At 70.5% G+C, this 53,807-nt stretch carries 49 protein-coding genes and 1 pseudogene (1 of these 50 cut by a window edge); 39 read left to right on the forward strand and 11 right to left on the reverse strand.

Annotation, left to right across the window (positions count from 1 at the left end; genetic code table 11):
- From MQN93_RS28865 to MQN93_RS28875, 3 genes are all read left to right on the forward strand, one after another.
- Window positions 1-1,346, forward strand: partial view of a site-2 protease family protein gene (locus tag MQN93_RS28865; protein ID WP_242711868.1) — the 3' portion only. 127 nt of this gene lie to the left of the window's left edge; only the last 1,346 of its 1,473 coding nucleotides appear in the window; the start codon falls outside the window, past its left edge; it ends in the stop codon at window positions 1,344-1,346.
- Window positions 1,347-1,396: 50 nt separating this feature from the next.
- Window positions 1,397-2,299, forward strand: coding sequence for a tRNA (adenine-N1)-methyltransferase (locus MQN93_RS28870; protein WP_016434397.1), 903 nt, complete (start codon window positions 1,397-1,399; stop codon window positions 2,297-2,299).
- Between the two features lie 218 nt (window positions 2,300-2,517).
- A complete protein-coding gene (locus MQN93_RS28875) occupies window positions 2,518-3,090 on the forward strand; it encodes a hypothetical protein (RefSeq protein WP_242711869.1) in 573 nt (190 codons plus the stop codon).
- 67 nt (window positions 3,091-3,157) lie between these two features.
- Here the strand turns inward: MQN93_RS28875 and MQN93_RS28880 are convergent, their stop codons facing one another.
- The gene (locus MQN93_RS28880) at window positions 3,158-3,463 is read right to left on the reverse strand and encodes a ferredoxin (protein WP_242711870.1); all 306 of its coding nucleotides are present in this window, start codon (window positions 3,461-3,463) and stop codon (window positions 3,158-3,160) included.
- A 243-nt stretch (window positions 3,464-3,706) separates the two neighbouring features.
- Between MQN93_RS28880 and arc the strand changes: the two genes are divergently transcribed.
- The 6 genes from arc (at window position 3,707) to prcA (ending at window position 9,832) form a co-directional block, all read left to right on the forward strand.
- A complete protein-coding gene (gene arc / locus MQN93_RS28885; protein WP_016434394.1) occupies window positions 3,707-5,473 on the forward strand; it encodes a proteasome ATPase in 1,767 nt (588 codons plus the stop codon).
- Window positions 5,474-5,707: 234 nt separating this feature from the next.
- Entirely contained in the window at window positions 5,708-7,219 is a 1,512-nt protein-coding gene (dop, locus tag MQN93_RS28890; RefSeq protein ID WP_372504475.1) for a depupylase/deamidase Dop, read from the forward strand.
- Between the two features lie 154 nt (window positions 7,220-7,373).
- Window positions 7,374-7,592: a ubiquitin-like protein Pup gene (locus MQN93_RS28895; protein WP_016434392.1), complete on the forward strand. Its 219-nt coding sequence runs from the start codon at window positions 7,374-7,376 to the stop codon at window positions 7,590-7,592.
- A gap of 33 nt (window positions 7,593-7,625) precedes the next feature.
- Window positions 7,626-8,219 carry an endonuclease VII domain-containing protein gene (locus MQN93_RS28900; RefSeq protein WP_242711871.1) on the forward strand — a complete coding sequence of 198 codons (594 nt, stop codon included), beginning with the start codon at window positions 7,626-7,628 and terminating at the stop codon, window positions 8,217-8,219.
- Entirely contained in the window at window positions 8,171-9,016 is an 846-nt protein-coding gene (prcB, locus tag MQN93_RS28905; protein ID WP_037781662.1) for a proteasome subunit beta, read from the forward strand. Before MQN93_RS28900 ends, prcB begins: the two co-directional genes overlap by 49 nt.
- 60 nt (window positions 9,017-9,076) lie before the next feature.
- Window positions 9,077-9,832 (forward strand): proteasome subunit alpha, encoded by a 756-nt coding sequence (gene prcA, locus MQN93_RS28910; protein WP_242711872.1) that lies wholly within the window; start codon window positions 9,077-9,079, stop codon window positions 9,830-9,832.
- Window positions 9,833-10,335: 503 nt separating this feature from the next.
- Here the strand turns inward: prcA and MQN93_RS28915 are convergent.
- Window positions 10,336-11,352 carry a LacI family DNA-binding transcriptional regulator gene (locus MQN93_RS28915; protein ID WP_242711873.1) on the reverse strand — a complete coding sequence of 339 codons (1,017 nt, stop codon included), beginning with the start codon at window positions 11,350-11,352 and terminating at the stop codon, window positions 10,336-10,338.
- Between the two features lie 102 nt (window positions 11,353-11,454).
- Between MQN93_RS28915 and MQN93_RS28920 the strand changes: the two genes are divergently transcribed.
- The 16 genes from MQN93_RS28920 to MQN93_RS28995 all read left to right on the forward strand — a co-directional run bounded on the left by MQN93_RS28920 (window position 11,455) and on the right by MQN93_RS28995 (window position 27,842).
- The gene (locus tag MQN93_RS28920) at window positions 11,455-12,714 is read left to right on the forward strand and encodes an MFS transporter (RefSeq protein ID WP_242711874.1); all 1,260 of its coding nucleotides are present in this window, start codon (window positions 11,455-11,457) and stop codon (window positions 12,712-12,714) included.
- Window positions 12,715-12,723: 9 nt separating this feature from the next.
- A complete protein-coding gene (pafA, locus tag MQN93_RS28925; protein ID WP_016434386.1) occupies window positions 12,724-14,085 on the forward strand; it encodes a Pup--protein ligase in 1,362 nt (453 codons plus the stop codon).
- A 126-nt stretch (window positions 14,086-14,211) separates the two neighbouring features.
- Window positions 14,212-15,216, forward strand: coding sequence for an FKBP-type peptidyl-prolyl cis-trans isomerase (locus MQN93_RS28930; protein ID WP_242711875.1), 1,005 nt, complete (start codon window positions 14,212-14,214; stop codon window positions 15,214-15,216).
- A 61-nt stretch (window positions 15,217-15,277) separates the two neighbouring features.
- Window positions 15,278-15,649, forward strand: coding sequence for an FKBP-type peptidyl-prolyl cis-trans isomerase (locus MQN93_RS28935; RefSeq protein ID WP_016434384.1), 372 nt, complete (start codon window positions 15,278-15,280; stop codon window positions 15,647-15,649).
- Window positions 15,650-15,780: 131 nt separating this feature from the next.
- The gene (locus tag MQN93_RS28940) at window positions 15,781-16,734 is read left to right on the forward strand and encodes a helix-turn-helix transcriptional regulator (protein ID WP_016434383.1); all 954 of its coding nucleotides are present in this window, start codon (window positions 15,781-15,783) and stop codon (window positions 16,732-16,734) included.
- 19 nt (window positions 16,735-16,753) lie between these two features.
- Window positions 16,754-17,803: a helix-turn-helix transcriptional regulator gene (locus MQN93_RS28945; RefSeq protein ID WP_016434382.1), complete on the forward strand. Its 1,050-nt coding sequence runs from the start codon at window positions 16,754-16,756 to the stop codon at window positions 17,801-17,803.
- Window positions 17,804-17,914: 111 nt separating this feature from the next.
- The gene (locus MQN93_RS28950) at window positions 17,915-18,217 is read left to right on the forward strand and encodes a hypothetical protein (RefSeq protein ID WP_016434381.1); all 303 of its coding nucleotides are present in this window, start codon (window positions 17,915-17,917) and stop codon (window positions 18,215-18,217) included.
- Window positions 18,218-18,227: 10 nt separating this feature from the next.
- A complete protein-coding gene (locus MQN93_RS28955; RefSeq protein WP_016434380.1) occupies window positions 18,228-18,422 on the forward strand; it encodes a hypothetical protein in 195 nt (64 codons plus the stop codon).
- A gap of 261 nt (window positions 18,423-18,683) precedes the next feature.
- Window positions 18,684-18,971 carry a Sec-independent protein translocase subunit TatA gene (tatA, locus tag MQN93_RS28960; protein WP_016434379.1) on the forward strand — a complete coding sequence of 96 codons (288 nt, stop codon included), beginning with the start codon at window positions 18,684-18,686 and terminating at the stop codon, window positions 18,969-18,971.
- A gap of 47 nt (window positions 18,972-19,018) precedes the next feature.
- Window positions 19,019-19,969 (forward strand): twin-arginine translocase subunit TatC, encoded by a 951-nt coding sequence (gene tatC / locus MQN93_RS28965; protein WP_016434378.1) that lies wholly within the window; start codon window positions 19,019-19,021, stop codon window positions 19,967-19,969.
- A 97-nt stretch (window positions 19,970-20,066) separates the two neighbouring features.
- Window positions 20,067-22,928, forward strand: coding sequence for a DEAD/DEAH box helicase (locus MQN93_RS28970; RefSeq protein ID WP_242711876.1), 2,862 nt, complete (start codon window positions 20,067-20,069; stop codon window positions 22,926-22,928).
- Window positions 22,929-23,265: 337 nt separating this feature from the next.
- Window positions 23,266-24,858: a sensor histidine kinase gene (locus tag MQN93_RS28975; protein WP_016434375.1), complete on the forward strand. Its 1,593-nt coding sequence runs from the start codon at window positions 23,266-23,268 to the stop codon at window positions 24,856-24,858.
- A complete protein-coding gene (locus tag MQN93_RS28980) occupies window positions 24,855-25,262 on the forward strand; it encodes a roadblock/LC7 domain-containing protein (RefSeq protein WP_016434374.1) in 408 nt (135 codons plus the stop codon). Before MQN93_RS28975 ends, MQN93_RS28980 begins: the two co-directional genes overlap by 4 nt.
- Complete coding sequence (locus tag MQN93_RS28985) at window positions 25,259-25,669, forward strand: DUF742 domain-containing protein (protein ID WP_242711877.1); 411 nt, start codon at window positions 25,259-25,261, stop codon at window positions 25,667-25,669. Before MQN93_RS28980 ends, MQN93_RS28985 begins: the two co-directional genes overlap by 4 nt.
- Complete coding sequence (locus tag MQN93_RS28990; RefSeq protein ID WP_016434372.1) at window positions 25,650-26,270, forward strand: GTP-binding protein; 621 nt, start codon at window positions 25,650-25,652, stop codon at window positions 26,268-26,270. The genes MQN93_RS28985 and MQN93_RS28990 overlap by 20 nt, the downstream gene beginning before the upstream one ends.
- A 132-nt stretch (window positions 26,271-26,402) precedes the next feature.
- Window positions 26,403-27,842 carry a cytochrome P450 gene (locus tag MQN93_RS28995; protein ID WP_242711878.1) on the forward strand — a complete coding sequence of 480 codons (1,440 nt, stop codon included), beginning with the start codon at window positions 26,403-26,405 and terminating at the stop codon, window positions 27,840-27,842.
- Window positions 27,843-27,930: 88 nt separating this feature from the next.
- Here MQN93_RS28995 and MQN93_RS29000 read toward each other — a convergent pair whose 3' ends face one another.
- Together MQN93_RS29000 and MQN93_RS29005 are read right to left on the reverse strand one after the other, a co-directional pair.
- Complete coding sequence (locus MQN93_RS29000; RefSeq protein ID WP_242711879.1) at window positions 27,931-28,944, reverse strand: terpene synthase family protein; 1,014 nt, start codon at window positions 28,942-28,944, stop codon at window positions 27,931-27,933.
- A gap of 648 nt (window positions 28,945-29,592) precedes the next feature.
- Window positions 29,593-30,540 carry an RluA family pseudouridine synthase gene (locus MQN93_RS29005; RefSeq protein WP_242711880.1) on the reverse strand — a complete coding sequence of 316 codons (948 nt, stop codon included), beginning with the start codon at window positions 30,538-30,540 and terminating at the stop codon, window positions 29,593-29,595.
- Between the two features lie 157 nt (window positions 30,541-30,697).
- On the opposite strand from MQN93_RS29005, the gene MQN93_RS29010 reads away from it, so the two are divergent.
- The 3 genes from MQN93_RS29010 (at window position 30,698) to MQN93_RS29020 (ending at window position 33,289) form a co-directional block, all read left to right on the forward strand.
- Window positions 30,698-31,318, forward strand: coding sequence for a PadR family transcriptional regulator (locus MQN93_RS29010; protein WP_016434368.1), 621 nt, complete (start codon window positions 30,698-30,700; stop codon window positions 31,316-31,318).
- Window positions 31,319-31,499: 181 nt separating this feature from the next.
- Complete coding sequence (locus MQN93_RS29015; RefSeq protein WP_016434367.1) at window positions 31,500-32,516, forward strand: daunorubicin resistance protein DrrA family ABC transporter ATP-binding protein; 1,017 nt, start codon at window positions 31,500-31,502, stop codon at window positions 32,514-32,516.
- Window positions 32,513-33,289, forward strand: a complete 777-nt coding sequence (locus MQN93_RS29020; protein ID WP_242711881.1) for an ABC transporter permease — start codon at window positions 32,513-32,515, stop codon at window positions 33,287-33,289. The genes MQN93_RS29015 and MQN93_RS29020 overlap by 4 nt, the downstream gene beginning before the upstream one ends.
- Before the next feature lie 52 nt (window positions 33,290-33,341).
- Here the strand turns inward: MQN93_RS29020 and MQN93_RS29025 are convergent, their stop codons facing one another.
- The gene (locus MQN93_RS29025; RefSeq protein ID WP_242711882.1) at window positions 33,342-34,190 is read right to left on the reverse strand and encodes a siderophore-interacting protein; all 849 of its coding nucleotides are present in this window, start codon (window positions 34,188-34,190) and stop codon (window positions 33,342-33,344) included.
- Between the two features lie 103 nt (window positions 34,191-34,293).
- Window positions 34,294-35,223, reverse strand: a complete 930-nt coding sequence (locus tag MQN93_RS29030; RefSeq protein WP_242711895.1) for a 5'-3' exonuclease — start codon at window positions 35,221-35,223, stop codon at window positions 34,294-34,296.
- Window positions 35,224-35,416: 193 nt separating this feature from the next.
- Between MQN93_RS29030 and MQN93_RS29035 the strand changes: the two genes are divergently transcribed.
- From MQN93_RS29035 to MQN93_RS29050, 4 genes and pseudogenes are all read left to right on the forward strand, one after another.
- Window positions 35,417-36,469 (forward strand): quaternary amine ABC transporter ATP-binding protein, encoded by a 1,053-nt coding sequence (locus MQN93_RS29035; RefSeq protein WP_016434363.1) that lies wholly within the window; start codon window positions 35,417-35,419, stop codon window positions 36,467-36,469.
- Entirely contained in the window at window positions 36,462-39,077 is a 2,616-nt protein-coding gene (locus MQN93_RS29040; protein ID WP_242711883.1) for an ABC transporter permease/substrate binding protein, read from the forward strand. Before MQN93_RS29035 ends, MQN93_RS29040 begins: the two co-directional genes overlap by 8 nt.
- Window positions 39,078-39,803: 726 nt before the next feature.
- Window positions 39,804-40,370 carry a helix-turn-helix domain-containing protein gene (locus MQN93_RS29045; RefSeq protein ID WP_016434361.1) on the forward strand — a complete coding sequence of 189 codons (567 nt, stop codon included), beginning with the start codon at window positions 39,804-39,806 and terminating at the stop codon, window positions 40,368-40,370.
- Between the two features lie 6 nt (window positions 40,371-40,376).
- Window positions 40,377-41,095 (forward strand): annotated as a pseudogene (locus MQN93_RS29050) (helical backbone metal receptor).
- Here MQN93_RS29050 and MQN93_RS29055 read toward each other — a convergent pair.
- Window positions 41,007-42,188 carry a TDT family transporter gene (locus MQN93_RS29055; protein ID WP_242711884.1) on the reverse strand — a complete coding sequence of 394 codons (1,182 nt, stop codon included), beginning with the start codon at window positions 42,186-42,188 and terminating at the stop codon, window positions 41,007-41,009. The pseudogene MQN93_RS29050 and the gene MQN93_RS29055 sit on opposite strands and share 89 nt — an antisense overlap.
- A 71-nt stretch (window positions 42,189-42,259) precedes the next feature.
- On the opposite strand from MQN93_RS29055, the gene MQN93_RS29060 reads away from it, so the two are divergent.
- Complete coding sequence (locus tag MQN93_RS29060) at window positions 42,260-43,186, forward strand: LysR family transcriptional regulator (RefSeq protein WP_016434358.1); 927 nt, start codon at window positions 42,260-42,262, stop codon at window positions 43,184-43,186.
- An 82-nt stretch (window positions 43,187-43,268) separates the two neighbouring features.
- Here the strand turns inward: MQN93_RS29060 and MQN93_RS29065 are convergent, their stop codons facing one another.
- From MQN93_RS29065 to MQN93_RS29075, 3 genes are all read right to left on the reverse strand, one after another.
- A complete protein-coding gene (locus MQN93_RS29065) occupies window positions 43,269-43,454 on the reverse strand; it encodes a gamma-glutamyl-gamma-aminobutyrate hydrolase family protein (RefSeq protein ID WP_372504477.1) in 186 nt (61 codons plus the stop codon).
- A gap of 64 nt (window positions 43,455-43,518) precedes the next feature.
- Entirely contained in the window at window positions 43,519-44,223 is a 705-nt protein-coding gene (locus tag MQN93_RS29070) for a gamma-glutamyl-gamma-aminobutyrate hydrolase family protein (protein ID WP_242711896.1), read from the reverse strand.
- 73 nt (window positions 44,224-44,296) lie between these two features.
- On the reverse strand, window positions 44,297-45,031 hold the full coding sequence (locus MQN93_RS29075; RefSeq protein WP_242711885.1) for a FadR/GntR family transcriptional regulator: 735 nt from the start codon (window positions 45,029-45,031) through the stop codon (window positions 44,297-44,299).
- A gap of 92 nt (window positions 45,032-45,123) precedes the next feature.
- Between MQN93_RS29075 and MQN93_RS29080 the strand changes: the two genes are divergently transcribed.
- Genes MQN93_RS29080 through MQN93_RS29095 form a run of 4 tightly spaced genes read left to right on the forward strand, consistent with a single transcriptional unit; the run spans window position 45,124 to window position 49,624 of the window.
- Window positions 45,124-46,488, forward strand: coding sequence for a glutamine synthetase family protein (locus tag MQN93_RS29080; protein WP_242711886.1), 1,365 nt, complete (start codon window positions 45,124-45,126; stop codon window positions 46,486-46,488).
- 8 nt (window positions 46,489-46,496) lie between these two features.
- A complete protein-coding gene (locus MQN93_RS29085; protein WP_242711887.1) occupies window positions 46,497-47,876 on the forward strand; it encodes an aldehyde dehydrogenase family protein in 1,380 nt (459 codons plus the stop codon).
- Window positions 47,873-48,655, forward strand: coding sequence for a 3-oxoacyl-ACP reductase (locus tag MQN93_RS29090; RefSeq protein WP_242711888.1), 783 nt, complete (start codon window positions 47,873-47,875; stop codon window positions 48,653-48,655). Before MQN93_RS29085 ends, MQN93_RS29090 begins: the two co-directional genes overlap by 4 nt.
- A gap of 48 nt (window positions 48,656-48,703) precedes the next feature.
- On the forward strand, window positions 48,704-49,624 hold the full coding sequence (locus MQN93_RS29095) for a DUF2510 domain-containing protein (RefSeq protein WP_242711897.1): 921 nt from the start codon (window positions 48,704-48,706) through the stop codon (window positions 49,622-49,624).
- A gap of 37 nt (window positions 49,625-49,661) precedes the next feature.
- Here the strand turns inward: MQN93_RS29095 and MQN93_RS29100 are convergent, their stop codons facing one another.
- Complete coding sequence (locus MQN93_RS29100) at window positions 49,662-50,864, reverse strand: amino acid deaminase/aldolase (protein WP_016434351.1); 1,203 nt, start codon at window positions 50,862-50,864, stop codon at window positions 49,662-49,664.
- A gap of 277 nt (window positions 50,865-51,141) precedes the next feature.
- On the opposite strand from MQN93_RS29100, the gene MQN93_RS29105 reads away from it, so the two are divergent.
- Both MQN93_RS29105 and mycP read left to right on the forward strand, forming a co-directional pair.
- Window positions 51,142-52,563, forward strand: coding sequence for a hypothetical protein (locus MQN93_RS29105; protein ID WP_242711889.1), 1,422 nt, complete (start codon window positions 51,142-51,144; stop codon window positions 52,561-52,563).
- A gap of 50 nt (window positions 52,564-52,613) precedes the next feature.
- A partial coding sequence (gene mycP, locus MQN93_RS29110) for a type VII secretion-associated serine protease mycosin (RefSeq protein WP_242711898.1) occupies window positions 52,614-53,807 on the forward strand: 1,194 nt, incomplete at its 3' end.

The raw sequence follows: 53,807 nt of genomic DNA on the forward strand, positions 1-53,807 counted from the left end.
CCGAGGGGGAGAACGGCGCCGACGCCCGGGAGGACCACCGGCCGGGCACCGACACCGGCGCGGGCGCCGCACACGACGCCGCGGGCAACGACACCACGGACCAGCGCCCCGGGGACGACCACCCCGCGGCTCACTCCGGCGAACGCACCCTCGCCCACTCCGGCACCGGCAACCGCCCACCCCGGCGCCCCGAATCCCCCCGAGGCGGCCTGCTCATGGGCCGCCCCTTCGGCGTACCGGTCTATGTGGCGCCCAGCTGGTTCCTCGTCGCCGCCCTGATCACCTGGGTGTTCGGCGGCCAGCTCGACCGCGTACTGCCGGAACTGGGCGCAGCCCGCTACCTCGTCTCCCTCTTCTTCGCGGTCGCCTTCTACGCCTCCGTCCTCATCCACGAACTCGCCCACACGGTCGCGGCCCTGCGCTTCAAGCTCCCCGTACGCCGCATCCAGCTCCAGTTCTTCGGCGGCGTCTCCGAGATCGAGAAGGAGGCCGAGACCCCCGGCAGGGAGTTCGTGCTGGCCTTCGTCGGCCCCCTGCTCTCCCTCGTCCTCGCCGGCCTCTTCTACGTCGCCATGCAGCCCGTCGAACCCGGCACGGTCCCCGGCGTCCTGCTGGCCGGCCTGATGATCTCCAACCTCATCGTGGCCGCCTTCAACCTCCTGCCCGGCCTGCCCCTGGACGGCGGCCGCATGCTGCGCGCGGTGGTCTGGAAGATCACCGGCAAGCCCATGAGCGGCACCATCGCGGCCGCCTGGGTCGGCCGCGCCCTCGCCGTCTCCGTCCTGGTCGGCCTCCCGCTGCTCACCCAGTCCGGCGCCCTCGGCTCCACCGCCGAGGACAGCGTCGGCATGGACACCGTCACCGACGCCCTGCTGGCCGCCATCCTCGCCGCGATCATCTGGACCGGCGCCGGCAACAGCCTGCGCATGGCCCGGCTCAGGGAGCACCTGCCGGAACTGCGCGCCCGCAACCTCACCCGTCGCGCCGTCCCGGTCGAGACCGACACCCCGCTGTCCGAGGCCCTGCGCCGTGCCAACGCCGCCGGGGCCCGCGCCCTCGTCGTCGTCGACCCCGACGGCACCCCCATCTCCCTGGTGCGCGAGGCCGCCATCGTCGGCGTACCCGAACACCGCCGCCCCTGGGTCGCCGTCAGCGGCCTCGCCCAGGACCTCACCGACGGCATGCGCGTCTCCGCCGAACTCGCGGGCGAGGACCTCCTCGACGTCCTGCGCGCCACCCCCGCCACCGAGTACCTGGTGGTCGAGGAGACCGGCGAGATCTACGGCGTCCTGTCCGCCGCGGACGTGGAGCGCGCCTTCGTGAAGGCCATGGCCCGCCCCTCCTAGTGCTCGCTCCGGTGGTCGGCGGCCCCGGCAAACCCCGGTAGGCTGTTCACATGTCCGAACCGACCGGTGCCGCCCGCAGGCGCGGGCCCTTCAAGGTCGGGGACCAGGTTCAGCTGACCGACCCCAAGGGCCGCCACTACACGTTCACGCTCGAAGCCGGGAAGAACTTCCACACCCACAAGGGCTCCTTCCCGCACGACGAACTGATCGGCGCTCCCGAGGGCAGCGTTGTCCGCACCACCGGTAACGTCGCCTACCTCGCGCTGCGCCCCCTGCTCCCCGACTACGTCCTGTCCATGCCCCGCGGGGCCGCCGTCGTCTACCCGAAGGACGCGGGACAGATCCTCTCCTTCGCCGACATCTTCCCCGGCGCGCGCGTCGTGGAGGCGGGCGTGGGCTCCGGCTCGCTCAGCAGCTTCCTGCTGCGCGCCATCGGCGACCAGGGCATGCTGCACAGCTACGAGCGGCGCGAGGACTTCGCGGAGATCGCCCAGCAGAATGTGCAGCGCTACTTCGGCGGCCCGCACCCCGCCTGGCAGCTCACCGTCGGCGACCTCCAGGACAATCTGTCCGACACCGACGTCGACCGCGTCATCCTCGACATGCTCGCCCCCTGGGAGTGCCTGGAGGCCGTCTCCAAGGCACTCGTCCCCGGTGGCATCCTGTGCTGCTACGTGGCCACGACCACCCAGCTCGCCCGCACCGTGGAGTCCATCCGCGAGATCGGCTGCTTCAACGAGCCGACTTCCTGGGAGACGATGATCCGCAACTGGCACGTGGAGGGCCTCGCCGTCCGCCCCGACCACCGGATGATCGGCCACACCGGCTTCCTGCTCACCGCCCGCCGCCTCGCCGACGGCGTCGAACCCCCCATGCGCCGCCGCCGCCCCGCCAAGGGCGCCTACGGCGAGGACTACTCGGGCCCCAACGCCGACGGAGGCTCCGGCCGCTAGGGCGGTCCGTGCCGCGACAACGTACGGGCGCTGCCGCAGAGTTCCCCGACCCCCACCGGAACTCGACCGCAGCGCCTTTGCGTTGACATGCCGTAACAAACAGCACAATCCCGGCAGGAAGCGCCGAGGAACCGAACACCCCGCCGTTCCGCCTCACTGTGACGTGTGGCACGATGCAGCCACCCCCACCGGCACAGCCCTCACAGGAGACACTCCTCGTGCAGCAATCCGCCGTTCCGGAACTGGCACACACGCACACCCGGCCCATCCACTGGGTCGCCACCGCCACGGCCGTCTCGGGCGTGATGGCCCTCTCCTCGCTCCTGCAGCCCAACTCGGCGACCGCGGCCCAGCCGGCCCACACCGGGACCAAGGCGGCCCACGCGGCGCCCGCGCCCTCCGTCGAGGGCGTCGACTTCCCGCTCACCTGCGGCCCGGTGAAGGCCGTCGTGCAGAAGAAGGCCACCGGGGATCTCGACGGCGACGGCAACCCCGAGACGGTGGCCGTGGTGCACTGCGACGCCCCCATGGGCACCCCGCCCGACGGCATCTACGTCGTCACGCGCGCGTCCGACGGCAAACCCCGCGTCGTCGCCACCCTGGTCGACCCGAAGTCGGGGGACACGGTGAGTGACTTCGCGGTGCGCGACAAAGCGGTCGTCGCCACCCTGCTCGGCTACTCGTCGAACGACGTGCCCCGGTGCTGCCCGGACGTCACCGACAGCGCGAAGTGGCAGTGGAAGAACGGCGCGTTCGTGCGCTCGACATCCGCCCAAGCGCACAGCGTCTGACCGCGCGAGCGCCGTATGGGACAGCCGTGTGAGATATCAGACAGCGTGACGGACAGTGGCTATCCGGTCACTCCGCGTCCGGACCGTACACCTCGACCCTGTCCGAAACCCGCCGCACATGGATGCACTCGCCGGGACACTCCCGGGCCGAGTCCACCACATCCGTGAGAAGCGGCAGGGGCACGGGCGTTGTGGCACCTCTGTCCTGCAGCAGCACGTCGTCCGAGCCCTTCACGTACGCCAGCCCGTCGATGTCCAACTCGAACACCTCGGGCGCGTACTGGGCACAGATGCCGTCGCCGGTACACAGGTCCTGATCGATCCAGACCTCGAGCACCTCGCCGCCGGACCCGGCCTCCTGCTGCACGCTCATGTCTCCTGCCGATGACAAGTCGAGCCGGCGGGAATCCGGCCAGCTCTGACGGGTGTTGAACACTTCGACCCTACCCGGGTCAGCTTTCCAATCTTGTTGGGTGGGTATTCCCCTGGCGTGAGGGAGAGCGCAAGGGTGAAGATCGGACACACCCCGACCGTCTTTGTGATCTAGGGGTTTCAATCGACACCCACCCAGGTAGGGTCTGGAAGCGTCCAGCTCCCCTTGGAGGAGGTGAGGACCGTGGCAGCCCACGACGACGACATGAACCGCGGCATCCGCCCAGGACGCGGGTCCGACGACCCGGCCGGGCAGATTGCCTACCTTGAGCAGGAGATCGCCGTCCTGCGACGCAAGCTCGCCGACTCGCCGCGGCACACGAGGATTCTCGAAGAGCGGATCGTCGAGCTTCAGACAAACCTGGCCGGCGTCTCCGCCCAGAACGAGCGACTGGCCAACACGCTCCGTGAGGCCCGCGACCAGATCGTGGCCCTCAAGGAAGAGGTCGACCGGCTTGCACAGCCGCCCGCCGGATTCGGCGTCTTCCTGCAAGCCATCGAGGACGGCACGGCCGACATCTTCACCGGGGGCCGCAAGCTCCGGGTGAACGTCAGCCCCAGCGTCGACCTCGACGAGCTCCGGCGCGGCCAGGAAGTGATGCTCAACGAAGCACTCAACGTGGTCGAGGCCATGGAGTTCGAGCGCGCCGGCGACATCGTCACCCTCAAGGAGATCCTCGAGGACGGCGAACGCGCCCTGGTGCTCGGGCACACCGACGAGGAGCGGGTGGTGCGGCTCGCCGAGCCGCTGCTGGACGTGAACATCCGCCCCGGTGACGCCCTGCTGCTCGAACCCCGCTCCGGCTATGTCTACGAGATCATTCCGAAGAGCGAGGTCGAGGAACTCGTCCTCGAAGAGGTGCCCGACATCGGCTACGAGCAGATCGGCGGTCTGGGCGGCCAGATCGAGGCGATCCGCGACGCGGTCGAGCTCCCCTATCTCTACCCGGACCTGTTCAAGGAGCACGAACTGCGCCCGCCCAAGGGCGTCCTGCTCTACGGGCCGCCCGGATGCGGCAAGACGCTCATCGCCAAGGCCGTCGCCAACTCGCTGGCCAAGAAGGTCGCCGAGGTCACCGGCCAGGCCGCCGGCAAGAGCTTCTTCCTCAACATCAAGGGCCCCGAACTCCTCAACAAGTACGTCGGCGAGACCGAGCGGCAGATCCGCCTGGTCTTCCAGCGCGCACGTGAGAAGGCGAGCGAGGGCACGCCCGTCATCGTCTTCTTCGACGAGATGGAGTCCCTCTTCCGCACCCGCGGCTCCGGTGTCAGCTCGGACGTGGAGAACACCATCGTCCCGCAGCTGCTCGCCGAGATCGACGGCGTCGAGGGCCTGCAGAACGTGGTCGTGATCGGCGCCTCCAACCGCGAGGACATGATCGACCCCGCCATCCTGCGCCCCGGCCGCCTGGACGTGAAGATCAAGATCGAGCGTCCCGACGCCGAGGCCGCCAAGGACATCTTCGGCAAGTACCTCACCGAGCGCCTCCCGCTGCACAGCGACGACCTGAGCGAGCACGGCGGCGACAAGGCGGCGACCGTCGAGAGCATGATCCAGACGGCCGTCGAGCAGATGTACGCGGAGTCCGAGGAGAACCGCTTCCTGGAGGTCACCTACGCCAACGGCGACAAGGAAGTCCTCTACTTCAAGGACTTCAACTCCGGCGCCATGATCGAGAACATCGTCGGCCGCGCCAAGAAGATGGCGATCAAGGACTTCCTCGAGGCCAAGCAGAAGGGCCTGCGCGTCTCCCACCTCCTCCAGGCCTGCGTGGACGAGTTCAAGGAGAACGAGGACCTGCCCAACACCACCAACCCGGACGACTGGGCCCGTATCTCCGGAAAGAAGGGCGAACGGATCGTCTACATCCGTACCCTCATCACCGGAAAGCAGGGCGCCGACACCGGACGCTCCATCGACACGGTGGCGAACACCGGTCAGTACCTGTAAAAAACAGGGCGGCTGCGGGTGCCCTCACCGGGTACCCGCAGCCGACTGTTTTTCAGGCCACGGCTGGAGCAAGGCAATGACGCAAATGATCTCCCCACCAGCGCAAAGCCGTTCTAGGCTCTTCGGTACCGCCGAGTCGCGCAGTGCGGGGACGGGCACCGCACACGCACCGGAGCGCCAGCGGTACTTGAGCAGCGCCCCCGACCGAGGGCGCCGCCGGGCAAGGAGGGCCGCATGACCGTACGGCGAGTAATGGGCATCGAGACGGAGTACGGCATCTCCGTGCCCGGCCACCCCAACGCCAATGCCATGCTCACCTCGTCCCAGATCGTCAACGCCTACGCGGCGGCGATGCACCGGGCCCGCCGGGCCCGCTGGGACTTCGAGGAGGAGAACCCGCTGCGGGACGCGCGGGGCTTCGACCTCGCCCGCGAGGCCGCCGACGCCAGCCAGCTCACCGACGAGGACATCGGCCTCGCCAACGTCATCCTCACCAACGGCGCCCGGCTCTACGTGGACCACGCCCACCCCGAGTACAGCGCGCCCGAGGTCACCAACCCGCGCGACGCCGTCCTGTGGGACAAGGCCGGCGAGCGCATCATGGCCGAGGCCGCCGAGGGTGCCGCCCAGCTGCCCGGGGCGCAGCCGATCCACCTCTACAAGAACAACACCGACAACAAGGGCGCCTCCTACGGCACGCACGAGAACTACCTGATGAAGCGGGAGACCCCCTTCTCGGACATCGTGCGCCACCTCACGCCCTTCTTCGTCTCCCGGCAGGTCGTCACCGGGGCCGGCCGGGTCGGCATCGGCCAGGACGGCCACGAGCACGGCTTCCAGCTCAGCCAGCGCGCCGACTACTTCGAGGTCGAGGTCGGCCTGGAGACGACCCTGAAGCGCCCGATCATCAACACGCGCGACGAACCGCACGCGGACGCCGAGAAGTACCGCCGCCTGCATGTGATCATCGGCGACGCCAACCTCTCGGAGATCTCGACCTACCTCAAGCTGGGCACGACCGCCCTGGTCCTGTCCATGATCGAGGACGGCTTCATCGCGGTCGACCTGGCCGTCGACCAGCCGGTGCGCACGCTGCACCAGGTGTCGCACGACCCGACGCTGAAGCGCCTGGTCACGCTCCGCAGCGGCCGCACGCTCACCGCGGTCCAGCTGCAGATGGAGTACTTCGAGCTGTCCCGCAAGTACGTGGAGGAGCGCTTCGGCGCCGACGCGGACGAGCAGACCAAGGACGTCCTGGCCCGCTGGGAGGACACGCTCAACCGCCTGGAGAACGACCCGATGAGCCTGGCCGGCGAGCTGGACTGGGTCGCCAAGCGGGAGCTCATGGAGGGCTACCGGCGCCGCGACAGCCTCGACTGGGACGCCGCCCGCCTCCATCTGGTCGACCTCCAGTACGCGGACGTACGCCCCGAGAAGGGCCTCTACAACCGGCTGGCGGCCCGGGGCCGGATGAAGCGGCTGCTGACCGAGGACGACGTCGAGCGGGCCCGTACGAGCCCGCCGGAGGACACGCGCGCGTACTTCCGCGGACGCTGTCTGGAGCAGTACGCCGACGACGTCGCGGCCGCGTCCTGGGACTCCGTGATCTTCGATCTGCCGGGCCGGGACTCGCTCCAGCGCGTCCCAACCCTGGAACCGCTTCGCGGAACGCGAAATCACGTCAAGGAGCTCCTGGACCGCTGCCGAACGGCGGAGGACCTGGTCAGGGTGCTTTCCGGCGGCTGACGGGGTACCCGGGGCCGACGCGGCCCACAGGGTGGAAAACCCGGCGTACGGGAATCATCGAGGTGGTCCCCGGACGTTGAGAAACTGCGGGGCCGATGTCGGACCCTGCTTGTAGGGTCTGATCACGAACGTCGAACCGAGCGGGGTGAGGGTTATGGCGACCAAGGACACCGGCGGCGGCCAGCAGAAGGCGACGCGCTCCACCGAGGAGGTCGAGGAGCAGGCGCAGGACGCGCAGGGCTCCGAAGACCTCAAGGAGCGCCACGAGAAGCTCAACGACGACGTGGACTCCGTCCTGGACGAGATCGACGACGTCCTGGAGGAGAACGCAGAGGATTTCGTTCGGTCATTCGTTCAGAAAGGCGGCGAGTAACCTTCGATTCGAAGGTTACGGGGGGCTTTGGCCTTGGTGAGCGACGAGGACGTGAAGCGCTGCGTGCGGTGCGGTGAGATCAAGCCGCGCGCAGCCTTCGCACGTAGACGGTCCAACCTGGATGGTCTGCAGCGACACTGTCGAGACTGCGCATCGGACTATCACCGGACGCGTCAGCAAAGCTTGGGGCGGAAGGTCCGTCCCCAGGTGGAGGTACCAGAGGGGCACAAGTTGTGCCTCAAGTGTGGTGAGATCAAGCTCTGGAGCGAGTGGCACCGGAATGCGGCGGCCTCGGACGGGCTGTCGTCGAGCTGTAAGGCGTGTCGAGCTGCCGAGGGGCGCGCGGGCCATCTGAAGCGCCACTACGGCCTGACCGAAGCCGAACGTGACGAGATGGTCGCCACCCAGATGGGGCTCTGCGTGATCTGTCTGAAGGCGCCTGCCGTACATGTGGATCACTGCCACAAGACGGGTAAGGTCCGAGGCGTACTGTGCTTCAACTGCAATTCGGCCATCGGCAAGTTGGGAGACGACCCCGACGCCGTACGCCGGGCCGCCGCTTACTTGGAAGGAATCGCGTGGAAGCCAACACTCGTAGCACCGGGCGTCTACCAGCTGCCTTCCTGACGCCTGGGTCCTCGTCCTTCATGGACTTCCTGTCGGAGCACCAGCCGGAGATGCTGCCGGGCAACCGGCAACTCCCGCCCACCCAGGGCGTGATCGAGGCGCCTCACGGGACCACGATCGTCGCCGTCACGTTCCCCGGCGGTGTCGTGCTGGCCGGTGACCGTCGGGCCACCATGGGCAACGTCATCGCCCAGCGGGACATCGAGAAGGTGTTCCCGGCGGACGAGTACTCGGCCGTCGGTATCGCCGGCACGGCCGGTCTCGCTGTCGAGATGGTCAAGCTGTTCCAGCTGGAGCTGGAGCACTTCGAGAAGGTCGAGGGGGCGCAGCTCTCGCTGGAGGGCAAGGCGAACCGCCTGTCGACCATGATCCGTTCCAACCTGGGCATGGCCATGCAGGGCCTGGCCGTGGTGCCCCTGTTCGCGGGCTACGACGTGGACCGCGAGAAGGGCCGCATCTTCTCGTACGACGTGACGGGCGGCCGTTCCGAGGAGCACAACTTCGCGGCCACGGGTTCCGGCTCGATCTTCGCGCGCGGTGCCATGAAGAAGCTCTTCCGCGACGACCTGACGGAGGAGCAGGCCACGACGCTCGTCGTGCAGGCCCTCTATGACGCGGCAGACGACGACTCGGCGACCGGTGGTCCCGATGTCGCCCGCCGGATCTATCCGATCGTCACCGTGATCACCGAGGACGGCTTCCGCCGGCTCAGCGAGGACGAGTCCTCCGAGATCGCCCGTTCCGTCCTGGAGCGGCGCCTGGAGCAGCCCGACGGCCCGCGGGCCGCGCTGCTGTAACGGCGACCGGTTCTTACCAAGGTGATCCAGTTGACCTCGACAGAAAGGGACGGATAACCGGTGTCGACGCCGTTCTATGTCTCCCCCCAGCAGGCCATGGCCGACCGGGCGGAGTACGCCCGCAAGGGCATCGCCCGTGGCCGCAGCCTGGTCGTGCTGCAGTACGCCGACGGCATCGTCTTCGTCGGCGAGAACCCGTCCCGCGCGCTGCACAAGTTCAGTGAGATCTACGACCGGATCGGCTTCGCGGCCGCCGGCAAGTACAACGAGTACGAGAACCTGCGCATCGGCGGCGTGCGCTACGCCGACCTGCGCGGCTACACCTACGACCGCGACGACGTGACCGCCCGCGGTCTGGCGAACGTCTACGCCCAGACGCTGGGCACGATCTTCTCCTCGGCGGGCGAGAAGCCGTACGAGGTGGAGTTGGTGGTGGCCGAGGTCGGCGAGACCCCGGACGGCGACCAGATCTACCGGCTGCCGCACGACGGCTCGATCGTGGACGAGCACGGTTCGGTCGCGGTCGGCGGCAACGCGGAGCAGATCAGCAGCTATCTCGACCAGCGCCACCAGGACGGCATGAGCCTGGCCGAGGCGCTCAGGCTGGCCGTGACGGCCCTGTCCCGGGACACGAACGGCAGCGAGCGGGAGATCCCCGCCGAGCGCCTGGAGGTCGCGGTCCTGGACCGTACGCGCCCGCAGGCCCGCAAGTTCAAGCGAATCGTCGGCCGCCAACTCGGCCGCCTCCTGGAGACCGGCGGAGCGACCACGGAGGCGGAGAGCTCGGACGAGGCGGAGGGCTCCGGCGAGGAGTAGCCCGCACTCTTGTCACCCTCCCGTGCCCCGGCCGACGGATCGGCCGGGGCACGGGGCGTTCAGGAGGGGGCGGGCGGCGCCGAGGCCGCGACACGAACGGGGACGGCAGCGGCGTGAGCGTCCCGCCGGGTGGCCCGTAAGCCGAAGCGGATGGGCGGCTGCCTGTTGGAGAGCGGTGGAGGGGCCACGGAGGCCGGGCTGGTGGATGGGCCGGGGTGCAGGGCGTCAGGGGCGCCGGGCGGGGCCGAGGCCGGGACATGAACGGCAGCGGTTCCTGCCTGGCGGCCCGCAAATCCGAGCGGATGGTCGGCCACCGGGTCGGCCGCCTCCTGGAGAGCGGCGGAGCGGCCGCGGAGGCCGGGCTAGTGGATCGGCCAAGGTGCCGGGAGGCGTCGAGGCCGCGACGCGAACGGCAGCGGCGCAAGGTTCCTGCCGAGCGGCCCGTAAGCCGAAGCGGATGTTCGGCTGCCTCCTGGAGTGCAGTGGGTCGGGGCGCAGGGCGTTCAGGGGGCCCCAGGCGGTGCTGTGGAGCCTCGTAGGACCAGTTCGACGGGGATGTCGCCCGGCGTGGGGCGATGACCCTCCAGGACCGCCAGGAGGGCCTGCATGCCGCGTTCGCCGAAGAGTTCGGCGTCCAGGCGTACGGTCGTCAGTTCCGGGTCGAGGGCGGTGGCGAGGGCGAGGTCGTCGAGGCCGGTGACGGAGAGGTCGTCGGGCACGCGCAGACCGAGCCGCCGGGCGGCCTTGTAGGCGCCGGCCGCCAGCTTGTCGTCGTCGCACACCACGGCGGTGGGCCGGGGCCCGGGCGCCGACAGGGCGGCCTCGGCGGCGCTCAGGGCGCCGTCGATGGAGAGGGGAGCGTGCGCGGTGCGTACGGACGTGCCGGGCACCGCGGCGGTCCGGGCGGCGAGTTCCCGCGCGCGTACCTCGAAGGTCCAGGACGGTACGTCCGCGGCCAGATGCAGGAGGCGGCGGTGGCCGAGGCCCAGCAGGTGTTCGGCGACCTGGCGGACACCGTCGGCGATGTCCAGGTTGACGGTGGCCGCGCCGAGGCTGCCTCCGGGGTCGCTGTCGAGCATCACCAGGGGCAGCTGGTCGCCGCGGATCGCGCTGAGGGCGTCCGCGGCCATCGAGGAGGCGATGACGCCGTCCAGGGCGGCCTGGGCGGAGGCGAAGGGGTCGCGGGCCGGGCCGATGCCCTCGGGGGAGGGGTAGAGGACCACGCCGAATCCGTGCTCGGCGGCCACGCGCGCGGCGCCCGTGTAGACGCCGGCGAAGAACTCTGTGGTGAGCGCCGGGACGACCAGGAGGACGGTGCGGGTGCGGCCGAGGCGCAGGTTGCGGGCGGCGAGGTTGGGCCGGTAGCCGAGGTCGCGTGCGGCTGCCCGTACGCGCTCGGCGGTGGTCGCGGAGACACGGCCGCGCCACTTGTCGCCGAGCACGAGCGAGACGGCGGCCTGGGAGACGCCTGCCGCCTGTGCGACGTCACGGCTGGTCGGGCGCGTACTGCTGCGTGCCACCGGGGGCCTGCTCCTCTTAGAGGGGGTATTTCGCCTGGACTGCGAACAGCGCACATGCTACGTATGGGAACCGAGGTTATACGTAAAACTTGGAGGCGGGACATGGCCGCGGGGTATCTGGAGATCCTCAGGGCGAGGCACGCGGCCCGTCTGCTGACGGGCACGCTGGTGGGGCGGCTGCCCAACGCGACCGCCGCGATCGCCCTGGTGCTCTTCGTCCGTGCCGAGGGCGGCACGTACAGCCTGGCGGGCGCGCTCGTGGCGGTGTACGGCATCGCCAACGCCGTCGGGCAGCCCGTGCTCGGCCGGCTGGTGGACCTGCACGGCCAGCCGCGCGTCCAGCTGCCCGCGGCCGTCCTGTCGGCCCTCGCCATGGCCTGCTTCGCGTTCTCGGGCACCGACCCGCTTTTGCTCGCCTACGCGTGCGTGGCGGCCGCCGGGCTTTTCACGCCTCCCCTGGAGGGCGGGCTGCGGGCCCTGTGGCCGTCCGTGCTGCGCCGTGAGGAGCAGGTGCACACCGCGTACGCCATGGACGCCGTGGCGCAGGAAGTCATGTTCACGGTCGGCCCGTTGCTGGTGACCCTGTGCGTGGCGCTCTGGTCGGAGCAGGCGGCCCTGCTGGTGCTGAACGCCGTGGGCGTGCTCGGCGCCCTGTCCGTGGTCGTCTCCGGGCCGTCACGCGCGTGGCGTTCGGCACCGCGCGAGGCGCACTGGCTCGGCGCCCTGCGCTCGCCGGGCCTGCTCGCCCTGCTGGGCGCGTTCCTGTTCATCGGCATCGCGCTGGGCTCCATCACGGTCGCCTCCGTGCCGTACGCCGACGACCACGGCGGTGACACGGTGTACGGCTGGCTCATGGCGGCCCTGGGGCTCGGCGCGCTCATCGGCGGCAGCGTCTACGGCGCCCGGCAGTGGACCGGCGAGCCCGGGCGCCGACTGCAGGTGCTGGTGGCCCTCCTGGCGGTGTGTTACCTGCCGCTGACTCTGATGCCCGGCGCGGTCGCGATGGTGGCCCTCACTGTGGTCGCCGGGCTCTTCCTGGCGCCCGCCATCGCGTGTGCGTTCGTGCTCATCGACCGGCACGCGCCCCGCGGCACCGTCACCGAGGCGTTCTCCTGGCTTGTGACGACGTTCACCGTGGGGACCTCGGTGGGAACGGGTCTGGCGGGCCCGGTCGTCGAGGCGGGCGGGGCCCTGTGGGGGTTCGCGGTACCCGGTGCGGCAGGCGGTGTGTCACTGCTGGTTCTGCTGGCCACCGGACGGGTCCTCGCAGCTCCCGCGGGGGGTGAGGTGGTTGCGGCTTCATCGGAAAATGATCCGAACCGTGCGGTCGAACCCCGTTTCAGCTCAGGGGATCGGGCGTAATGTTCACTCATGGACCGCCGCATTTTCGGGCTGGAGAACGAGTACGGCGTCACGTGTACGTTCAGGGGACAGCGCCGCCTGTCTCCCGACGAGGTGGCGCGGTACCTCTTCCGCCGTGTCGTGTCATGGGGCCGCAGCAGCAACGTCTTTCTGCGAAACGGCGCCCGCCTCTATCTCGACGTGGGCTCACATCCGGAATACGCGACACCCGAATGTGACAACGTGACCGAACTGGTCACCCACGACAAGGCCGGCGAACGCATTCTGGAAGGGCTACTGGTAGACGCCGAACGACGCCTGCACGAGGAAGGAATCGCGGGCGACGTCTACCTCTTCAAGAACAACACCGACTCGGCGGGCAACTCCTACGGCTGCCACGAGAACTATCTCGTCGCGCGCCACGGGGAGTTCTCCCGGCTCGCGGACATCCTCATCCCGTTCCTCGTCACCCGCCAGCTGCTGTGCGGCGCGGGCAAGGTGCTGCAGACGCCGCGCGGTGCCGTGTACTGCGTCAGCCAGCGCGCCGAGCACATCTGGGAGGGCGTCTCCTCGGCGACGACCCGCTCGAGGCCGATCATCAACACCCGAGACGAACCGCACGCGGACGCCGAGCGCTACCGCCGCCTGCACGTCATCGTGGGCGACTCGAACATGTCCGAGACGACCATGCTGCTCAAGGTCGGAGCCACCGACCTGGTGCTGCGCATGATCGAGGCGGGCACGGTGATGCGCGACCTGACCCTGGAGAACCCCATCCGGGCCATCCGCGAGGTCAGCCACGACATCACCGGCCGGCGCAAGGTGCGCCTGGCCAGCGGACGCGAGGCCTCCGCCCTGGAGGTGCAGCGCGAGTACTACGAGAAGGCCGTGGACTTCTGCGAGCGCCGCGGCATCCGCACCGGCACCGTCGAGCAGGTCCTGGAGCTGTGGGGCCGCACGCTGGACGCGATCGAGGCCGAGGACCTCGACAAGATCGGCACCGAGATCGACTGGGTCATGAAGTACAAGCTCATCGAGCGGTACCGCGCCAAGCACAACATGACCATGTCCCACCCGAGGGTCGCGCAGATAGACCTCGCCTACCACGACATCCACCGCCGTCGTGGCCTGTACTACCTGCTCGAGAAGAAGGGTCAAGCAGCCCGGATCTGCAGCGACTTGAAGATCTTCGAGGGCAAGTCCGTTCCCCCGCAGACCACCAGGGCCCGGCTGCGCGGCGACTTCATCCGCAGGGCCCAGGAACAGCGCCGGGACTTCACGGTCGACTGGGTGCACCTCAAGCTCAACGACCAGGCGCAGCGCACGGTGTTGTGCAAGGACCCGTTCCGTTCCGTGGACGACCGGGTGGAGAAGCTCATCGCGGGAATGTGAGCAACGCGTTTTGGTGAACGACCGGAACGCAACACGGGCGCCGTACGTTTCCGGTACGGCGCCCTTCTCACGCCGTAGAGTTGCGCGCACGCCATCCACAAGATCGACCGATACGAGGCCCCCACCGTGCGCCGACGCTCCCTTCTCATCGCCGTACCCGCAGGACTGGTCACGCTCGCCGGATGTGGCGACGACAAGAAGTCCGACTCGAGCAAGGCCAGCGACAGCGCCTCGCCCTCCGCACCGGCCACGTCCGCGGCGCCGCCGCCGAAGATCGTGGACGGTCCGCTGCCGGCCATCAGCGCGGGTGCGAAGTTCGGTGAGAAGCCCACCGTCGCCAAGGGTTCGGGCGATCCGTCGAAGAACCTCGCGGTCAAGACGGTCATCGCCGGAGCCGGCAAGTCGGTCGCGGAGAACGACTACATCCAGGCCCACTACCTCGGCCAGGTGTGGGACACGGCGAAGGTCTTCGACAACTCCTACGACCGCAAGACCCCGCTGCTCATCCAGCTCGCCCAGGGCAGCATCATCGATGGCTGGCGCTATGCGCTCGCGGGCAAGAAGGTCGGCAGCCGTGTCATGTTCTCCGTGCCTCCCACCTGGGGCTACGGCAAGGAGGGCAACTCGCAGGCGGGTATCAAGGGCACCGACACCCTGGTCTTCGTCGCCGACATCCAGGACACGTTCAACGCGTCCAGCTCCGCCAAGGGCACCGACACCCCGCAGAACGACGCGGACCTGCCGAAGGTCGGCACCAACACCGACGGCAAGGCGCCCTCCATCGACATCCCCAAGAAGGACGCCCCCACCAAGCTCGTCGCGAACTACGTCATCGAGGGCGACGGCGACGAGGTGGCCGCCAAGGACACCGTGCTCGTGCAGTACAAGGGCGTGTTCTGGGACAACGGCAAGGAGTTTGACTCGACGTACGGCCGCAAGGCGCTCACGTCCTTCGGGCTCCAGCAGGTCGTCAAGGGCTGGGGGCAGGGACTGACCGGCAAGAAAGTGGGCAGCCGGGTTCTCATCGTGGTCCCGCCGAAGCTGGGTTACGGCGACAACCCGCCGGCCGGCAGCGGCATCAAGAAGGACTCCGTACTGGTCTTCACCGTCGACATCCTGGCGAAGATGTGAGCCCGGCGAGGTGTAAGACTGTGCGCATTGCCCTTCCGCAGACAAGCAGGAGCTGAAAGACGTGAGCATCGAGAAGCCCGAGATCGACTTCCCCGGCGGCGAGCCCCCGGCGGACCTCGAGATCAAGGACATCTGGGAGGGCGACGGCGCTGTGGCGCAGGCGGGCCAGACCGTCACCGTCCACTACGTGGGCGTTGCGTTCAGCACGGGTGAGGAGTTCGACGCCAGCTGGAACCGTGGCACCCCGTTCCGCTTCCCGCTGGGTGGCGGCCGGGTCATCAAGGGCTGGGACCTCGGCGTACAGGGCATGAAGGTCGGCGGCCGTCGCCAGCTGACCATCCCGGCCCACCTCGCCTACGGCAACCAGAGCCCGACCCCCGCGATCCAGCCGGGCGAGACCCTGATCTTCGTGGTCGACCTCGTCGCCGTCTGATCCCCGGATCCGACCGGACCCGATCAACCGGGGCCCATGCCTGTCCAGGCATGGGCCCTCGGCTTTTGCCACGCCACTTCGGGGCGGTACGGTCAACGTCGTCAAGCACCGTAGGGAGGCGAAGGGCGTCGATGGCCATTGCCAAGGCCGAGCGGCTGATGAACCTGGCGCTGTGTCTGCTCGGGACCCGACGGCCGCTCAGCAAGCGCGAGCTGCGCGAGTCCATCGAGGCGTATCTGGAGGCGAACTCGGAGGACGCCTTCAGCCGCATGTTCGAGCGGGACAAGGACGATCTGCGCGAACTCGGCCTGGTCATCGAGACGGTGGAGAACCTCGACGGCGAAACGGGCTATCTGGCCCGCCGCGACAGCAACCGCCTGCCGCCCATCACGCTCGACGCCGAGGAGGCCGCGGCTCTCGGTCTCGCCGCCAAGGTGTGGCAGCAGGCCCGGCTCGCGGGCGCGGCGAGCGGCGCCCTGCAGAAGCTGCGCGCGGCCGGCCTGCCCGAGGACGTCGACCCGTACGAGGCCCATGGGGCGCTCGAACCGCGCATCCCGGTGCACGAGGCCGCCTTCGAACCGCTGATGCTGGCCTGCCGCGACCGCCGCCCGGTCGTCTTCGACTACCGCAAGGCCACCGCCGCCCACCCCGAGCCCCGGCATGTGGAGCCCTGGGCGCTGGAGTGCTGGCGCGGCCACTGGTACCTGGCCGGCTGGGACCGCGACCGCGGCGCCGAGCGGGTCTTCAGGCTGTCGCGGATCACGGGCAGGGTGCGCAGCCGCAGCGGGCAGTTCACCGCGCCGGTGCCCGACGTGGTCACCGTCCGCGAGACCGTCGCGAGCTGGGCGGGGGAGACCGCCGACCGCTCCGCTCTGATCCGGCTGCGCTCGGGGTCCGGGTACCCCTTGCGGGCGAAGGCCACGGCGGTGCGGGAACTCGCCGACGGCTGGGACGAGTTGGAGATTCCGTACGGACACGGGCTGGACGCCTGGCTGGTGGAGTTCGGGCCGGACGTGGTGGTCCTGGAGCCGGCCGAGCTGCGCGCCGACGTGGTGGACCGGCTGCGCGCAGTGGCCAAGGGCTGAGGGGGAGCGGAGCAGGACAGTGGCAGGCAAACCGGTCAGGCCCGTGAACGCCATCGACCAGACCCGGCGGATGCTCTCGCTGGTGACCTATCTCAAGGAGCGCCCCGGGGCCCGGGTCGAGGACGTGGCGCGTGCCTTCGGCATCACCGAGGACGAGCTGGTCTCCGACCTCGATGTGCTGCCCATGTGCGGCACCAGCTTCCGCGGCGGCGATCTGCTCGACATCGACACCGACGGCGAGCGCATCTGGTGGCACAACCCCGCGGCCCTCGGCGAGGAGACGGCGGAGCCGCTGCGCCTCGCCGCCGACGAGGCGACCGCGCTGCTGGTGGCCGCCCGTGCGGTGGCCACCCTGCCCGGGCTGCGCGAGGGCGACCGGCAGGCGCTGCTGCGCGCCACCGCCAAGGTGGAGGCCGCGGCGGGCGAGACGGCGGGCGCCAGCTCTCGCCTGTCGGTGACCTTCGAGTCCGAGGGCGGCGTCTTCGCCGACGTCGACCGGGCGATCGCGGAGCGCCGCCGGCTGTGGATCCGCTACTACTCGCCCGCGCGCGACGAGCTCACCGAGCGCGAGATCGACCCCATCCGCCTCGTCAGCGTCGGGCACACCTACGTCGAGGCCTGGTGCCGCCGCTCCGAGGCGCGCCGCACCTTCCGGCTCGACCGGGTCGCCGAGATCAAGATCCTCGACGAGCCGTCCGCGCCGCCCGAGATCGAGCTGCGGGACCTGTCCGAGGCGCTGGTGCAGCCCGCCGCGGAGGACCCGGAGGTCGTCGTCGAGGTCGGCCCGGGCGGTCGTTGGGTCGCCGAGTACTACCCGCACGACAGTGCGGATGAGCTTCCCGACGGCGGGCTGCGTATCACCCTGCGCACGCCCGACCCGGCCTCGCTGCGACGGCTGGCGCTGCGTCTGGGGCGCGACGGCCGGATCGTCGCCCCGCGCGACCTCGCCGACAGCGCCCGGCAGGCGGCCCGGGAGGCGCTGGCGGCGTACGACGGGGTGGAGGCGCAGGGAGCACACGGAGGGCTTGCGGTGACGACGGACGGTACGACGGGCGGGAGCGAGCCGTAGGGTGCCGGTGCCGGGAGGAGCGCGCGAAGGCCGCGGGGCCGGGCGCGGTCGTCCACCGGGCACCGGCCGGGAGGCCGGCGGCGAACGACCAGAGGTAGAGGAGCAGGAGCTGTGAGCGAGTCGTCGGTGCCCGGGGTGCCGGGTGCGCAGGAGATGTCGGTCGCGGCAGCCTTCGCCGGGATGAGAAGCGTCTCGCCGGTGACGTTCCGGGCGGGCTGCCCGGACTGCCGGGGCAGCTTCGAGCTCGCCGCCGCCGCGCTGCGCCTCGCGATCGGCGCCTCGAGCCGCACCACCTTCTACTCCTTCACCTGCCCCGACTGCGGCGCCTCGGTGCGCAAGCCCGCGGGGGAGCGGATCGTCCAGCTGCTGACCGGCGGCGGGGTCAGGACCCTGCGGCTGCACTCCACCCTCTAGGCTCGGCCCCATGTTCTGGCCGATGTTCGCGGTAGCTGTGGGTTTCCTGGGTCTCGCCGTGCTCGGGGTGTTCGCCGTGCGGGTGTTCCTGGAGGCGCAGCGTCTGGGCAGGCAGGTGACGGACTCCGCGCGCCGGATCAGCCGTGCCGCCGAGGATCTGGAGCGGGCGGCCATGAGCACGGCCCGCGCCGTGGACTCCCTCTGAGCGGCGCCGTGCGAGGCGTGTGAGTCCTGCGCGGCAGGCGGTTTGGGCCACTTCGGCCTGTCACCGGGGCCACCCTGGCAGGTACGCTGCTGGTCGCGGCCCGGAGAACGAGGCCCGAGCCGCTGACCGGGAGTACGCACGGGGATTGCCTGACGTTTACCCCTGAGCGTTACGATCGCTGTCAACACGGTCGATCGGACATGTGTCCGACCGGTCGGACAGCACCCCACCCCAGCCGCCTCGGTGAGAAGGTAAAGACTTATGTTCGGAAGGCTCGGCGCCCCCGAGATCATTCTCATCCTCGTCGTCGTCATCCTGCTGTTCGGCGCGAAGAAGCTTCCCGACATGGCGCGCTCGCTCGGCAAGTCCGCTCGCATCCTCAAGAGCGAGGCCAAGGCGATGAAGGAGGACGGCAGCAGCGGCACGGCGACGCCGGCCGGCCCGCCCAACAACGAGCAGCCCCCGGCGCAGCGCACCATCCAGGCCTCTCCCGGCGATGTGACCAGCTCCCGCCCGGTCAACGAGCCGACGGACACCACGAAGGCCTGATGCAGGGCCGGACGCCCCCGGCCTGCCGCACGAGATGAGGATGTGGGTTGCCCAAGCCTGCCCGCAAGAAGGAGAAGGATCCCGAGGGGCGGATGCCCCTTGCGGATCACCTTCGTGAGCTCCGCAACCGGCTCGCGAAGGCGATGCTGGCGATCGTGCTCGTCACGGCCGTTGCCGCCTTCTTCTACAACGACATCATCAACTTCATCACCGAGCCGGTGCTGGACTCCGTCGGCTGCAGCCAGACCTTCGAGCAGCTGGCGAATTCGCACGAGAAGACGCACCAGTGCGCGCAGATCACGATCAACGGTCTGCTCACGCCCTTCACGCTGGCGTTGAAGGTGTCCCTGATGGCCGGCGTGGTGCTGGCCTCGCCGGTGTGGCTGTACCAGCTGTGGGCCTTCGTGGCGCCCGGACTGCACCGCCACGAGCGCAAGTACGCCTACGCGTTCGTCGGCACCGGCGTACCGCTGTTCGTCGGCGGTGCCTACTTCGCGTACCGCGTGCTGCCCACCACGGCGAAGGTGCTGATCGGTTTCACCCCGGACGGTGTCAACAACCTGCTGCCGCTGGACGACCTGCTCGACCTCGTCACGCGCATGGTGCTGGTCTTCGGGCTCTCCTTCGAACTTCCGCTGCTGCTGATCATGCTCAATCTCACCGGGGTGCTGACCGGCAGGCGCATGCTCGGCTGGTGGCGCGGCATGATCATGGCGATCACGGTGTTCGCGGCGATCGCGACGCCGAGCACCGACCCGCTGACCATGCTGGCCCTCGCCGGACCGATCTGGGTGCTGTACTTCGGCGCGGTCGTCTTCTCACTGCTCAACGACCGGCGCAAGCGGCTGCGCGAGGCCGAGGGCCCCGGCGACGACGAGGCCTCGGACCTGGACCTCACGCCGGAGGACATCGGCGAGGTCGAGACGGTCTCCGCGAGCCGCGCCCTGCCCGAGCAGGCGACCACGGACCGGGTCAACGGCTATGACGACGTGACCTGAGCGTTCGCCCGCTGCTGTCCACGAGAGGTGCCCGTCCCAGGCTCCGTGCCTGGTGACCCGGGCACCTCTCGGTGTTTGACGGACCGGGTTCCGGATAATGATCGTCCTGTTGTCAGTGTGGCCCGGTACGCTCGAAAGCACGATGACAGACGACCTCTCCCCGGCCGAACGGTACGCGGCTGCCCGCAGGCGCGCTGCCGACCAGGCCACCGCGCTCGCCTCGTTCCGCGAGATGTACGACTTCGGCCTCGACCCCTTCCAGATCGAGGCCTGTCGGGCGCTCGAATCCGGCAAGGGCGTACTGGTCGCCGCTCCCACCGGCTCCGGCAAGACGATCGTGGGCGAGTTCGCCGTCCACCTCGCCCTGCAGCAGGGCAAGAAGTGCTTCTACACGACACCCATCAAGGCCCTGTCGAACCAGAAGTACGCCGACCTCTGCCGCCGTTACGGCACCGACAAGGTCGGCCTGCTCACCGGCGACAACAGCGTCAACTCCGAGGCGCCGGTGGTCGTGATGACCACCGAGGTGCTGCGGAACATGCTGTACGCGGGCTCGCAGACCCTCCTCGGCCTCGGCCACGTCGTCATGGACGAGGTGCACTACCTCTCCGACCGCTTCCGGGGCGCCGTATGGGAAGAGGTGATCATTCACCTCCCCGAGTCGGTCACGCTCGTCTCGCTGTCGGCGACGGTCTCCAACGCCGAGGAGTTCGGCGACTGGCTCGACACCGTCCGCGGCGACACCGAGGTGATCGTCTCCGAGCACCGGCCCGTGCCGCTGTTCCAGCACGTGCTCGCCGGGCGGCGGATGTACGACCTGTTCGAGGAGGGCGAGGGCAGCAAGAAGGCCGTCAACCCCGACCTCACCCGCCTTGCCCGGATGGAGGCCCAGCGGCCCTCGTACCAGGACCGCAGACGCGGCCGCGCGATGCGGGAGGCCGACCGTGAGCGGGAGCGCAGACAGCGCTCGCGGGTGTGGACCCCCGGCCGCCCCGAGGTCATCGAGCGGCTGGACGCCGAGGGCCTGCTGCCCGCCATCACCTTCATCTTCAGCCGCGCCGCCTGCGAGGCCGCCGTACAGCAGTGTCTGTACGCGGGTCTGCGGCTCAACGACGACGAGGCGCGGGGGAGGGTGCGTGCCCTCGTCGAGGAGCGGACGGCGTCCATCCCCAGGGAGGACCTGCACGTCCTCGGCTACTACGAGTGGCTCGAGGGCCTGGAGCGCGGTATCGCCGCCCACCACGCGGGCATGCTGCCGACGTTCAAGGAGGTCGTCGAGGAGCTCTTCGTGCGCGGCCTGGTCAAGGCCGTGTTCGCGACCGAGACACTGGCGCTGGGCATCAACATGCCCGCGCGCTCGGTGGTGTTGGAGAAGCTCGTCAAGTGGAACGGCGAGCAGCACGCCGACATCACCCCGGGCGAGTACACCCAGCTGACGGGCCGTGCCGGCCGGCGCGGCATCGATGTCGAGGGCCATGCCGTGGTGCTGTGGCAGCGCGGGATGAGCCCGGAGCACCTGGCCGGACTGGCCGGCACGCGTACGTACCCGCTGCGCTCCAGCTTCAAGCCGTCGTACAACATGGCGGTGAACCTGGTGGAGCAGTTCGGCCGGCACCGCTCGCGCGAACTGCTCGAGACGTCCTTCGCACAGTTCCAGGCCGACAAGTCGGTCGTCGGGATCTCCCGCCAGGTGCAGCGCAATGAGGAGGGCCTCGAGGGCTACAAGGCCTCCATGACCTGCCACCTGGGCGACTTCGACGAGTACGCCCGTCTGCGGCGCGAACTCAAGGACCGGGAGAACGAGTTGGCGCGGCAGGGTGCCGTGCAGCGGCGGGCGGAGGCCGCGGTCGCGCTGGAGAAGCTCAAGCCGGGGGACGTCATCCATGTGCCGACGGGCAAGTACGCCGGTCTGGCCCTGGTGCTCGACCCGGGACTGCCGGCCGGGCGGTCGAACGGGCATCGCGGCTTCGAGCACCACGACGGCCCACGCCCGCTGGTGCTGACCGCCGAGCGGCAGGTGAAGCGACTGGCGTCGATGGACTTCCCGGTCCCCGTCGAGGCGCTGGAGCGGATGCGGATCCCCAAGTCCTTCAACCCCCGCTCGCCGCAGTCCCGTCGGGACCTCGCCTCCGCGCTGCGCACCAAGGCCGGGCACATCCCGCCGGAGCGGGCTCGCAAGAAGCGCTCGCAGGCCGCCGACGACCGCGAGATCGCACGGCTGCGCACCGCCATCCGCGCGCACCCCTGCCATGGGTGCAACGACCGCGAGGACCATGCGCGTTGGGCCGAGCGGTACCACCGGCTGCTGCGGGACACCTCGCAGCTGGAGCGGCGTATCGAGGGCCGCACGAACACGATCGCGCGGACCTTCGACCGGATCGTCGCGCTTTTGACCGAGCTGGACTATCTGCGCGGTGACGAGGCCACCGAGCACGGGAAGCGGCTGGCGCGGCTCTACGGCGAACTCGATCTGCTGGCCAGCGAGTGTCTGCGGGCCGGGGTCTGGGAAGGGCTCGCTCCCGCCGAACTCGCGGCCTGTGTCTCGGCGTTGGTGTACGAGGCGCGGGTCGGCGACGACGCGATGGCGCCCAAGCTGCCGTCCGGCAAGGCCAAGGCGGCGCTCGGCGAGATGGTGCGGATCTGGGGGCGGCTGGACGCGCTGGAGGAGGACTTCCGCATCACGCAGACCGAGGGGGTCGGACAGCGGGAGCCGGATCTCGGGTTCGCCTGGGCGGCGTACATGTGGGCCTCGGGGAAGGGCCTCGACGAGGTGCTCCGGGAGGCGGAGATGCCGGCCGGGGACTTCGTGCGGTGGTGCAAGCAGGTGATCGATGTGCTGGGGCAGATCGCCGCGGCGGCGCCCGTCTCCGGTGTGGAGGGGTCGACCGTGTCTAAGGCTGCGCGCAAGGCCGTTGATCAGTTGCTGCGGGGGGTTGTGGCGTACTCGTCCGTGGGGTGAGGGGTTCGATGGCGGGTGCGGGTTCGTCGTGGCTTGTCGCGCAGTTCCCCGCGCCCCTGAAGACTTGACCTGGGCGACTCAGTACTGATCTTCACTCGTCACGGTGAGTGGTTTTCGTATGCGCGTACGCCGTTACACGCCGTGTGCGAATGGGATCTGAGCGTATAAATGAGCCGAGGGTACTCCTCGCCGGTGTCCCGATTCAGGTGCTTGCTGAATATGACCCGGCGATGATCCGGTCGGACTAAGCTCGCCCGCAGCGCACCGAGTTGAGGTGTATTCGTGCGCTTGTTCCCCATATGTGCGACTTCCCCTCGATTCGTTTCAGAAGGCCTACATGGTGAGTGTCCAATCCCCTCCCCAGCGCCGTGAACTCCCCTATGCACGTGTGCTGTTGCTGCCCGCGATAGTGATGGCCGCGGCGACCGGAGCAGCTGCCGCGGTGGTGACCGGGCCGGCCCGGGCCGCCGTCGTCTGGTGCGGTGCCGTCGCCACGCTGCTCGTCATCGCGACGGCGGCCGAAGCGGTACGACGCGGCCGCGCCCTGCGGGCCGTACGCGAAGAGAGCCTCCGTCACACTGCGTATCTGGAACGGCGTGTGGCCGGGCACGAGCAGGACATGCACCGGCTCGCGCACGAGATCACGCCGACCGCCATCTACTACCTGCGGGGCGGGAATTCCCCCGGAGAGGTGATTCGCCAACTCGGCGACATGGACCCCTCCTACCGCGATCTGCCCGCCTCCCAGGTGGCGTTGATCAAGCGCGTGCTCGACATCGTCGACACCGAGGAAGCGATGCGGGACTCCTCGCAGCGCGCCTTCGTCAGCATCGCCCGCCGCGTCCAGGCGCTCGTCCACCAACAGGCCGTGGAACTCCGGGAGATGGAGGAGGACCACGGCCGTAACCCCGAGGTCTTCGACGACCTGCTGCGCATCGACCACGGCACCGCGCTGATCGGCCGGCTCGCCGACTCGATCTCGGTGCTCGGCGGCGGCCGCCCCGGCCGCCAGTGGCCGCAGCCCGTCCCCCTGTACAGCGTGCTGCGCGGCGCCATGTCCCGGATCCTGGAGTACCGGCGCATCTCGCTCGACAACATCGCCAAGGTCAACATCCGCGGCATCTCCGTCGAGCCGGTCATCCACGCCTGCGCCGAACTCCTCGACAACGCCACGCGCTACTCGCCCCCGCAGACCAAGGTGCACGTCACCGCCAGCGAGGTGCAGACCGGCATCGCGATCGAGATCGAGGACGCCGGCATCAGCCTCAGCGAGGAGGCCCGCGCCCGGGCCGAGGGCATGCTGGAGCGCGCCCAGGCCGGTGTCGACCTCCAGGACCTCGGCGAGTCCCCGCGCCTCGGTCTGGCCGTCGTCGGCCGCCTGTGCAAGGCGTTCGACATGCAGATCTCGCTGCGCTCCTCGGCGTACGGCGGCGTCCGCGCCGTTCTCGTCGTACCGCGCGTGATGATGACGAGCGACCCCGCGCCCGGCCTCGCCCACGGCGTCGGCGCCACCGCCGCCCCCAAGCTCGACATCGGCGGCATCGAGGGTCCCCAGCGCGCCCCCAAGCGGCGGCGTCCCACCAGCCCGCGCATCCCGGCCGGCGTGTCCATGGAGGACGAGGTCCCCGAGGTCACCGAGTGGACCGCCGGCGGTCTGCCCCAGCGACGCAGTCGCGTCAAGATCCCGCTCAGCCAGCGGCTCGCCGAACAGGCCGCCGCCGAAGAGGCCGAGCGGGAGGCCCAGGCGGCGCGGCCCTCCTGGGGGGCACCGGTGCACGAACCGGAGCCGGAGCAGAAGGAGCCCGAACCCGGGCTCTGGGTCGAGGCGTTCTGGGAGGGCCTCAAGGGCGACCCGGACCCGACCGCATTCACCCAGCCGACCAACGAGCCGGCCCGTATCGAGGCCGACGACGAGAGGGACCACAAGTGATCCAGCAGCGAGCCAACTTCGACTGGATGCTCAAGGATCTCGCTGACGGAGTACCGGGCATCGAGATGATCGTGGTGCTCTCCGCAGACGGCCTGCGCATCGCCCGCTACGGGGGAGACCCCGACGCCGCCGACCGCGTCGCCGCGGCCTGCGCGGGACTGCAGAGCCTCGCGGGCGCCGTCGCCCATGAGATCCCCGGCAGCGACGGCCGGATGAAACTGGTCATCATCGAGATCAACGGCGGCTACTTCTATCTGATGGCCGCGGGGGCCAACGCCTATCTGGCGGTGCTCTCCGACGTGGTCGCCGAACCCGGGCTGATGAGCAACCGCATGCGCGACCTCGTCGTACGCATCGGGGCCCATCTCACCAGCCCGCCCAGGCGCAACGGGCAGACCGTATGACTCCTCCCCAACGCCGACGGCGACATCCCAGTCAGGAAACCGCGGAACCTCCCCCGAAACCGGCGCCCGGAAAAGCGGGCGAGACCAAGGCCCCGGAGCGGCTCTACGTGGTCGCCGGACCCGACGGGGAGCGCGCGGACATCGACCTGGTCACGTTAATCGTGGCGCGCGCCGACCCACCGCCCTCGGCCACCCCGGAGCAGGCGGCGATGCTCCGGCTGTGCACGGCACCCATCTCGGTGGCCGAGCTCTCGGCCTATCTGAGCCTGCCGTTCAGCGTGGTGACCGTGCTGCTCACCGAACTGCTGGCGGCAGAGCTGGTGCAGGCGCGCGCCCCGATCGTCCGGCAGGCGCTCCCCGACCGTTCCCTCCTCGAAGCGGTGATGCATGGACTTCAAAGGCTCTGACACCATCCCCGGACCACGCACAGAGGATCATCTGCCGCACACGGCCCAGGCCGCGGTGAAGATCGTGATCGTGGGCGGCTTCGGAGTCGGCAAGACGACGATGGTCGGCTCGGTCAGCGAGATCAGGCCGCTGACGACCGAAGAGACCATGACCCAGGCCGGCATCGGGGTCGACGACAACTTCGGGTCCGAGACCAAGACGGCCACCACCGTGGCCATGGACTTCGGCCGCATCAGCATCACCGACCAGCTGGTGCTCTACCTCTTCGGCACCCCCGGCCAGGAGCGCTTCTGGTTCCTGTGGAACGGGCTGTTCGAGGGCGCGCTCGGCGCGGTCGTACTGATCGACACCCGCAGGCTCGAGGTCAGCTTCGACGTCATAGGGCGTCTGGAGGAGCGCGGCGTGCCCTTCGTGGTCGCCGTCAACTCCTTCCCGGACGGCCCCCGTTACCCCATCCCCGAGCTGCGCACCGCACTCGACCTGGCCGACGAGATCCCGATCATCGAGTGCGATGCGCGCCGCCGGGCCTCCAGCCGGGACGTCCTGATGACGCTGCTGCGCTTCCTGCACTCGCTGGCCAGAGCGAAGGCACGCGCATGAGCCCGCCCCGGCCGCGTCCCGCGGCAGTCCCGCGGCCGCGCCCACCCCACCCCCTTCCGCAGACCGATCCATTTCAGCTTCGGAGCGATCATCGTGACGCCTGAACCCCATTCCCCGACCGGAACGGACTCCATGGCCGGTCCGCCGCCCGGCTGCCCCGCACACGGCCTCGGCCCCGGCGGGCTGCGCCGGCTGTACGGCCCCGAGGCGGAGAACCTGTCAGCCGTGTACGAGGAGCTCCGCGACGAGCACGGCCCCGTGGCCCCCGCGCTGCTCCACGAGGACGTGCCGATCTGGGTGGTGCTCGGCCACAGCGAGAACCTGCACATGGTGAGCACCCCCACGCAGTACTGCCGTGACACCCGGCAGTGGACCGCCCTGCAGGACGGCACGATCAAGCCGGACCATCCGCTGATGCCGCTCGTCGCCTGGCAGCCCATCTGCTGTCACGCCGAGGGCGACGAGCATCTGCGGCTGCGCGGCGCGGTCACCGGTGCCATGTCGACCATCAACCACCGGGGCATCCGGCGCCACATCAACCGCTCCACCCAGCACCTCGTCAACAAGTTCTGCGAGGAGGGCCGGGCCGATCTGGTCGCCCAGTTCGCCGAGCATCTGCCGATGGCGGTGATGTGCCAGATCCTCGGCATGCCCGACGAGTACAACGACCGGATCGTGCACGCCGCCCGCGACATGCTCAAGGGCACCGAGACCTCCATCGCCAGCAACGCGTACATCATGGACGTCCTGATGCGGCTCACCGCCCGCCGCCGGGCCGAACCCGAGGACGACTTCACCAGCCATCTGATCAACCACTCGGCGCGGCTCAACGACGAGGAGGTAGGCCAGCATCTGCGCGTCATCCTGATGGCCGCGTACGAGGCGACGGCCAACCTCCTCGCCAATGTGCTGCGGCTGGTGCTCACCGACCCGGGCTTCCGCGCCCAGCTCAACGGCGGTCAGATGACGGTGCCTCAGGCGGTCGAGCAGTCGCTGTGGGACGAACCGCCGTTCAGCACCCAGCTGCCCTATGTCGCCAAGCAGGACACCGAGTTGGGCGGCCAGCGCGTCCGCAAGGGCGACGGGCTCCTGCTGGGCATCGCGCCGGGCAACGTCGACCCGCGGGTCCGCCCCGACCTGTCGGCCAACATGATGGGCAACCGCTCCCACCTCGCCTTCAGCGGCGGCCCGCACGAGTGCCCCGGCCAGGACATCGGCCGCGCCATCGCCGACGTCGGCGTCGACGCCTTGCTCAACCGTCTTCCGGACATCCAACTCGACTGCGACGAGGCCGAGTTGCGCTGGCGTACGTCCATTCTGAACCGGCACCTGGTGGAGCTGCCGGTCCGCTTCGAACCGAGGCCCAAGCAGGATGTGACGGCGAAGCCCGGGCACCTCTCCGTCCCGGCGCAGCGCACCGACTGGCAGGTCGGCATCGGGCAGCCCGAGCCGGCCGCTCCCGTCCCGAGCCCCCAGCCGTCGGCTCCGCCGCAGGCCGCACCGGTGCCCGCGGAACCGGCCCGCCCCATGGGCGCATGGCGCCGGTTCCTGCGCTGGTGGCGCGGTTACTGACCGGGCCGCGGTCGCCGACCGGCCCGCGTGGCCGTCTCCGGTCGGTGGACTCCGGTGCCTGCTGCGCCTGTTGGAGCGGGTGCCGGAGTCAGACGGCGGCCATACGGTAGCGATCGGTGGACTCGTGCCAGTGGTACGAGCCCGCCGCCCAGCCCTGGATGGCCCGGGCGTGCCGCAGCACGGCGTGCCGGGTGTCGTGATCCACGCGCAGATCGCGCAGTGCTTGGGGGAGATCGGTCCTGACCGTTTCGTCGAGCGTCCTGACCCGGCCCGTCAGAATGCGGTCGACGAGCGAGACCGCCTCGTGCAGCGGTATGTCGTACAGTTCCTGCGCCACGTGCACGATGTTGTTCGCGGCGGCCCCTTCGCGGACCTCCTTGGGGTAGGACACGATGTCGTTGTGCAGATCGACCGTGTCCCGGAACGAGTTGATCAGCACGCCGAAGGGCCGGGTCGCGCGAATCTCCTCGGTCATCTCCCAGCCGAACGAGTGCTCCATCAACAGGGCACTGCACCCGGCCGCCCCGTAATCGCGGCGCATCTGGGTCTGTTCTATGAGATCGGGGTATCGGTGGCGCGTGAGATTGTCCACCTCCCACAGCGACGCTTCCAGGAACTGCCGTACGGATGTGGTGTACAGGGCCCGCCATGAGCGCGATGCCGATGGGGCGGTGCGGTGCCACAGGTCCAACAGCGCCCGCTCCAGCGGATGCTGCGGAGCCGGGCCCGAGCCGTAGGCCGTCACCGGCAGGAAGGACATCAGCCGCTCGATGCGCTCCAGGATCCGGGAGCGGTGGCCGAGCGCCTCGCACCAGGGGAGGAAGACGTCGTCGAGGCACCAGATGACGCTGTGCCAGCTGGACAGCAGCTCCAGCTCCTCGGCGGAGGCGTGGGGGTAGGTCAGCGCGGTGAACAGGGTGAAGTCCGCCCGGTCGAAGACCTCGGCGCTCCAGCCGCCGTGGAGCGAGTCGGTGTGCTGCGGCTCCAGCAGGCCGAGCGACCATGCCCAGGCACGGACGCGTGGCCGGACATCCTCCAAGTGCGGGTTCACCGTGGCCTTGAACGGCATGTAGAACGCGGGAAGTTGGAAGGTGTCCAACACGGTTGCCTCCTGAGTGGTGACGGTGTCCTTCTGCACCGCACGAACAGGCCTGCCGACGGAACCGGTCGAACAAAACTGGCCAACTTGTGCCGAGCGCCGAATTGCACAGGTCCATGGAGGGGGGATTCGCACAGGGCGCTTTCCATGAGCCACGAGAAGGGGCACTGGGTCTTATCCGCTGTTCCGAGCAGCCATGACGGCGGTCTGAATGGGAATTTCCGGTGTTACCTCGGAATACGACCCCGCCCCGCATTTCCGGCGAGTTGTTCGTTCTTATCTGATGGCGCGCTGCATAACTGACGCGATAAGAGACGCGGACGGTGGTCCGAGGTTGCTACCGCGAACCCAACACGACGTGATGCCATGGTCCGAGCCTCCGCAAGAACGTCCTACTTCTGGCTGTACTCCCCAGCGTGCGGGCGACTCCGGTGTCCGTGAAGGAGCGTAGGAGGAGCGTACGACGGCACACGAGGGGCGCACTTGGTTGAAATGTTGTCATGCGTGGCATCGATCCGAAAGGGTTGGTTCTGATTCGTTCACGGCTGTGCGTGTGAACTGATGGGAATTGAGCGGCACTTGTCATCGCGTGAGCCATAAGCGGGGCCGGTCATTCCGCTGCAGGGGCGGACAATGGTCGGACTTGTTCGGTCAGCGACCGGCCCAGTCGTCGTAGGAGGTCCAGGCTTCCAGGGTGCGGCCGCTTCGGAACCGGTGCTGTGCACCCGTGACCGGATCGGTGAACGCCAGTGTGCGCGCCAGCAGTTGCAGCGGGCGCCGGAAATCGCCGGCCGGCACCGCGTCGGTCACCACGGGGTAGAGCGGATCGCCGAGGATGGGCGTGCCGAGCCTGTTCATATGGACACGCAGCTGATGGGTCTGCCCGGTGCTCGGCACGAGCCGGTACCGGCCGAGACCGTCCGCGCGGTGCTCGGCGAGCTCGATGCGGCTGACCGCGTTCGGCTCGCCCTCCACCTCGTAGGCGGCGAGCACGCCACGGACCTTCACGATCCGGCTGCGCAGGGTCCGCGGAAGGTCGAGTCCGGGTGCGTGCCGAGCGATCGCCTCGTACTCCTTGTGGACCAGCTTGTCGCGGAACAGCGACTGGTAGGCGCCGCGCTCCTCGGGCCGCACGGTGAACAGCACCAGCCCGGCGGTGAGCCGGTCCAGCCGGTGCGCGGCGCCCAGGGCCGGGATGTCCAGCTCCCGGCGCAGCCGCGCGAGGACGGTCTCGGTGACATGGCTGCCGCGCGGGGTGGTGGCCAGGAAGTGCGGCTTGTCGACGACGACGATGTGCTCGTCGCGGTGCACGACCTCCAGCGGGAACGGCACCGGGATCTCGTCCGGCAGTTCGCGGTGGAACCAGACGAACATGCCGGGCTCGTACGCCGCGTCGGGCGCGACGGCCCGTCCGTCGGGCCCCACGATCCGGCCGGCGTCGAACATCGCGTCGACGACGCCGGATCCCGCCGCGCTCAGCCGCTCCACCAGATAGTCCCGTGCGGTGGTCCAGCTGCCGGCGGGGAAGCGCACCCGCACCGGATCGACCCCCTGCCGCTGCGGCAGGGGGGACGGGGGGACGCGCTGCTTTCGACTCATCGCGATCAAGGGTACGGCGCCGGAAGACCCGGAGACCTTGCGCTCCGCGCGCGAACGCGATACATCGTGTGTATTGACGGTCGCCGATGAGTCGCGATATGTTCGGCCACGGATATTCGTAGACGAGGCCACGGGCGAAGCGAATGAGGTGACCGTCATGGCGATGAAGCGCCGCAAGCTCAGCAACCCGCTGGCACTCGCCGTGCTGGTCACGCTCTGGCAGAAGCCGATGCATCCGTACGAGATCGCCCAGACCCTGCGCAGACAGGGGAAGGACGTCAGCACGAAGATCAACTACGGCTCGCTCTACACGGTCGTGCAGAACCTTCAGAAGCACGGCTTCGTTGAGGTCGCCGACGTCGAACGCCAGGGCAACCGGCCCGAGCGCACGGTCTACGGGCTCACCGAGGCGGGCCGGGAGGAGATGGCCGACTGGCTCTCCGATCTGCTGGCCGTCCCGGCGAAGGAGTTCCCGATCTTCGAGACCGCGCTGTCGCTGATCGGCGCCCTGCCGCCCGACGAGGTGGTGCGGTTGCTCCAGGAGCGGCTGCAGAGCCTCGAGGTGGAGGTGGCGAGCGGACGCGCGGCGCTGGCGAAGCTGTGCGAGACGCTGCCGCGGCTCTTCCTCGTCGAGGTCGAGTACCAGCTGCACATGGTCGAGGCGCAGGCACAGTGGGTCCGCGGTTTCCTGGCGGAGATCGAGAAGGGCACGCTGCCGGGCGTCGACGCGTGGCGCCACTTCCACGAAACGGGGGAGCTGCCACCGGAGTTCACCTGACGCAAAGGACCCCGGCCGGGCTGTTGCAGCAGCGTGGCCGGGGTCCCGAACCCCGAGCTGAGTCCGCCGTGCGGCGGCGCCAGGCGATCGAGGTGCGGCACACCCAGGATAGCCCGGCGCTCCCGGCGCGGACGGATCAGCTGTCATCCGCTGTCATCCGCTCATCAGGAGAGCTGTCGTCATGACTACCACCCGTGCGCCCGCCGTGGAGGCGCGCCAGCTGATCAAGACCTACGCCGGTGACGTCACCGCCCTGCGCGGCATGGACGTCACCGTCGAGCCGGGCACCGTCTTCGGGCTCCTCGGGCCCAACGGCGCCGGCAAGTCCACCACCGTCAAGATCCTCACCACCCTGGCGAGGCCCGACTCGGGCTCGGCGACCGTCGCCGGACACGATGTGCTGCGCCACCCCGACCGGGTGCGCCGCGCGATCGGCGTGGTCGCCCAGAGCTCCGGCGCCGACCCGGTCGCCACCGGCCACGAGAACCTCCAACTGCAGGGCAGGCTCTACGGGTTGAAGGGCGCCGACCTGAGCAGGCGGGTGGCCGAGCTGCTCGACCGGTTCAACCTCGCCGACGCGGCGAAGCGGCCCGTCAAGGGCTACTCCGGCGGCATGCGGCGCCGCCTCGACGTCGCCCTCGGCCTGGTGCACCGGCCCGAGGTGCTCTTCCTCGACGAGCCCACCACCGGTCTCGACCCCGAGGCCCGTACGGCCATGTGGGACGAGATCGACCGGCTGGCGGGCGAGGAGGGCCTGACCATCCTGCTCACCACGCACTATCTCGACGAGGCCGACCGGCTCGCCGAGCGCATCGCCATCGTCGACCGCGGACGGGTCGTCGTCGAGGGCACGCCCGACGCGCTCAAGGGCGAACTGCGGGGCGACGCCGTCCATCTGGAGCTCAGTCAGGCGGTCGGCGAGGCCGGCCGTACGCTCCTCGAAGGCGCCATCGGCCGGCTGACCGGCCTGCACGAGGTACTGGTCGACGGGCGCCGCGTCAGCGTCCGCGCCGACGACGGGGCGGCCGCCGTACCCGCGCTGCTCGGGGCCCTGGACCGGGCCGGGGTCGGCGTCGCCGCCGCGACCGTCGCCCGGCCCTCCCTCGACGACGTCTACCTCCGCTATGCCGGCCGCCGTTACTCCGAGGCCGACACCCAATCGACCGACGGCCTCGTCCTCGCCGGAGGTGCGCGATGAGCACGGCGATCTCCCAGACCTGGTACATGACCCAGCGTCAGCTGATGGTGTTCACCCGGCAGCCGGCGTACGCGATCATCACGCTGATCCAGCCGGTGATCTGGCTGTTCCTGTTCGGCAACCTCTTCAAGAAGGTCGTCGAGCTGGGCGGCTTCGGGACGACCAGCTATCTCGACTACCTGGTCCCCGGCGTGGTGGTGATGAGCGCGCTCAGCTCCAACATGTGGGCCGGCATGGGCACATTGGAGGAGATCCAGCGCGGCACGCTCGACCGGTTCCTGACCACCCCGGTCAGCAGGGCCGCGCTGATGAACGGCAATGTCGTCAACAACGGCCTGGTCACCGCGTTCCAGTCGGTCGTGATCGTGCTGCTCGCGCTCGCGGGCGGCGCCGACTACCCGGGCGGCATCGTCGGCATCGCCGTCCTGGTCCTCGCCTCCGTGCTGCTCGGCACGGTCTTCGGGGCGCTGTCCAACGCGCTGGGCATGCTGGTGCAGGAACGCGAGTCGATCATCGGCATCAACACCTTCCTGCTGCTGCCGCTGACGTTCCTGTCGAGCGCCTTCATGGCGCCCTCGCAGATGCCCGGCTGGATGCGGCACATCGCCGACTTCAACCCGCTCAACTGGGCGATGATCGCGGGCCGTTCGGCCATGTCCGAGAACCCCGACTGGGGTGATGTGTTCAGCCGCGGCGGCGCGCTGCTGGTGCTGGCGGTGGCGGCCGTGTGGCTGTCGATCCGTACGTTCCGGTCGTACCAGCGCAAGGTCTGAGCACGCCGAAGGGGTGGCACCTCGCCGAGGTGCCACCCCTTCAAGACGGCGCTCACGCGGCCGGCGCCGCGCCCTCCTGCTCCTGCTCGATGCGCGCGTTCCACTCCCGCTTGGAGGCCTGCCAGCCGTCCTCGTTGTGCCCGAGCCGCCAGTAACCGGAGATCGACAGGTCCTCGCGCGGGATCTGCAGCTCGACGCGCAGCAGTTGCCGCAGCTCCTTCACGAAGTGCGCCTCGCCGTGCACGAACGCGTGCAGCCGGCCCTCGGGGAACTCCAGCGCCCGCACGGCCTCGCACAGCAGCTCGCCGACCGGCCGCTCGCCGCGGTGCAGCCAGACGACCTCCACATCGGAGTCGATCTTCTGCTCCTCGCCGGGGCCGGAGACCTCGACGAAGGCATGCGCCCTGCAACCGTCGGGCAGCGACTCCAGGGAGCGCGCGATCGCGGGCAGTGCGCTCTCGTCGCCGACCAGCAGATGCCAGTCCGCGTCCACATCGGGGGCGTAGGCGCCGCCGGGGCCCATGAACCGGACGGTCTCGCCCGGCTGGACGCGCGCCGCCCACGGGCCGGCCAGGCCCTCGTCGCCGTGGACCACGAAGTCCAGCGTCATCTCCAGGGACTCCGCATCCCAGGCGCGCACGGTGTAGGTCCGCGTCACCGGCCACTGCTCACGCGGCAGTTCCTCGCGGATGCGCTCCATGTCGAAGGGCTCCGGATAGGTGACGCCCTCGGCGGGCGGGAACAGCAGCTTCACATAGTGGTCGGTGCAGGCGTCGGCCGCGAAGTCGGCCAGCCCCTCGCCTCCGAGGACCACGCGCTGCATGTGCGGGGTCAGCCGCTCGGTGCGGACGACCTGCGCGGACCGCGCCCTCCGCGGCTTGCGGGCCGGACGTTCTGCCATGGCGACCTCCCCTGCTCCCTTGCGCTTAGGCTTACCTAAGTTAGCACCTCTCATGCTGCCACCACGTTATCGGCGGCCACACTGCACGAAACGGCGACATTGTTCACGCGCCGAGCGTGGTCAGCAGGCGCTGCAGCGACCCGCCCAGACCCCACCGCGCCGCCAGCTCCTCCAGGGCCGCCGGATCGCGCGGGGCGTGCGGCAGGGCCGTGTCGACGTCCGGCAGCGGGACGTCGTCCGCGACCTTGACGACCTTCGGCGCGACCGCCACGTACGGCCGCGACTCCTCCAGCCGCTTGCGCTGCGACGGCGTGAGCTTCGCCTTCGGGTCCTCGACCGCGGCCATGATCCCGGCCAGGTCCCCGAACTCGGCGAGCAGCTTCGCGGCCGTCTTCTCGCCGATGCCGGGCACGCCCGGCAGGCCGTCGCTCGGGTCGCCGCGCAGCAGCGCCAGATCCGCGTACCCCTTGCCGTCGACCCCATACTTCTCGCGCAGCCAGGCCTCGTCGGTGAGCTGCAGCGTGCCGACGCCCTTGAGGGGATAGAGCACGCGCACCCCGCGCGCGTCGTCCACGAGCTGATACAGGTCGCGGTCGCCGGTGACGATGTCGACCGGGCCCTTGGCGCGGGCCGTGAACGTGCCGATCACGTCGTCCGCCTCGTAGGGCTCCACGCCCACACGTGCGATGCCCAGGGCGTCGAGGACGGCCTCGATGACGGGCACCTGCGGGGAGAGCGTGTCGGGCACCTCCTCCTCGTCCGGGCCCGCCGCGTGCTCCTCGGCGACGCGATGCGCCTTGTACGACGGAATGAGGTCGACCCGCCACTGGGGGCGCCAGTCGGCGTCCATGCAGGCCACCAGGAGGTCGGGACGGTGGTCCCTGACCAGGCGGTCGATGAATTCCAGCAGCCCGCGCACGGCGTTCACCGGGGTGCCGTCCGGTGCCTTCACGGACTCCGGGACGCCGAAGTAGGCGCGGAAGTAGAGCGAGGCGGTGTCGAGGAGCATCAGTCGTCCGGTCACGTCTCGCATCATGCCGTACGCCACCGACAGTCACCCCGCCACAACCCGGGGGTGACGGGTGTAAACGCCTTGTGAACCGGCAAACTGGCGGGTTTGGACTGGACCACTTTGGGCAGGCGCCGCCCCGGAGCGACGCGGTTGCCCCTTCAACCGGCCATGCCCTGTCGACTCCACTTCCTGTCGTCGAGCAAGAGGGCTACGCGTGTCATCCAGGCTTGAGGCCGAACATCTCTACAAGGTGTTCGGCAGACAACCAGTCGAGGCGGTCGAGCGGCTCCAACAGGGGGCCGATCGCGAGGAACTGCGCGCCGACGGCACCACCGCCGCCGTGATCGACGCCTCCTTCACCGTCGAACCGGGCCAGATATTCGTCGTGATGGGCCTGTCCGGATCCGGCAAGTCCACGCTGCTGCGCATGCTCAACGGTCTGCTGGAGCCGACCGCCGGACATGTCAGCTTCGACGGGCAGAACCTCACCGCGCTCGGCGCCCGCGAGCTGCGCGAGGTACGCGCACGGAAGATCAGCATGGTCTTCCAGCACTTCGCGCTCTTCCCGCACCGCAGTGTCCTGGAGAACGCGGCCTACGGCCTGGCCGTGCAGGGCGTGCCCCGCGCCGAGCGCGAGAAGCGCGCCGGCGAGGCGCTGGCCCTGTGCGGTCTGGCCGGCTGGGAGAAGTCCTGGCCCGACGAGCTCTCCGGCGGCATGCAGCAGCGCGTGGGCCTGGCCCGCGCCCTCGCCACGGACGCCGACCTGCTGCTGATGGACGAGTCGTTCAGCGCGCTCGACCCGCTGATCCGCCGTGACATGCAGGACCAGCTCCTGGAACTGCAGCAGAGGCTGAAGAAGACCATCGTCTTCATCACCCACGACCTCAACGAGGCCATGCGCCTGGGCGACCGGATCGCCGTCATGCGCGACGGCCGGATCGTCCAGACCGGCACCGCCGAGGACATCCTGCTGCGGCCCGCCAACGACTACGTCGAGTCCTTCATCCAGGACGTCGACCGCTCCCGGGTGCTGACCGCGTCCGCCGTCATGGACCGTGACGTCCGCGGCGACGAGGCCGACTGCGGCTGCGAGAGCGACTGCGAGACCGCGACGCCCGACACGCCGTTCACCGAACTCTGCGCGATCAGCGCCCGGTTGAGCCACCCGGTGGCCGTGCTCGACGACAAACGCAAACTCGTCGGGGTGGTACCGAGGCAGCGCCTGGTCGGCTTCCTCGGCGACGAGAAGGCGGTGACCCATGCCTAGGATCCCGCTCGGCGACTGGGTCAACGACACGGTCGACTGGCTGCTCGGCCATGCCGCGTGGCTCTTCGACTTCTTCAAGACCGTCTTCACGGGCACCTACGACGGCATCAACGCCGTCCTCCAGGCGCCCGAACCCCTGCTGCTCGCGGGCATCTTCGCGGTGCTCGCGTTCTGGCTGCGCGGCACCTTCGCCGGTGTCCTCACCTTCGTGGGATTCGCCTTCGTCGACTCCCTCGAACTGTGGGACGACGCGATGGTGACCCTCGCCCTCGTCCTCGTCGCCACGATCATCGCGCTGGTGATCTCGGTGCCGGTGGGCATCTGGGCCGCGCGCTCCAACCGGGTCAGCGGAGTCGTCCGCCCGATCCTGGACTTCATGCAGACGCTGCCCGCGATGATCTACCTCATCCCGGCGATCCTGTTCTTCGGCACCGGTGCCTCCGCGGGCATCGTCGCCACCCTGATCTTCGCGCTCGCCCCCGGCGTCCGCATGACCGAGCTGGGCATCCGCCAGGTCGACAAGGAACTGGTGGAGGCCGCCGACGCGTTCGGCACCACGCCCCGCGACACGCTCCTGCGTGTGCAGCTGCCGCTCGCCCTGCCGACCGTCATGGCCGGCGTGAACCAGGTCATCATGCTCGGCCTGTCCATGGCCGCGATCGCCGGCATGGTCGGCACCGGCGGCCTCGGCGGCGATGTCAACGAGGCCATCGGCCAGCTCAACGTCGGTCTCGGCTCCGAGGCCGGTGTCGCCATCGTGATCCTCGCGATCTACCTCGACCGGATGACCAGCGCCCTGGGCAGCCATGTCTCCCCGCTCGGCCGCCGCGCCGCCGCCAAGGCACGCGCCTCGCAGGGCCTGAAGATCTGGTCGTACCGGCCGAGCCCGCAGATCGCCGTGGTCGGCGTCGTCGTCCTCGCCCTCGTGGCCGGCGGCATGGGCATCTTCGGCTCCGACCCGGGCGGCTCCTCCGTCGCCGACGGCAAGAACGTCGGCCAGGGCAAGAAGGTCTCCATCGGCTACATCCCCTGGGACGAGGGCGTCGCCTCCACCTTCCTCTGGAAGGAGATCCTGGAGCAGCGCGGCTACCAGGTCGACGTCAAGCAGTTCGACGCCGGCCCGCTCTACACCTCCCTCGCCCAGGGCAACATCGACTTCGAGACCGACTCCTGGCTGCCGACCACCCACGCGCAGTACTGGAAGAAGTACGGGAGCAAGCTCGACGACCTGGGCTCGTGGTACAAGCAGACCTCGCTGGAGCTGACGGTCCCCGCGTACATGACGGACATCAAGTCCCTGGCCGACCTCAAGGGCAAGGCGTCCACTTTCGGCGGGAAGATCACCGGCATCGAGTCCAGCGCCGGTGAGATGGCCCTGCTCAAGAGCAAGGTGCTGAAGGAGTACGGCCTCGACAAGGAGTACAAGGTCGTCGACAGCTCCACGCCCGCCATGCTCGCCGAACTCAAGCGGGCGTACAGCAAGAAGCAGCCGATCGTCACCACGCTCTGGTCGCCGCACTGGGCGTACAACGACTACAAGCTGAAGAAGCTGAAGGACCCCAAGGGCGCCTGGGGCAAGGGCGACGGGGTGCACACGCTCTCCCGCAAGGGCTTCGCCAAGGACAACCCCGTCATCGGCAAGTGGCTGAAGAACTTCACGATGACGGAGAAGCAGCTCACCAGCCTGGAAGCCGAGATCAACAAGGCGGGCAAGGGCAAGCAGCAGGACGCCGTGCGTGCCTGGCTGAAGGACAACCCCGGGATCGTCGACAAGCTGGCCCCCGTCTCGGGCAGCGCGGGCTCCACGCCGGCCGAGGCCAAGCGGCCGGTGAACGTCGCCTGGTTCCCCTGGGACGAGGACGTCGCCGTCACCTACCTGTGGAAGAACGTCCTCGAAAAGCGCGGCTACAAGCTGAACCTCAAGCAGATGGACGTCGGCCCGGTCTACACCGGCCTCGCCTCCGGCGACCTGGACGTCAACTTCGACGCCTGGCTGCCGTATGCCCAGAAGAACTACTGGGACAAGAGCAAGGACAGCCTGAAGGACCTGGGCACCTGGTACCAGCCGACGTCGCTGGAAGTCGCCGTGCCCTCGTACGTGAAGGGCGTCAAGTCCCTTGAGGACCTCAAGGGCAAGGCGTCCACCTTCGACGGGAAGATCATCGGGATCGAGCCGGGCACCGGCGAGATGAACCTCCTCAAGACGAAGGTCCTGCCGGGCTACGGCCTCGACAAGGAGTACAAGGTCGTCGACGGCTCCACCCCGGCGATGCTGGCCGAACTCAAGCGCGCCTACGCCCAGAAGAAGCCGGTCGCCGTCGTGCTGTGGTCGCCGCACTGGGCCTACAGCCGCTACGACCTCACCAAGCTGAAGGACGACAAGAAGCTCTTCGGCGAGGGCAACACGATCCGCACCATCACCAACGAGAAGTTCACTGGGCAGTACCCGCAGCTCACCAAGTGGATCAAGGGTTTCCACATGAGCGAGGACGAGCTCGGCAGCCTGGAGAGCGAGATCAACGAGCAGGGCCAGGGTCACGAGCAGCAGGCGGTCGCCGACTGGATCAAGAAGCACCCCGATGTCGTCGACCGGATGACACCGCAGTAGGCGCGGGTACGAAAAGGATCCGGCCAACCACAGAGCGCCACCTCTTCACCTGAGCCTCATCGCCCACTCGTCCGGGGCGCCGACGGTTCCGCGCCCACCCGGCGCGGTGCCGAAGGCGCCCCGAACGTCTTTGCGCCGCCCTGCGGCCCCGGCCCAACCGGACGGCCGCCGCCGGGCCCGTGGCGGTCGCGTGCGCCAACTGCCCCCCGTGGCAGGGGACTTCGCCCTGCGGCGGGCAAGGCCTGATCACGGGCCTGATCGCATACGGCGGGCGAGGGCAATCGCCGGGAACACATGCGCTCGTGCGCACATTGAAACGGAGAAGAGAACTCGGGTGCCGAGCACCGGCCGGTGCGGCCGCGTGTCCTGCGCGGGACGGCGGACGGATACCCGCGAAGGCTGTCGTCCTCGGGGCGTGCCGACCGGTGGCCGGCGTCCTGTGCGCCGCTTGTACCGGCACCGGCCCGGTTCACCGTCCGGGCCCCCTGGTCAGCGTTTTCGCCCTTGAGGGGGAATTCGCCTCCGACGGGCCGTGCGGGCCCAGCGGGCGCCAGGAATTGGCGAATTGACCGCATGCGGTGTTTACGGGGATGTGACGGGCGCGTGAAACGGTTTGCCGAACCTGCGTAAGGTGCAGAGAACTCTTCAGAAGTACCGCACGCGGACGGCGACGCGCAGAATGCTGAACCACCGCACGGACCACGAGCCAAGAAGGGAGCGGGAGCGATGGGCGACCACAAGGAACAGCCCCTGCGAGTGGGCGCGGCCGTACGGCGGCGGCGCCGGACGCTGCAGCTCACCCTCGCCGTCGTGGCCGAGCGCAGCGGCCTGTCGGTTCCGTTCCTGAGCCAGGTCGAGAACGACCGGGCGCGGCCCAGCAGGGCGTCCCTGGAGAAGGTCGCCGACGCGCTGCGCACCACCGCCGTCGAACTCCTCGCCGCCGCCGACCCGGCGTGCAGCGTCGACGTCGTGCGCGCGGAGTCGTGCGAGCCGCCGGACCGGCCGAGGGTGCGTTCCCTGGTGCGGGGTCACCACCAGATGCACGCCTCGGAGTTCACCGGCGACCATGACGCGGGCCGTGAATTCCAGTACCGCAACGACCAGTTGATGTACGTCGCCGACGGCGCGGTCGAGATCGAGGCCGAGGGCCGCGCCTACCGCCTCGGCCGCGGGGACACGCTGTATCTGACCGGCGGTGTGCGCCACCGCTGGCGGGCGACGGTGTCGGACACCCGCGTGGTCGTCGTCGCGGTGGCCGAGCACGTCGAAGCGGTGCAGAACCGGTCGCGGTAGCCGCGGATGCGCGTCGTCTCCCTCGTGCCGTCCCTGACGGAGGCGGTGGCCGTCTCGCTGCCGGGCGTCCTGGCCGGCGCGACGGACTGGTGCAGCCACCCCGCCGGCCTCGACGTCCCCCGTGTCGGCGGCACCAAGAACCCGAAGCTCGACCGCATCCTCGCCCTCGCCCCCGACCTGGTGGTCGCCAACGAGGAGGAGAATCGCGAGCCCGACCTCACGGCCCTGCGCGAGGCGGGCGTCGAGGTTCTGGTGACCGAGGTGCGGAACGTGCCGCAGGCGTTCCGGGAGCTCGCCCGGGTCCTGGAGGCCTGCGGGGCGGTCTCCCGGCCGCGCTGGCTGGACGAGGCCGAGGCGGCCTGGTCGCGGCGCCGGAGGCCGGGCCCCGCAGGACGGCGGTGGTGCCGATCTGGCGCCGGCCCTGGATGGTGCTCGGCCGCGACACGTTCGCTGGTGACGTCCTCGCCCGGCTGGGCGTCGACCACCTCTGGTCGGATCACCCCGAGCGCTATCCCCGCGTCCCCGTCGAGGAGCTGCGGGCGGCCGCCCCGGATGTCGTCGTGCTGCCGGACGAGCCGTACCGCTTCACGGCCGACGACGGGCCCGAGGCCTTTCCGGGGCTGCGCTGCGCTCTCGTCAGCGGGCGCCATCTGACGTGGTACGGACCGTCGTTGGTCGAGGCCCCGCGGGTGCTGGGCGAGGCGCTGCGAGCAGCGCGCCGCTGACCAGACCGCGGGCCGTGCACACCGTCGCGGTGCCCCAGGCGGCGACGAGCAGGGCGTACAGGCCGATCGCGAGCCAGTCGTAGGCGAGCAGTCCGGTGTGCCGGGCGAGGGCCTCGGCGCCCGTGACGCACGTCCCGACCGGGAAGGTGAACGCCCACCACGTCATCGAGAAGCCCATGCCGTGCCGGCGCGCCCGCAGTACCTGGGCGGCGGCGAACGCGAGCCACAGCAGCGCGAAGCCCATGACCGGGACGCCGTACAGCACGACGAGGACGCGGAATCCCTCGCCGTACGGCGCCGGTACGACCCCGGGTGCGGTGTCCGCGACCTTGCCGACGGCGGTGGTGGACTGGCCGAGCGGGCCCAGCACCAGGAACAGGGCCGGGGTCAGGGCGAGGGGCAGCGGCCCTCCGGTGAGCAGCCGGGCGAAGATCACCGGCAGCATGACCAGGGTCGCCAGCAGGCTGAGCCCGAACATCGCGAAACAGGCGAGGAGCAGGGTCTCCCGGGGCTGCCCCGGCGGCAGGTGCGGTACGAGGAGCGGGCCCAGCGACGCGGAGACCATGGGCGCGACGACCGGCAGCAGCCACACCGGGGAGGCCTGCCCCGGCTCGATCCGGTGCCGTACGGCCATGAGGTAGGGCACCGCCACGGCGGCCACCAGCCCCACCACCGTCCCGGCGGTGAACAGCACGGCGTCGAGGGCGAGCGCCGCCTCCGGGCCGATCCAGTCGCGGCCGACGACGAGGGCGCCGCCGCCGACGGCCAGCAGGCCCATGGAGAGACAGCCGTAGAAGGGGGCCGCGGCCGGATCCAACAGATGGGCTCGGGCCTGGTCGCGGTGGTAGGTCCAGTGCAGGGTGCGGGCGGCGAGCAGGACGGCGAGCAGGGCGAGGGACAGGGTCCATACGGCGGTGCACAGGGTGCGCAGGCCGGGGACGTGGACGGGAAGGGTCGCTCCCGCCGTACCGACGATGGCGGTGCCCATGACGGCGGCGTACCAGTTGGGTCCGAGGTGACGGACGGCCGTGGCGCGGGGAGCGCGGGGGGCGCGTGTGGTGGCGCGCGGAAGGTGCTGTGCTGCGGTGACCATGACGCCTACGGTCCCGCCGCCGGGGGCGGGCCACCAGGGAGCGCCGTTCTATCAGGGCATAAGCTGGGGTTATGAGCGAAGAGGGTGCGCGGGCTTCCGGTGGTGCGGGCGATCTGGCGCATCGGGTGCCTGATCTCGGGGCGCTGGAGCTGCTGTTGGCGGTGGCTCGGCTCGGCAGCCTGGGCGCGGCCGCGCGAGAGGTGGGCATCACCCAGCCGGCGGCCAGTAGCCGGATCCGGTCCATGGAGCGTCAGCTCGGCGTGGCCCTGGTAGACCGCTCCCCGCGCGGCTCCCGCCTCACGGACGCGGGCGCGCTGGTCACGGACTGGGCCCGGCGGATCGTGGAGGCGGCGGAGGCCTTCGACGCGGGAGCGCAGGCGCTGCGGGACCGGCGGGACTCGCGGCTGCGGGTGGCGGCGAGCATGACCATCGCCGAGTACCTCCTCCCCGGCTGGCTCCTGGCCCTGCGGGCCGAGCGCCCGGACACGGCGGTGTCCCTGCTCGCGGGCAACTCGGCGGCGGTCGCGCAGCGCCTGCTCTCCGGGGAGGCGGACCTCGGTTTCGTGGAGGGCGTCGATGTCCCGCACGGCCTCGACTCCGCCGTCATCGCCCACGACCATCTCATCGTCGTGACGGCGCCGAGTCATGCCTGGGCCCGCCGCAGCCGCCCGCTCGCCGCCTCCGAACTGGCGGCGACCCCCCTGATCCTCCGCGAGAAGGGCTCCGGCACCCGCCAGGTGCTCGACGCGGCCCTGGGCGGCCTGGCCCGCCCCCTGATCGAGCTCTCCTCGACGACCGCGGTCAAGGCAGCAGCAGTGAGCGGCGCGGGCCCCGCCGTCCTCAGCGAACTCGCCGTGGGCGAGGAACTGGCGATGCGGCGGTTGGTACGGGTACCGGTCGAGGGGGTGGCACTGGCACGCGACCTACGCGCCGTCTGGCCCACAGGCCCCCGCCCGACGGGCCCGGCCCGCGAACTGCTGTCACTTACGCGGGGGTAGCCGCTGCGCGGGCCGTTCGCACCTCTCGGCGGGCGCTTGCGGTCCGGTGTTCCGGGGACGGCCGGTGCTGTCGGCGTGGCGCTCAGGCGGTGGTCGGAGGTTGCGCCGCCGCGTCCACCAGTGCTCGCATCACCCGTATGTCCGTGCCCATCTCCGGGTGCCATTGCACGCCCAGGACCCATCCGTCGGCTGCGGGTAGCTCGATGGCCTCGATCGTGCCGTCCTCCGCGTGGGCCGAAGGAAGGAGCCCGGTGCCCGGGCGGTCGATCGACCGCTTGGCGGGCGTTTGCGGTCCGGTGTTCCGGGGGTGGCCGGGGCTGTCGGTGCGGCGCTCAGGTGGTGGTCGGAGGTTGCGCTGCCGCGTCCACCAGTGCTCGCATTACCCGTGTGTCCGTGCCCATTTCCGGGTGCCATTGCACTCCCAGGACCCATCCGTCGGCTGCGGGTAGCTCGATCGCCTCGATCGTGCCGTCCTCTGCGTGGGCCGAAGGCAGGAGGCCGGTGCCCAGGCGGTCGATCGACTGGTGGTGGTAGGTCGGGACGGAGGTCTCTTCCGGGACGGCGGTGGCGTAGCGCGTGCCGGGGATCGGCTTCACCGGGTGGTGGCCGAAGGTGCCCACGATCTCCGCGTGGCCGTCCAGGTGCTGGACGAGGGTGCCGCCGAGGGCGACGTTCAGGAGCTGCATGCCCCGGCAGATGCCCAGCAGGGGGACGCGGGCCGCCAACGCGGCGTCGATCAGGGCCAGTTCCCAGGCGTCGCGGGCAGGGGCGGGCGGGCCGGTGCGGGGGTCGCGCTCCGCGCCGTAGCGGGACGGGTCGACGTCCGGGCCGCCCGCGATCACCACACCGTCCAGCCGGGACACGACGTCCGCCGCCCGGGACGCCTCGTCGGGCGGCAGCATCACCGCCATGCCGCCCGCCCGCTGCACCAGCCGCGGATAGCCGGCCGGCAGCAGGGCCGCCTCCAGCTCCCACACGCCCCAGCGCGCCGCGGCCTCCAGATACGTACTGACGCCGATCAGCGGCCCGCCCGCCATGCGTTCTCGCGCCATGCGTCCTCGCGTCATGCGTCCTCCCGCCCCGAGCAATGGATTCGCCGAATACCTTTGGTCACGTCAAGAATCCCCTGAGCAGCGCCGCCGTCCCCGCGCAGTGCTCCCGCATCATCCTCCGTGCCCCGTCCGCGTCCCGGTCCAGGACCGCCTCGACGAGCGCGACGTGCTGCCGCTGCGAGTGCTCCAGATTGCGCACGAGCAGGGGGATGCAGTCGAGCAGGTCGTTCACCGTGGCCCGGACCGCCGCGTACTGCGCGGTCAGCGTCGGCGACCCGCACAGCTCCGCGAGCGTGAGGTGGAGCAGGGTGTCCAGCCGGCGGTAGTCGGCGAGCGGGGCGTCGCCCGTGCGGTCCAGCGCCTCGCGCAGCCGGTCCGCCTGCTCCTTGCCGAGGCCGTGCGTGGCGCACAGACCCGCGGCCCCCACCTCCAGCACCTCCCGGAAGCGCAGCACGTCCTCGATGTCGACCTCGGCGATCCGGCGCCGCAGCTCGTCCTCGCCGCCCGCGTCCTGGCGCGGCAGCACGAAGGTGCCGCCGTAGCGCCCGCGCCGGGACTCCACGAGACCCTGGTCCTGCAGCACCTTGAGCACCTCGCGCAGCGTCACCCGGCTGATCCCGAGCCGCTCCGCGAGCTCCCGCTCGGCCGGCAGCCGCCCGCCCCCCGGCACCAGACCCAGCCGTACGACCTGCAGGATCTGCTCCAGCGCCTCCTCGAAGCCGTTGCCCGCCCGCACCGGCCGCAGCACCGGCGTCAACCGGTCGTCCGGGCCGCCGTCCGGATCCACCGACACCCGCCGCACCCCCTTCCCAAGCAATGGTTCTCCGGCATACCTTATGGCTTCCGGCCCGGTGGAAAAAGCGCAGCAGCCGAAGGAGATCTCCCGTGGCAGACCGCACACCCCCACTCGGCGTCGAGGAGCTGCACGCCCTCGTCGCGAGCGGTGAGATCGACACTGTCGTCCTGGCCTTTCCCGACATGCAAGGGCGCCTCCAGGGCAAGCGGTTCGCCGCCCGCTTCTTCCTCGACGAGGTCCTGCACCACGGCACCGAGGGCTGCAACTACCTCCTCGCCGTCGACACCGAGATGAACACCGTCGACGGCTACGCCATGTCCTCCTGGGACCGCGGCTACGGCGACTTCGCCATGCACCCGGACCTCACCACCCTGCGCCGCGTGCCCTGGAACCCCGGCACCGCCATGGTCGTCGCCGACCTCGCCTGGAACGACGGCTCACCCGTCCTCGCCGCCCCCCGGCAGATCCTGCGCCGCCAGCTCGACCGCCTCGCCGAACACGGCTTCACCGCCCAGGTCGGCACGGAGCTGGAGTTCATCGTCTTCAAGGACACCTACGAGCAGGCCTGGGACGCCAACTACCGCGGCCTGACACCGGCGAACCAGTACAACATCGACTACTCGGTGCTCGGTACCGGCCGTATCGAGCCGCTGCTGCGCCGCATCCGCAACGAGATGGCGGGCGCGGGCCTGACCGTCGAGTCCGCCAAGGGGGAGTGCAACCCCGGCCAGCACGAGATCGCCTTCCGCTACGACGAGGCCTTGCGCACCTGCGACCAGCACGCGATCTACAAGACCGGCACCAAGGAGATCGCCGCGCAGGAGGGCGTCTCGATCACCTTCATGGCCAAGTACAACGAGCGCGAGGGCAACTCCTGCCACATCCATCTCTCGCTCGCGGACGCCGCCGGCAACAACGTCATGCCCGGGGACGGCGAGGACGGCATGTCCGACGTCATGCGCTACTTCCTCGCCGGACAGCTCGCCGCGCTGCGCGACTTCTCGCTCCTGTACGCCCCCAACATCAACTCCTACAAGCGGTTCCAGCCGGGCTCCTTCGCCCCGACCGCCGTGGCCTGGGGCCACGACAACCGCACCTGCGCCCTGCGGGTCGTCGGCCACGGCCGCTCCCTGCGCTTCGAGAACCGGCTGCCCGGCGGCGACGTCAACCCGCACCTCGCCGTCGCCGGTCTGGTGGCGGCCGGGCTGTACGGCATCGAGCAGAAGCTGGAGCTGCCCGACGCCTGTCCCGGCAACGCGTACACCGCCGGGTACGAGCACGTCCCGACCACGCTCCGGGAGGCCGCCACGCTCTGGGAGAACAGCCCGATCGCCAAGGCCGCCTTCGGTGACGAGGTCGTCGCCCACTACCGCAACATGGCGCGCGTCGAGCTGGAGGCCTTCGACGCCGCGGTGACCGACTGGGAGCTGCGCCGCTCCTTCGAACGCATGTGAGGCCCTTCTTGTCGCACGAGTTTGAGCTCCAGGTACTGAACCCGGCCACCGAGGAGGTCGTCGCCACCGTCCCCGGCGCCACCGCGGCCGACGTGGACGCCGCCGTCGTACGCGCCACCGCCGCACAGGCCGGGTGGGCGGCGCTGCCGCCCGCCGACCGGGCCCGGCTGCTGCGCCGGTTCGCGGTCGCCGTCGACGAACACCTCGAAGAGCTAGCCCGGTTGGAGGTCCGCGAGGCCGGCCACACCATCGGCAACGCCCGCTGGGAGGCGGGCAACGTCCGTGACCTGCTCGACTACGCCGCCGGGGGAGTGGAGCGACTCCTGGGCCACCAGATCCCGGTGCCCGGCGGCCTGAACGTCACGATCCTCGAACCGCTCGGCGTCGTCGGCGTCATCGCGCCCTGGAACTTCCCCATGCCGATCGCCGCCTGGGGCACGGCACCGGCGCTCGCGGCGGGCAACGCGGTCCTCCTCAAGCCCGCCGAGACCACCCCGCTGACCGCGCTCCGCCTCGCCGAACTCGCCCTGGAGGCAGGCCTGCCCGAGCACCTGTTCCAGGTGCTTCCCGGCCGCGGACCCGTCGCGGGCAACGCCCTCGTCGAGCACCCGGGCGTCGCGAAGATCGTGTTCACCGGGTCGACCGCCGTGGGCAAGCAGGTGCTGGCGAAGGGCTCGGCGCTGCTCAAGCGCGTCACCCTCGAACTCGGCGGCAAGAGCCCCAACATCGTCTTCGCCGACGCCGACCTGGAGGCCGCCGCGGCAGCCGCCCCCATGTCCTTCCTGGACAACTCCGGCCAGGACTGCTGCGCCCGCACCCGCATCCTCGTCCAGCGCTCCGTCCACGACCGCTTCCTGGAACTCCTCGCCCCCGCGATCGAGTCCGTCCTCGTCGGCGACCCGGCCGACGAGAAGACGGACATGGGCCCGCTGATCTCCAAGTCCCAGCTGGAGCGCGTGCGTTCCTACGTCGACACGGGCGCCCCCGGCATCCGCGGCACGGCCCCCGACGGACCCGGCTTCTGGTTCCCGCCCACCCTCCTGACCGGCGTCGAGCCGCACGCGCGCGTGGCCGTCGAGGAGGTCTTCGGCCCGGTCGCCGTGGTCCTTCCCTTCGACGACGAGGCGGACGCCGTGGCCCTCGCCAACGCCACCGACTACGGCCTCTCCGGCTCCCTGTGGACCCGGGACGTGGGCCGCGCCCTGCGCGTCTCGCAGGCCGTCCGCGCCGGGAACCTCTCCGTCAACTCCCACTCCAGCGTCCGCTACTGGACCCCGTTCGGCGGCTTCAAGCAGTCCGGAATCGGCCGTGAACTCGGCCCGGACGCCCTGGCCGCCTTCACCGAGACCAAGAACGTCTTCATCAGCACGGAAGGCCCCGCACAGTGACCGACGAAAACATCTGCCGCCGCCTGGTGGGCCGCACCGCCGTCATCACCGGAGCCGGCAGCGGCATCGGACTCGCCACCGCGCGCAGGCTCGCCTCCGAGGGCGCGCACGTCGTCTGCGGCGACGTCGACGAGGCCCGCGGCAAGGCGGCCGCCGAGGAGGTCGGCGGACTCTTCGTGAAGGTGGACGTCACCGACGCCGAGCAGGTCGAGGCCCTGTTCAGGACCGCCTTCGACATCTACGGCAGTGTCGACGTCGCCTTCAACAACGCGGGCATCTCCCCGCCCGACGACGACTCCATCCTGGAGACCGGCCTGGAGGCCTGGAAGCGCGTCCAGGAGGTCAACCTCACCTCCGTCTACCTGTGCTGCAAGGCCGCCATCCCCTACATGCGCCGCCAGGGCAGGGGCTCCATCATCAACACGGCGTCTTTCGTGGCGCGGATGGGCGCGGCCACCTCCCAGATCTCGTACACCGCGTCCAAGGGCGGCGTGCTCGCCATGTCCCGCGAACTGGGCGTGCAGTTCGCCCGCGAGGGCATCCGCGTGAACGCGCTGTGCCCCGGACCGGTCAACACCCCGCTGCTGCAGGAGCTGTTCGCGAAGGACCCGGAGCGGGCCGCCCGCCGGCTGGTGCACATCCCGGTCGGCCGGTTCGCCGAGGCCGACGAGATCGCCGCCGCCGTGGCCTTCCTGGCCAGCGACGACGCGTCGTTCGTCAACGCCACCGACTTCCTGGTCGACGGCGGGCTCGCGGGCGCGTACGTCACACCGCTCTAGGAGTCGTGTCCCGATCCTCGACGCCCGTCCTAGAGTGCCTCAATGAGCATGTCGCCCCCGCCCGGCTGGTATCCCGATCCGTCGGCCCCCCACCTGCAGCGATGGTGGGACGGCACGACCTGGACCGAGCACCGCGCCCCGGCCGCCGCGCCGACGGCTCCCGTGCCGCCGCCGTCGGCCGGGGGCGGCGGCACCGGCCGGGCGAAGGTCGTCGCGCTGATCGCCGCGGGCGCCGTCCTCGTCGCCGCCATCGTCACGGGCGGGCTCTACCTCGGCAGGGGCGACGACGGCGACGGCGAGGACGTCCGCAGCGTCCCGAACCCCGCCACCTCCGGCGCCTCACCCACCACCGACGCCCCCTCGCCCTCGGCGTCCACGTCCCAGCCCTCGGCCGACGACCCGGCCGTCGTCACCGACCAGCTCAACGGCATCACGCTGCCGCTGCCCGACGGTTGGGTCAGGCCGCAGTACGTCACCGAGGACGACGTCGTCATGACCACCGACGGGACCTACGACTGCCCGGGCGACTCCGGGGTGTGCCGGCACGGCCTGGTCATCTCCCGCACGGCGACCGGGAACGACGGAAGCTCCCCCGAGGCCCTCGCCAAGAAGGACATCTCCGACGCCGCCGACGCGGCCTACGACCGCGACCTCGTCGGCCGGCGCCCCTTCGGCGGCATCGAGTCCCACCAGCAGGTCGCATCCGGCCAGATCGCGGTCGCGGGCCGGGCGGGGTACTACGTCCGCTGGCGGGTGAAGACGGCCAAGGGCCCCGGCGGCTACGTCGAGTCGCTCGCCTTCCCCTCCAGCGTCGGCACCGAGGCGCCGGTGCTCGTCCGGTTCGTCTTCGACGCGGGCGAGGACGGACCGCCGCTCACCGACATGGACAAGATCACCAGGGGCATCCGGTCCATCGACGACGCGGCCACCGGCGGCGGCGTGGGAAGCAGCATCGGCCCCACGGACTGAGGGCCGACGCTCCAGGAACGGGCGGGCAGCCGGGTCGCTACAGGAAGGTGTGACCTTCCCCGCGGTACGTCGGAACGGTGGCCGTCACGGTCTCGCCCTGCACGAGGTGCAGTACGTCGAACCGCTCGCAGAGCTCACCGGCCTTGGCGTGCCGGAACCACACCTTGTCGCCGATCAGCAGGTCGTCGGCGGGGGAGCCGAGCAGCGGGGTCTGCACCTCGCCGGGGCCCTCCTGCGGGTCGTAGCGCAGGCCCTCGGGCAGATGGGGGACCGGCAGCCGGTCACCGCCGGCCGCACCGGAGGCGGGGTATCCGCCGCCGAGCACCGTCACCACCCCGACCCCGGGGCGACGCACGACGGGCAGGGCGAACAGCGCCGCCGGACGCCCGCTGAAGGACGTGTAGTTGTCGAACAGCCGCGGCACGTACAGCCCGGATCCCGCGCCGATCTCGGTGACCGCGTCCTCCGCGGCCGTGTACTGCACACTGCCGGTGCCGCCGCCGTTGACGAACTCCAGGTCGGGCACGACCGCCCGGACCGCACGCACGACGGCGCCGCGCCGCTCGGCCAGCTCCCGGCGCGCCGTGGCCTGCATCAGGCGCACGGCACGCGACCGCAGGGGATGCCCGGCGACGGAGTCACCGACGCCCGCGATGTGGCCCTCGTAGCCCATGATCCCCACGACCTTGAAGCCGGGCCGCCGCGCGACGGCCCGCGCCATGTCGGCGACCTGGGCGGGGGAGTGCAGCGGCGAACGGCGCGCCCCGATGCGCACGCGTCCCCCCAGCAGCTTCAGCGAGGTGTCCAACTCCAGGCAGACCCGGATGACTTCGCGCCCGCCGTCGCGCGCCTCGTCGATGAACCGCAGCTGCGCCGGGTCGTCGACCATCACGGTCACGGCGGCGGCGAGCTTCGGGTCGGCGGCCAGTTCCGCGTAGGCGGCGCGGTCCGCGGACGGATAGGCGAGCAGGATGTCGTCGAAACCGCTGCGCGCCAGCCAGAGGGACTCGGCGAGGGTGAAGGCCATCACACCTGCGAACCCGTCCCGGTCCAGGACCCGCTCCAGCAGGGCCCGGCAGCGTACGGACTTGCTGGCGACGCGGATCGTCTTGCCGCCCGCACGGCGCACGAGATCGTCCGCGTTGGCGTCGAAGGCATCCAGGTCCACGATGGCCAAGGGGGCGTCCAGGTGGGCGGTGGCCCGGTCGTAACGGGCCCGGTCGGCGGCGCGCGCAGTCATGAACGAAGCCTGCCAGACAGGATTACCGCAGGGTAGGGGGACGTTCCGGGCAGATCCCCCGGGCTCGTGGACTGGTTCCCGAATCGACATCCGCAACCCGTAGAGTGACGCGCACGTACGGCGGAACGACGTCGGCGCACACGGTGCCGACGGATGCCGGTCCGCCCGTACGGGTATGCGTGCCCCGGGACGGAGTGACCCGGCGTCGACCGGTTGAGCGCACGGACGACGGCCCGCGTACTGGTAGTCGGCCCGGGCGCGAGGAAACGGGGGGTGCATGAGCACGGAAGCGCAGCACGCCGCGATTCCGCCGCGTCCCCCCAAGCCGCCGACAGCCGGGACGACCCCCGAACCCGCCCGGGACGCGAACGACGCCCCGCCCTCCGCGACGTCCGACACCTGGTCCCCCTGGCACCGCACACCCCGGTCCCCGCAGGACGACGGCGAACCGGACGGGGAGTCCGTGCCGCGTCCCGGTCCCGGTGCCGTGGCCGACGGTGGTGCCGTGGCCGGTGGGGCCCAGGAGGTCCGGGCCCGGTTCCCGCGGCTGCGCGCGCCCTCCGAGGAGAGGACGGAGCCGCCCCCGCCGCAGGCATCCGCACGCTTCCCGGACGCACCTCCGGTGGCCGGACGGGAGAAGGACGGGGCCGGTTCGGCGGCAGCCGACGCACCGCCGCAGCCGAGCCGCCGTCCCACGACGCCGCCGCGACCCGTGAAGGCGCCCGCGGAGACGCCGCAGGAATCCACCACACGGCTGCGCCCGATCCCTCCGGAGACCGAGGCCGTACCGCCCATGCCCGCCTCCCGCCCGCAGGGCAGGGGCACGGAGCCCGACCCGGCCCTCTCCTGGAGCGCTCCGAGCGCTCCGAGCACCGAGCGGCCCGTGGTCTCGTTCGCGGAGCCCGAGGGCTACGACGATCGGGCCAGACCCCGCCCGCTCGGCGCTCGGGTGCGCCCGCGCACCGCCGCGATCGCCGCCTGTCTGGTGCTCGGGCTCGGCCTCATCGGCGGTGCCGTGACCGGGAGTTGGCTGGTCGGGGGCACCGGCGACGGCGGCACGCGGGACACCTTCGCCGAGGCCGCGAGCCTGTGGCACAGCGTGCCCGTGGACCGTCTGTTCCCGCCGACGGTGAAGGGCACCGGCGCAGGCCCCGGCGGCGCCGACCGCACGTGGACGCGCGTCGCCGTCGCACCGGACAGCGGCTGCAAGGGCGCCTTCGACCCGCTGTTGCAGAAGGCCCTCGCCCCCGCCGGCTGCCGCCGCCTGCTGCGCGCCACCTACACCGACGCCACCCAGAGCTTCGTCACCACCGTCGGCATGGTGTTCACCAAGGCCGACGCCCCGTCCATGGAGGCCCTCGCCAAGCGCTTCCAGAACGAAGGCCTCGGCACCCGCACCGATCTCATGCCCCGCCCCTTCGCCGAGAAGGACAGCCCCGCGGCCCGGTTCGGCGACAAGCAGCGTGCCTCATGGACGATCTCGGTCCTCACCGACGCCCCCGTCGTCGTCTACGCCGTCTCCGGCTGGACCGACGGCCGCACCGTCGACACCCCGGTCCCCGCCGAGCAGGCCACGCAGCCCGGCACCACCTCGCCCCCGGCCCAGGCGGGGCTCGGCAACGAGGCCCAGGGACTGGCCGACCGCATCGAACGGGCCCTGCGCAAAGACGTCACCTCGCCCACGGAGAAGCCCTCGTGAAGCGCAGCACCCCAGGGAAGCGCAGCACTCCAGTGAAGCGCCGCACCCTCGTGAAGCGCCGCAACGGAGCGCGCACCGGAGCGCTGGGCGTCCTCCTCGCCGCCTCCGTCGCCCTCGTCCCGCCGACCGTCGCGCACGCCGACGGCATCCGCGCCCAGCAGTGGGCCCTCGACGCCATGCACACCCAGCAGGCCTGGCAGACCACCAAGGGCAAGGGCATCACCGTCGCCGTCCTGGACACCGGCGTCGAGACCGACCACCCCGACCTGGCCGGGAACGTCCTGCCGGCGAAGGACATGATCGGCTTCGGGGCGAAGCAGGGGGACCGGGCCTGGGCCCGGCACGGCACCGCCATGGCCGGCATCATCGCCGGTCACGGGCACGGCCCCGGCGACAGCGAGGGCGTCATGGGCATCGCGCCCGAGGCGAAGATCCTCCCCGTCCGCGTGATCCTGGAGGACGGCGACTCCGCCCGCGGCAAGGCCCGCAGCACCCGCGGCAACGCCCTCGCCGAAGGCATCCGCTGGGCCACCGACCACGGCGCCGACGTCATCAACCTATCGCTCGGCGACGACTCCGCCTCCGCCCACCCCGAACCCGGCGAGGACGAGGCGGTCCAGTACGCCCTGAAGAAGGGCGTGGCCGTCATCGCCTCGGCGGGCAACGGCGGCGAGAAGGGCGACCACGTCTCCTACCCGGCCGCCTACCCGGGCGTCATCGCCGCGACCGCGGTCGACCGCTTCGGCACCCGCGCCTCCTTCTCCACCCGCCGCTGGTACGCGACGGTCAGCGCCCCCGGCGTCGACATCGTCATCGCCGACCCCGACCACAAGTACTACGAGGGCTGGGGCACGAGCGCCGCCTCCGCCTTCGTCTCGGGCGCGGTCGCCCTCATCAAGGCCGCGCACCCCGGGCTGACCCCCGCCCAGATCAAACAGGTCCTGGAGGACACCGCCCGCAACGCCCCGGCCGGCGGGCGCGACGACTCCCGCGGCTTCGGCATGATCGACCCGGCCGCCGCCATCAAGGCCGCAGGCCACCTCAAGCCGGAGGGACTTCAGGTCGCGTCGTACGGCGACAAGTACTTCGGCCCGGGCCCGGACGCCGCCACGTCGGACGACGACCCCACGGGCTGGGCCGCCCCGCTCGCGGGCGGCCTCGGCGGGGTCCTACTGGTGATGGCCGTGGCCCTGTGGCGCGGCCGCCGCACCCGCTACGAGAACTTCCCGGCCCCGCCACGTCCC

Origin of the sequence: Streptomyces spinosisporus, from assembly GCF_022698145.1 — a bacterium.
Taxonomy (GTDB): Bacteria; Actinomycetota; Actinomycetes; order Streptomycetales; family Streptomycetaceae; genus Streptomyces; species Streptomyces spinosisporus.

Coding starts and splice junctions, on each gene's coding strand:
- MQN93_RS28940 (WP_016434383.1), top strand. CDS start 15,781: ATGGCCATTGCCAAGGCCGAGCGGCTGATGAACCTGGCGCTGTGTCTG.
- MQN93_RS28975 (WP_016434375.1), top strand. CDS start 23,266: ATGGTGAGTGTCCAATCCCCTCCCCAGCGCCGTGAACTCCCCTATGCA.
- MQN93_RS29020 (WP_242711881.1), top strand. CDS start 32,513: ATGAGCACGGCGATCTCCCAGACCTGGTACATGACCCAGCGTCAGCTG.
- MQN93_RS28895 (WP_016434392.1), top strand. CDS start 7,374: ATGGCGACCAAGGACACCGGCGGCGGCCAGCAGAAGGCGACGCGCTCC.
- MQN93_RS28955 (WP_016434380.1), top strand. CDS start 18,228: ATGTTCTGGCCGATGTTCGCGGTAGCTGTGGGTTTCCTGGGTCTCGCC.
- MQN93_RS29100 (WP_016434351.1), bottom strand. CDS start 50,864: ATGACTGCGCGCGCCGCCGACCGGGCCCGTTACGACCGGGCCACCGCC.
- MQN93_RS28990 (WP_016434372.1), top strand. CDS start 25,650: ATGGACTTCAAAGGCTCTGACACCATCCCCGGACCACGCACAGAGGAT.
- MQN93_RS29005 (WP_242711880.1), bottom strand. CDS start 30,540: ATGAGTCGAAAGCAGCGCGTCCCCCCGTCCCCCCTGCCGCAGCGGCAG.
- MQN93_RS29070 (WP_242711896.1), bottom strand. CDS start 44,223: ATGGCGGGCGGGCCGCTGATCGGCGTCAGTACGTATCTGGAGGCCGCG.
- MQN93_RS28970 (WP_242711876.1), top strand. CDS start 20,067: ATGATCGTCCTGTTGTCAGTGTGGCCCGGTACGCTCGAAAGCACGATG.
- MQN93_RS29025 (WP_242711882.1), bottom strand. CDS start 34,190: ATGGCAGAACGTCCGGCCCGCAAGCCGCGGAGGGCGCGGTCCGCGCAG.
- tatA (WP_016434379.1), top strand. CDS start 18,684: ATGTTCGGAAGGCTCGGCGCCCCCGAGATCATTCTCATCCTCGTCGTC.
- MQN93_RS29015 (WP_016434367.1), top strand. CDS start 31,500: ATGACTACCACCCGTGCGCCCGCCGTGGAGGCGCGCCAGCTGATCAAG.
- MQN93_RS28920 (WP_242711874.1), top strand. CDS start 11,455: ATGGCCGCGGGGTATCTGGAGATCCTCAGGGCGAGGCACGCGGCCCGT.
- MQN93_RS29060 (WP_016434358.1), top strand. CDS start 42,260: ATGAGCGAAGAGGGTGCGCGGGCTTCCGGTGGTGCGGGCGATCTGGCG.
- dop (WP_372504475.1), top strand. CDS start 5,708: ATGACCGTACGGCGAGTAATGGGCATCGAGACGGAGTACGGCATCTCC.
- MQN93_RS28870 (WP_016434397.1), top strand. CDS start 1,397: ATGTCCGAACCGACCGGTGCCGCCCGCAGGCGCGGGCCCTTCAAGGTC.
- MQN93_RS28995 (WP_242711878.1), top strand. CDS start 26,403: ATGGCCGGTCCGCCGCCCGGCTGCCCCGCACACGGCCTCGGCCCCGGC.
- MQN93_RS28985 (WP_242711877.1), top strand. CDS start 25,259: ATGACTCCTCCCCAACGCCGACGGCGACATCCCAGTCAGGAAACCGCG.
- MQN93_RS29040 (WP_242711883.1), top strand. CDS start 36,462: ATGCCTAGGATCCCGCTCGGCGACTGGGTCAACGACACGGTCGACTGG.
- MQN93_RS29105 (WP_242711889.1), top strand. CDS start 51,142: ATGAGCACGGAAGCGCAGCACGCCGCGATTCCGCCGCGTCCCCCCAAG.
- MQN93_RS29010 (WP_016434368.1), top strand. CDS start 30,698: ATGGCGATGAAGCGCCGCAAGCTCAGCAACCCGCTGGCACTCGCCGTG.
- pafA (WP_016434386.1), top strand. CDS start 12,724: ATGGACCGCCGCATTTTCGGGCTGGAGAACGAGTACGGCGTCACGTGT.
- MQN93_RS28880 (WP_242711870.1), bottom strand. CDS start 3,463: ATGAGCGTGCAGCAGGAGGCCGGGTCCGGCGGCGAGGTGCTCGAGGTC.
- MQN93_RS29055 (WP_242711884.1), bottom strand. CDS start 42,188: ATGGTCACCGCAGCACAGCACCTTCCGCGCGCCACCACACGCGCCCCC.
- MQN93_RS29045 (WP_016434361.1), top strand. CDS start 39,804: ATGGGCGACCACAAGGAACAGCCCCTGCGAGTGGGCGCGGCCGTACGG.
- MQN93_RS29095 (WP_242711897.1), top strand. CDS start 48,704: ATGTCGCCCCCGCCCGGCTGGTATCCCGATCCGTCGGCCCCCCACCTG.
- MQN93_RS29030 (WP_242711895.1), bottom strand. CDS start 35,223: ATGCGAGACGTGACCGGACGACTGATGCTCCTCGACACCGCCTCGCTC.